We start from the raw sequence: 57,671 nt of genomic DNA, 5'->3' as shown, positions 1-57,671 counted from the left end.
CCGGCACATAATGAGCGATAAGATTTCCGAGATATAACATAATGTATAAAATGACCAACGAACGGGCCAATAAAAATGATTTTTGAATCATATACAACCTTTTTTTCAACTTTTCTCATAATGTTTCAAAATTATTTTACGCTTTTTTTTTCTGAATTGACCAGTTTTTTTCGGTAAAATAACCAGACTTAGAACAAGAACCTAGCAAAATGATAAATCGAAAATCGCTATTTGCTATTTTATTACTAATTTTTACCGCACTTTCGGCGTGCTCTAGCGAAGAAAATACTTGCCGTGTCGTTGGCATTAGTGACGGTGATACGCTTACCTGCCTTGCGAAAAATAATCGACAAATCAAAGTGCGACTAGCTGAAATTGATGCGCCAGAGAAAAAACAAGCTTTTGGACAAAAATCTAAAAAGGCGTTATCTGATATGGTTTATCTTCGTGATGTACGTCTTTCTTTAAAAGGCCAAGATCACTATCAACGCACATTGGCGATTGTTTATTATCAAGATAAAAATATTAATTTAGAAATGGTTAAACAAGGTATGGCATGGGCTTATAAGCAATATTCCCATGATCCGATTTATCTTCAAGCGCAAGAAAATGCACAAGCCAAACGAATTGGTCTTTGGGCGGACAATAATCCGATTGAACCAAGTCAATGGCGCAGACAAGAGAAAAATCAATATGGCTTTTGATTATCAAACTTTCCGTCAAGAATTTCCTTATTTCCAACGTGAAGATGCGGTTGTTTATTTAGATAACGCCGCCACCGCGTTGAAACCTCAAGTGTTAATTGATCGCACTGCTGAATTTTATGCGTCTGCAGGTTCGGTGCATCGCAGCCAATATGATGCTGCCCAAACAGCGCAATATGAACAGGCTCGCACACAAGTTAAAGAATGGGTTAATGCTGAAGATAAACGCGCTGTTATCTGGACTTCTGGTACAACTCACGCGATTAACTTAGTGGCAAATGGATTACTACCACAATTAAACGCAGAAGATGAAATTCTGATTAGCCAAGCAGATCATCATGCTAATTTTGTCACTTGGTACGAAACGGCACAAAAGTGCGGTGCAAAAATTCGAGTTTTACCGATTTTAGATAATTGGCTAATTGATGAAAATGCACTTATTTCTGCTCTTTCTGAAAAAACCAAACTCGTTGCGCTGAATTTTGTTTCAAATGTCACAGGCACTGAACAGCCGATTAAACGCCTGATTCAACTTATTAGAAAACATAGTCGTGCGTTGGTTTTAGTAGATGCTGCACAAGCGATTAGCCATATTAAAATCGATTTACAAGATTTAGATGCAGACTTTCTCGCATTTTCTGCCCATAAAATTTATGGCCCAAATGGGCTTGGTGTTTTAACAGGAAAATTGACCGCACTTTCTCAACTTCAACCGCTCTTTTTCGGTGGAAAAATGGTTGATCGTGTATCAAATGATCGTATTACTTTTGCCGAATTGCCTTATCGTTTAGAAGCTGGCACACCTAATATTGCTGGGGTTATTGGCTTTAATGCCATACTGAATTGGCTACAAAAATGGGATTTTACCGCAGCAGAACAGCACACTATATCCTTGGCTGAATCCGTCAAAGTGCGGTTAAAATCTTACGAGCATTGCCGATTATTCAATTCTCCTCAAGCAAGCACTGTCGTTTGTTTTGTATTTGAAGGCATTGACTGTTCTGATCTTTCTACACTTTTGAGCGAACAAAATATTGCGCTCCGAGTCGGCGAACATTGTGCTCAACCTTATTTAGCACGCTTAGGCGAACGCACCACATTACGCCTGTCTTTTGCGCCTTATAATACGCAGGAAGATGTGGAGGCATTTTTTACCGCCTTAGATAAAGCACTGGATTTATTACAATGATAGAACAATTAAAACAAACTAAAAATTGGGAAGATCGCTATCGCCTGATTATTCAAGCTGGCAAAAATTTATCTCGCCCAAGCGACGATGAACTCGCTCAAATGCACTCTATTACTGGCTGCGAAGCACAAATGTGGTTTCAAATTATGCCTAAAAATGACCGCACTTTTCAATTCAACGGATTTAGTGAAGCCAGAATTATGAATGGCTTACTTTGGATTTTACTCAATCAAATCAATGGCAAAACAGCGGATGAATTGAATAAATTTGATATTACTGCCTTTTTTAGCGAGCTCGGCATTTCACAACGTTTAAGCGAAACACGTTTAAACGGCTTAAACCAAATCGGACAGCAATTAAAAAATTTATGTATTTAATCGAAACCTATTTTCGCCTGACTGCGCTCGAAAATAATATTGAATCACAAAGTCGTTTACTCAATGCAGTGATCGATCAATGGCGGTATAACGGGCAAATTATCGGACGTGAAATCCCTTTATATTTAGCGGAAGAAGATGGCGCACAAGGCTTTGCTATGCGTGTCATTTGCCCTGAGCAAGATAGTCTTTTCCCGCAAAATAATAACGCAGAAGTGAATCGCGCATTACAAGAAGCAGAAAAGTGCGGTGTAATTTTTGATGGTTTTCAACTTGTGGGCGATGATCTCAATTCAGATCAAACGGCAGAAAATGTATCTCCCGCTTGGCAAGTGCTTTATACAACCCATTTACAAAGCTGCTCGCCGATTCATAGTGGAGAAAATTTCGCACCAATCCCTTTGTATAAACAGTTGAAAAATCAACCGCACTTAAGCCAAGATCTGATTAAATGGCAAGAAAATTGGCAAGCCAGTGATCAACTACAAATGAATGGTGCGGTATTAGAACAACACTCTTTGGCAGAAATTTCTGAGCATCAAAGCACACTTTCAAAACATGGGCGTTATTTAGCCCAAGAAATAGAAAAAGAAACCGGCATACCGACTTACTATTATTTATATCGTGTAGGTGGGCAATCTTTAGAATCTGAAAAATCTCGTTGCTGCCCTTCTTGTGGTGCAAACTGGGCGTTAAAAGACACGGTTTTTGATACCTTTCATTTTAAATGTGATGCTTGTCGATTAATTTCGAATCTATCGTGGAATTTTTTGTAATTAATTTATAAAGTGTCGAAATTTGCAAAAGTCGAACACCTAATCGGAGAAAAGATGAATTACCAAGACAACAGCTTAAAATCCTTAAAACTCGGTCAAAAAACAGAATACGCCTCTCTATATGACCGCACTTTATTACAGCCAGTGCCACGCGCGTTAAATCGTGATGGATTGGGCATTACTCAAAATCAACCATTTACTATCGGCGCCGATATTTGGACGGCTTATGAAATCTCGTGGCTCAATGAAAAAGGCTTGCCACAAGTGGCTATCGCAGATATTTATCTGGATTATCAAAGCCAAAATTTGATTGAGTCAAAAAGTTTTAAACTTTATTTAAATAGCTTCAACCAAAGCAAATTTGCCGACTTCAATACCGTTCAACAAACTATGCAACGCGATTTAATCGAATGTGCGCAAGGCGATGTAAAAGTGCGGTTAAATCCAGTGGTAGTTTATGATTCTCAAAAAATTAATTATTTACAAGGCGATTGCATTGATGAACAAGATATTGAAATTACTAGCTACGAATTTAACGCTAATTGGCTGAAAGATTGCGTATCAGATGAAATTGTCGAAGAAAAATTAGTCAGCCATTTGTTGAAATCTAACTGCCTCATTACCAATCAGCCAGACTGGGGCACCTTGCATATTCATTATGTTGGTAACAAAATCGATCACGAAAAATTATTACGTTACGTTGTATCGTTCCGTCAACACAATGAATTCCACGAACAATGTGTCGAGCGCATTTTCTGCGATTTAATGCACTACGCAAAACCAGAAAAACTCACTGTTTACGCGCGCTATACCCGACGCGGTGGCTTAGACATTAATCCATTCCGCTCTAATTTTGAGAATTTACCTGAAAATTTAAGATTGGCGAGACAGTAAAAAACTGCGGTGAAATTTCACCGCAGTTTTTCTACATTTAGATTACAAATAAGAGGTCTAGAATTTTATAAGAAAGGCAATGAAGTTATGCAGATTGTGTAATTAAGCGTTGAGGGCGAATAATATTTCCATCGATTAAGGCTACGCCTAAGAATAAATTCTCCGCTGAAAATAACCGCACTTGGCCACTTAATTGCTGTTCGTTAGCAAATTTCACTCGCTGACCAAAACTAATGGCTTTACTCTGCTCTGCATCCAAACGTAAAGCAGGCAATTTACTTACAGCGGTATCGGTTGGCAGTAATAGACGATCTAATTCGCTTAATGGAAAACTTTCAGCGAGCAGTTGTAACTCATCGATTGGCATCATTTCTGCTACAGGATAATCCGCTACGGCTGTACGACGTAACATTGTCACATGAGCGCCACAACCTAGCACTTCACCCAAATCATCTACTAAGGTGCGAATATAAGTACCTTTTGAACAATGCACTTCTAAGGTTAAAAAAGGCGCATGATATTCAATAAAATTAAGTTCAAAAATCGTAATTGGACGTGCCTCACGCTCAACCGTAATACCTTGGCGCGCATATTCATAAAGCGGTTTACCGTTATGTTTTAGTGCGGAAAACATTGTCGGCACTTGCAAAATATCGCCACGAAATTGTTCAAGTGCGGTCAAAATTTGTTGCGTTTCAATATGAACTTCACGAGTTTCCACGATTTGCCCTTCCGCATCGGAAGTATCGGTACGTTCGCCTAATTTTGCCGTAACAAGATAACGCTTATCGGCATCAAGCAAAAATTGTGAAAACTTAGTTGCTTCACCCAAGCAAATCGGCAACATTCCCGTTGCCAACGGATCGAGCGCACCAGTATGCCCAGCTTTGTTCGCTTGAAATAAACGCTTCACCTTTTGCATGATGTCATTTGATGACATGCCTTGTGGTTTATCCAACAAAAACACACCATCAACATCACGCCAGCGTTTACGAGGTCTAGACATTAGTTGCTTTCCTCAACGTGTTTTTTCTCATCTTCACGCACAATATTTGTTACAAGATTTGACATACGCATCCCTTCCACTAAGGATTGATCGTAAATAAAGCGAATCTCTGGCACGATACGTAAACGCATCGCTTTGCCTAGTAACGAACGAATATAAGGCGATGCTTTTTCTAAGCCTTTCATGCCTTGCTCAATTGCCGTTTCATCGTGATCAAATAAAAAAGTCACGAAGATTTTTGCGTAAGATAAATCACTCGATACTTCCACATCAGAAACCGTCACCATCCCAATACGGGGATCTTTCACTTCACGTTGTAAGATTACCGCTATTTCTTTTTGTATTTCTTGAGCGACGCGATCGCTACGTTTAAATTCTCTTGCCATAGTTATTCCTTATTTATAAAAGCGCCTCATTCTACTGGAAATCATTGGATTTAGCACGCAAAAATCCCTTTCAGCATGATGCTGTTTGTAAAGAAATTGAATATAACCATAAGAAATACTTTTATCTAAAATAAGATTCTTTCATAAGGCTGATACAAAAAGGGCGGTTAAAAACCAGATGATTCTTAACCGCCCTTTATTTTGTTAAAAGTTAGATTGAACGTTTAACCTCAACCACTTCAAACACCTCGATTTGGTCGCCGACTTTTACATCGTTGTAGTTTTTCACGCCGATACCACATTCCATACCGTTGCGAACTTCAGATACATCGTCTTTGAAACGACGAAGAGATTCTAATTCCCCTTCAAAGATAACGACGTTGTCACGTAATACACGGATTGGATTATTACGTTTCACTAAACCTTCGGTCACCATACAACCTGCGATTGCACCAAATTTCGGATGACGGAATACATCACGAACTTCAGCTAAGCCAATAATTTCTTGTTTAAATTCAGGCTCTAACATACCGCTCATTGCTGCTTTAATTTCATTCAACAATTCATAAATGATTGAGTAGTAGCGTAAATCAATGTTTTCCGCTTCAATAACACGACGCGCAGATGCATCAGCACGAACATTAAAGCCAACAATAATAGCATTAGATGCTGCAGCTAAAGTCGCATCAGTTTCAGTAATACCACCTACACCTGAACCAACAACTTTAACTTTTACTTCATTGGTAGAAAGTTCATTTAACGCTTGAACAATCGCTTCCACAGAGCCTTGTACGTCTGCTTTCACAATGACGTTCAATTCAGCCACATCGCCTTCAGACATATTGCTAAACATATTTTCAAGTTTCGCTTTTTGCTGACGAGCTAATTTCACTTCACGGAATTTACCTTGACGATATAACGCAACTTCACGTGCTTTTTTCTCATCACGTACAACGGTTGCTTCATCACCTGCTGCCGGCACGCCTGAAAGACCTAATAATTCAACTGGAATTGAAGGACCTGCTTCATCCACTTCTTTCCCGTTTTCATCACGCATTGCACGCACACGACCATATTCAAAGCCACAAAGTACGATGTCACCTTTACGTAGTGTACCTGATTGAACCAAGATAGTTGCCACAGGGCCACGACCTTTATCCAAGTAAGATTCAATGACTACACCACTTGCCATGCCGTCTTTTACAGCTGTCAATTCAAGCACTTCTGATTGAAGTAGGATAGCATCTAATAAATCATCAACCCCTGTACCTTTCTTCGCAGATACTGGAACGAATTGCACATCACCACCGAATTTTTCAGAAATTACATCATGTTGTAATAATTCTTGCTCAACACGGTCTGGATTTGCTTCTGGTTTATCGATTTTATTTACTGCAACCACTAAAGGTGCACCCGCTGCTTTTGCGTGTTGAATCGCTTCAATAGTTTGAGGCATCACACCATCATCGGCAGCAACGACAAGAACAACGATATCTGTTGCTTTTGCACCACGCGCACGCATAGAAGTAAACGCAGCGTGTCCCGGAGTATCTAAGAAGGTGATCATTTTTCCATCATCCATTTCTACGTGATACGCACCGATATGTTGGGTAATACCACCCGCTTCACCTGCTGCAACTTTCGCTTTACGAATATAGTCAAGTAAAGAGGTTTTACCATGGTCAACGTGTCCCATGATGGTTACAACTGGCGCACGCGTTACTTTTTCTGCGTTTACATCGCGATCGCCTAATACCGCTTCTTCAAGCTCATTTTCGTTGCGAAGAATCACTTTATGACCAAGCTCTTCCGCTACTAATTGAGCGGTTTCTTGATCGATAACTTGGTTGATAGTAACCATTTCGCCCATCTTCATCATCGTTTTGATGATTTCAGTCGCTTTTACAGCCATCTTGTTCGCTAATTCAGCAACGGTAATAGTTTCACCAATGACAACATCCGCTTTTACAGCTTGAACTGGTTTAGTAAAGGCTTGTTGAAGTGCGGCACCTTTTTTGCCATTTTTACCTTTACCAAACTTAGCGTCTTTTTGATTTTTACGATTAGATTCGCGCTCGTTTTTTGAGTTTTTGCTATTTTCATCGTCGCGACCGCCTTTTTTAGCTTTCGCTACTTTATTTTTGCCACGGCCACGATTTTCGTTACGACGATCTTCTTCATCTTCTGCTTCAAGTGCATATCTTGAACTTAAGTTGTAGTCAGAATAGTCTTCTGAAGAAGATTCATTGTCTGAATCATCTGCTTCAGCATAACGTTTCGCTTCTTCTGCTGCACGGCGAGCTTGTTCTTCTGCTTTTTGACGAGCTAATTCTTCAGCCTTACGACGAAGTTCTGCTTCTTCTGCTTTACGTTTCTCTTTTTCAAGATCAACAGATTTAGCCTTAGAATCTACCGCACTTTTTGCTAGCTTAGCTGTTTCTGCTTTCGCTTTTTCAGCTTTTGCTTTTTCATCAGCTTCTTTCTTAGCTGCTGCTTTTTCAGCTTCTAAACGAGCTTTTTCTTCTGCCGCTTTTTGTTCAGCAATTTTTTTCGCTTCAGCTTCCTGCTGTGCTTTTAATTTTGCTTCTTCTTGTTGAGCAATATCAGTTTTTACTGTTCGTTTTTTACGTACTTCTACTTGTACTTCTTTGCTTTTACCGCCAGTTGTGGTGCTGCTTACTGTTGTTTTTGTTCTGCGTTGAATACTTAATTTCTTTGGCGCATCAGCCTTAACATCTTCAGTCATTACTACTCTCCTTATTCTTCGCCAAACCAACAGATATTACGAGCAGCCATAATTAAATCCGCTGCCTGTTCTGCTGTTAATTCTTCAATATCTGCTAAATCATCTACACCCTGTTCGGCGAGTTCTTCGAGAGTAGTAATTTGTTTTTCAGCTAATTTGAATGCCACATGGCGATTCATGCCATCTAAATTCAATAAGCGATCTTCAATATTTGCTTTTTTCAATGCTTCTTCTTCAGCTACTGCTGCAGCTGTAATCGCATTTTTAGCACGAGTTTGAAGCTCTTCTACAAGATCTTCATCTTCTAAACCATCAATTGCAGTCAATTCATTCATTGGCACATAAGCAATTTCTTCTAAACTTGTAAAGCCTTCTTCTACAAGGATTTGTGCAAATTCTTCATCAAGTTCTAATGCGTTAATAAATAAATTTAACACCTTATTATCTTCTGCTTGATGTTTTGCATTTAAATCATCAGTAGTCATTACGTTTAGTGTCCAATCTGTTAATTGTGTTGCTAAACGCACGTTTTGACCATTACGACCAATTGCTTGCGCCAGGTTAGCGGCTTCAACGGCAATATCCATAGAATGATTATCTTCATCAACGATAATAGAAGACACATCAGCTGGTGCCATTGCATTGATCACAAATTGTGCTGGATTATCATCCCAAAGCACGATATCTACGCGCTCACCACCAAGTTCATTGGTAATGGCTTGAACACGCGCACCACGCATACCCACACAAGCGCCAACAGGATCAATTCGCTTATCGTTTGATTTCACTGCAATTTTAGCGCGAGAGCCAGGATCACGAGCCGCACCACGAATTTCAATCATTTCCTCGCCAATTTCAGGCACTTCAATACGGAATAATTCAATCAACATTTCTGGTTTAGAACGTGTCACAAATAATTGTGCAGTTTTGCCTTCAGGATTTACTTTATAAAGCACACCACGCACACGGTCACCTGGACGGAAATTTTCACGTGGCAACATGTCTTCACGAGCAATCATCGCTTCTGCTTTATTCCCAAGATCTAAGATGATGCTGTCACGACTTACTTTTTTCACAGTACCTGTTACAATTTTGCCTTCTTCAGCACGGAACTGTTCTACAACTTTTGCACGCTCAGCCTCACGAATTTTAGTGCTGATTACTTGGCGTACAGTTTGCATTGCAATACGGTCAAATGCGATAGATTCGATTTGATCTTCTACATAATCGCCTAGTTGAAGATTTGGATCTTCAAATTGTGCCGCTTCCAAAGTAATTTCTTTCGTTGGCACTTTGACTTCGTCAACAATTAACCAACGACGGAAAGTATCAAAATCGCCTGTTTTTGGGTTTATTGATACTCGAATATCTGTTTCGTATTCGTATTTTTTCTTGGTAGAAAGCGCAATTGCACTTTCTAACGCTTCAAAAATTTTCTCACGTGGTAATAACTTTTCATTGGATACGGCTTCTGCCGCCAGTAAAATCTCTTTACTCATTTTTTCTTTTGCTCCTTTTAAAATTTTGCAACAACATTCGCTTTTTGAATGTTACCAAAGACTAAAACTTGTTCCTGTCCATCAACGATTAAAGTAACCATATCGTTTTCAATACGCTCTAACTTACCTTGCCATTTACGGCGTTCCATCACTGGAATTCGTAAATGCACTGCGATATCTTGCCCAATATAGCGTTCAAATTGCGGTAAGGTAAATAGTGGACGATCTAAACCTGGTGACGACACTTCTAGATTGTATTTATCCGCAATTGGATCTTCCACGTCTAAAATTGCGCTTACTTGACGACTTACATCAGCACAATCATCGACAGTTACGCCACCTTCTTTATCAATAAATAAACGCACAGTCATAAAACGGCCTGCGCGTTGACATTCAATGCCCCAAAGTTCACAGCCTAAATCCTCTACTGCGCCTTGTAGCATTTCTTGTAAATTTTGTTCTAATGTAGCCAATTTCTACTCCTATACTGTAGTGTCAGTTTTTAGTCCAAATAACTTCTTTTGATTAATCTAAAAACTTCTACAAAAAATTTTAGGCATAAAAAAAAGGGTTAGGTTCACAGGAACCTAAGCCCAGTTTTTATTAAATTTCTTATAGAAAAAAACCCCAAAACTGGGGTTCTTTTACTGAACTTATTATTGGTTGCGGGGGCCGGATTTGAACCGACGGCCTTCGGGTTATGAGCCCGACGAGCTACCAAGCTGCTCCACCCCGCGTCCGAAATATGGGGTGCATTATAGTGATAAAAATTTAAAATGCAAGAAGTTTTGCTAAGTTCCTTAAAAACTTTGTCAAACCTTACCGCACTTTTTATCATCACTAGAATCGAATACCAGAGCCAATCCCTAGTCCTAATCCAACACCGTTGCTTCCGCCACCAGCGCTGACGCCACCACCTACAGTACAAGCAGCTAATATGCTTGATAATGCAATAATAAAAAGTGTTTTCTTCATCATTTTTCCTTTATTAATAAAATCTCAAATAAGCGATAAACTGCTATTAAGTCTGTCTTTGCAATAGGTTTAAAAGGTAACAAAAGATAGTAAATCCAGAGAAAACGCTTCAAGTAGACAATCATATTATGCCAATTTTGTACCTCACAATGTGCTTTATAATACAATGCTACTTTTTGAATAAAATCGTCTGAAATATCTTCTTCTCGACATAAACTATCAAAGAAAAATAGCATATCTCGAATGATTAACCAATTTTGATTTTGACTACTTGAACGAGATTCAAAATCAAGAAAAGTAACTTTTCCCTTATCCCAAGTAATATCTCGAATAGCAGGACGACCATGCACCAGATTTTTAGTATGTAAATCAATCAAAGCGAGACAAGCGTCATAAATAATCGAAAATTTTTGCTGATCATCTATCTTCTTATCACATAGCCATTGTGATACAGTGGCTCCCGCATCTTCCAAAACAAAAAAATCCTCATCATGATAAGAGACTATTGGAACAGGTGCATTTTTTTCAGCAAGATTTAACAAAGTTTGTAGTTCATTTTTAAAAGATTGCTTCGGATATGGTTTCAATAATAACCAAATCCCTTTCAATTTTTCAGGTTGCTTCAACCAAAATTTCTTGCCTTCATATTGAAAAGGATAAATTCTTTCATCACGATGTGCTATAACTAATTGATTAACATATTCTTTAAATTCAGGGCTCATTACTACATCACTCCATTGCTATTTGTGGTATATTTGTCCACCATTTTTATTTTGCTTTTAACTTAACTAAAAATTAAATATGAAAAAAATTAAATTATTATTTCTTACGTTAACGTTTATTTTAACGATATCCCCTAATATATCGGCCTCACCTTTTTCAATAACTGAATCTCAAATTAATCAATATCTACAAGAGAAAGGATCTATTGCGGATAAATTTGGCTTACCCGGATTATTTTTTATTGATTATCAAGTAAAAAATTTGAGTACCAAAATTGGACAAACTAATGATAAACGCATAGAAATGAGCGGTACTTTAGAGGGTTTATTTCAATTTGGCAATAAAAAATTGCCAGGAAAATTAAATCTGACCTTCGATACAATTCCTTATTATAATCCCGAAGAAGGTGCTGTTTATTTAAAGAAAATGCGTATTTTACGTTGGTCAGGAGAACCACAGCAATATATGCAACAAATGCAAACAATCATGCCTTTTTTAAATGAGAATGTCGCTAAATTACTGGAAAATATTCCTGTTTATACATTAGATAAAAACAATATGCGTGATGTGCTTATAAAAAAATTTGCTAAAGAAATCCGTATAGAAAAAGGACAACTTTCCTTAGAGACTAGCATGTTCCAATGACATTTATATGATGTAATTCAACCTTGCTTATTGATAGAAGGATAAAAAAGTGCGGTGAAAATCTAAGAAAAATTTTCACCACACTTTTGTATGAATTAATAAAGAAAAATTAAAATGCTGAGGTATCTTGGAATAGTCCAACTTTTAAATCTGTTGCTGTATAAATAACGCGACCATCTACTTCAACTTCACCATCAGCCATTCCCATCACTAGTTTACGATTAATAACTCGTTTCATATGGATTCGGTACACCACTTTTTTAGCCGTCGGCAAAATTTGCCCTGTAAATTTTACTTCACCAACGCCTAATGCTCGCCCTTTTCCTTTGCCACCAATCCAGCCTAAATAAAACCCAACAAGCTGCCACATAGCATCCAATCCTAAACAACCAGGCATCACTGGATCGCCAATGAAATGACAACCAAAGAACGGCAATTCAGGTTTAATATCAAGTTCGGCTTCAATATATCCTTTGCTAAAAGCACCTGTTTCCTCATTCATTTCAATAATACGATCCATCATCAACATGGTCGGAGCGGGTAATTGTGGCCCTTCTTTACCGAATAATTCGCCGCGACCAGACGCGAGCAAATCATCATAAGAATAGCTACTTTTTTTATTAGGTGTACAAGTGTTTTGCATTTTAGGTTCCTTTATATATAATAAATTCAGTTTTAAACTGATATAAAACATTCTAAAGAGAACATATCAAAGTGTAAATAGCTAACACTTGTTCGCAAAACTTGTCGGAGCAGTCACTTTGATAGATTATAGAAGAAAGAAAAGCGAACAAATGTTCGCTTTTTATCTATTAAGAACGGAAGAAATTCCAAAAACCTTTTCTTTCTGAATCAACTCTCCCCTCAATTCGACGTTGAATGAGACGAGATAAAGGCTCAGTTTTTTCTGTATAATCTTTGTTTTCATCTAGCAAATCACGATTAAATAATAATTCGCAAGCTTGATAAATATCTTCCACCGGATAAATAAAAAATTCACCATTTTTTACCGCACTTTTCACTTCATCAGACAAACTTAGTTGCTGAATAGTCGTCATTGGGATGATGACACCTTGTTTTCTGGTCAAACCGCGACGTTGGCAAATAGTAAAAAAGCCTTCAATTTTATCATTTACCCCACCAACAGAATGAACAAGTCCAAATTGATCAATCGATCCTGTAATTGCGATATTTTGAGGTAAAGGCAAATCGGCCAAAGCGCTTGCTAGCACACAGAAAATCGCCAAAGATGCACTATCACCATCAATTTCACCATAAGACTGTTCAAACACTAACGAGGCAGAAAATGGCAATTGCGATGGCAAATCTAATATATTGGAAAGACAAGCTTGCGCAATCATCATTCCTTTACCATGAATATTGCCCGCTAATTCATTTTTTCTTTCAACGTCGATCACTTCCCCTTCGCCGAATTGCACAATACAACTAATACGCGAAGGTTCGCCAAAACATACGGGTGTACCAGGATATTCAATCACCGAAAGGCCATTAATTTGGCCAACAATTTCACCTTGAGTTTCGACATAAACTTGCTCATTTAAAATATCGGCATAAGTTTGTTCTTTTAGGAAACCATATTGCGCCAATTTTTGTTGAAAAATATCCTCAAAATCCTCCGCACTTAATGCTGTTTTTTCAGCAAAAGTTGAGGCATCTTGTAATATTTCTTTTAATTTTAGAGGGGATGCATTAATTAAAAAGCGATCTTCACTTTCACGAACTAATAATTGATAGAGTTTATTTAAAGCAGGAAAATCTAGCTCAATATTTTGCTCTTGAGCCATTTGTTGTACATAACCCGCCCAAGTTTTTTGTTCTTCCACTTCAGCCACAGAAATATAACTTTCAATTTCAGCATAATCGGCGAAAGAATAAAGGTTTTCTTCTAACTCAGCCAAAGTGGCTAATTCAGTACGATTACCAAGTACAATCACTTTTAAATTCAGCGCATAGCTTGGTATATCACAAGGTAAATGTTTAAATGGATGGGCTGAATACCAATCAAAAGTTTGGGTTTGCAGAATTTGTTTTAATCGCCCCCATAAATCAAATTGAGATAACAATGTTGCCGCACTTAAAATCAAAACACCACCATTAGCTTTATGCACTAATCCTGGCACTAATTGAATATCTTGTGAACTTGGATGAATCCGAAAACTACCGAAAAGCTGGAATTGATCGCAATACAATGCGCTTAACGCCTCACCTTGACTAGCAAAATTATCATCTAAAGATTTTGCTGGCTCAATATAAACATGAGGAAAAGAAAAAGAGTCGCCTTGCTCTATCACATAATTCACACCGAAAATTGACCGCCCTTTATGATGGTTTTGCGATATAAAATTTTGCAATAACTCCGCATATTCAACTGGCTCACCTACTTTCATCATCAATAAGGAACGCGTTGGATGGCGTAAAAATAAATCGATAGCCTGTGTGGCATTCGGTTGTAATGCCCAGAAATCCACTGGTTCTAAAGGAAAATCTTGAATTGCCAAATCAGGTTGTAATGCCTGCCAATTTAAAGATTGCTTAATAGCTTGTTGTTGAGAAAATGATGAACTCACGGCTGGTCTCTTTCTAGAAAAATTGGCCACATTATCGCATATTTAGTAGCCTTGTGAAAATCCACTAGAAAATCAGCCTAAAAACACGTATATTAATGCAGTTACCACGTCACTCAATGATAAAAAATGAAATACCAAAAACTAGAAAATCAAGAAGCAAATTGGAAATGGATTTACCTAATTCGTAAACATCGCGAAGGGGAAAATATTACTCGTTATGAAGAACGAAGTTTACAAGAGGCCAAAGCGCAAGAATTATTAGAATCCCAAAATTATCCAGAAAAAATTGAAGAATGGATTAAAAATCATCTTTCGCCAACCTTACCAATTAAGCTTGATCAAGCCATTCGTGCACGCCGTAAACGCTTTTTTAATGGAGAAAAACAACATACAAAGAAAAAATCCATTGATTTGGAATATGCGGTTTGGCTACGTCTTTCTAAATATTCTCGCAAAATGAAAATGACACTTTCAGAAACAATTACCTATATGATTGACGAAAGAGAAAGCAAGGCACAATTTGAAAATCAAATGGCGGCAATGAAAACCAGTTTGAAGAATTTATTAAAATAAAAAAGACAAGCTGCAATTCTTGTCTTTTTGAGTTAGGACTAATAGAGAAAAAATTTAGAGTATTCGAATTACTCTTGATTATCCACAAGTGGAATTATTTTCGTGGCATGAGATCCTTTGTCTCCGTGGATAACTTCAAATTGCACCTTTTGACCCGCTTTTAATGAACGATAACCGTCCATTTCAATCACTGAATAATGTGCAAAAATATCGGCATCCACGCCTTCTGCGGAAATGAAACCAAATCCTTTTGCATTATTGAACCATTTCACAACACCAATTTCCATAAAAGACCTCTCTAGGCTTCGCCTACTAAAACAATAAATCAATAAGACTATCGCCTTATCACCTCGTATGGACGTTATATTCAAATATTTTGATCGGTTATGCAATGAGCAATATTCAAAAATGATAAGTAGATCACAAAAAATTTAATTTTCTGGAGTTTTTTTATCATTTTTATGGATTTCTCGTAGTGCTTTCGCCACTATTTGAATCGCTTCTCCGCTACTAATCCCTTTTGCCATAAGTTCTTGAATTTGTTCAACAGCTTTTTGTTGCTGTTCGTGTGTTAAGTTAATATCAAACATTTTCCCACCTAAATTGATTCATTAATTGATGCCATTGTTCATCTAAACCTGCTGTAATTGTTATTTGCTCTTTCGTTATTGGATGAATAAAAGACAAACTATCAGAATGTAAAAATAACCGAGAACAGCCAAGATGCAAGGTTAACGCACGATTTTGATGCAAATCACCATATTGCGTATCCCCTAAAATTGGGTGAAAAATATGTTTCATATGGCGACGTAATTGGTGTTTTCTGCCTGTATGAGGGATTAATTTAACTAAAGAATAACGTGTCGTTTGATAACGCCCAGCAGGATAAGGCATTTCGACTATTTTTAATCCTTCATAATCAGTAACGGCTTCTTGAGGCTCTTTATCTTCTTGAGAAAATTTATCTGCGATTTTATCCAATTGGATTTTTAGTGGATAATCTATTCGCGCTTTTCCCTGTAAATACCCTCGCACCACAGCTAAATAAGATTTCTGAACGCACTTTTGTTCAAACTGTTCACACATTAAATTCGCAATTTCACTGCTCAATGCAAATAACAACACGCCAGATGTCGGTCGATCTAAACGATGAATAGGGAATACATATTGGGCAATTTGATCTCGCAAAGTTTGCATCACAAATTGAGTTTCATGAGGATCTAACCAACTACGATGAACCAACATTCCAGCAGGCTTATTCACCGCAACTAGAAACTCATCTTGATATAAAATTTCTAACATTCGTTCTTGTTCAGAAGTGCTTCTAAAGCAACTAAAGGAGTTAATAGTTGTTGTAACTCATCAAATTCCTTCATTGCTTCTTCAATATAAGGAGAAATAGCAATTTTATTTGGTAAAGCAGAACTACTTTCTAATAATGCCTGCATGCGTGGAATAAATACCCACTGTAGCCATTCTTCGGCAGACATCGTATCAATTGAAAAAGGCTCCTCACTTAAAAAGGCCTCTGCAGCAGGTGGCATCGTTTGCCATAAATTAAGCTGCTGCATGGTAATTTGAAGCTGTTCAAGATGCTGTTTAGTTTGATTACGCATATTTTATTTCCTAATTAATGAATGTTTTTTGCAAATACGCGCACATTTGAAAAACCATTTTCTTTCAAATATAAGGCCTGTAATTTGCTCATCACACCACGTTCACAATACAACACGTAATTTTTACTTTGATCAAGGCTACCAAATTGAGAGGAAAGTTTGTAGAACGGCATTTGAATGACTTCATGTGTATCTGATTCAAATGGATTTTCATCCGTTTCTTCTGGGCTACGAATATCCAAAATTACTTCATTTTCACCCAATACAGAAATTGCCTCAACTTCTACGACTTCTTTTTCTGTTTCTTCTGCGATCTGGCGAATATCTAAATATTTCGCATTTTGCACCGCACTTTCTAGAATCTCAAAATTAAAATGCCCTTCTTCTTCTAGAATCTTTTCACGAACCGCTTTGATCGTAGGATTTTTTGAAATCACACCACAAAATTCAGGCATAGATTTTGCAATATCGTCAGTACCAATTTCTTTCGCCATCGCGATAATTTGTTCTTTATCATGCGTAATTAACGGGCGTAATACTAAGGCATCAGCGGCTTCATCGATCAAGCGTAAATTAGTTAAAGTTTGGCTAGAAACTTGTCCTAATGCCTCCCCTGTCACAATCGCTTCAATATTAAAACGTTGAGCGACTTTACTTGCGGCTCGCACCATCATACGTTTTAATACAACGCCCATTTGACCGTTATCGACTTTCTCTAAAATCTCACCGACAACTCCTTCAAAGTTAATCGCAATAAAGCGCACTTTATGTGAAGAGCTATAGCGTTGCCAAATATGATAAGCCATTTGTTTTACGCCAATTTCATGGGCGGCGCCGCCAAGATTAAAGAAACAATAATGAACTCGGGAACCACGACGAATCAACATGTAACTCGATACGCCTGAATCAAATCCCCCCGAAATCAAAGAAAGCACATCCTCTTGCGTCCCAATCGGATAACCGCCAATGCCTGCATGACGTGCTTTAACTAACATCATTTTGTCATCTTCAATATCAATACGAACAGTCACATCTGGATTTTTCAACCGCACTTTTGCGCTTTCAATATGTTGATTTAATCCACCACCGATATAACGTTCTGCTTCAATCGAACTAAATTTATGTTTTCCCTTACGTTTTACTCGAACGCAAAAGGTTTTGCCTTGAAGTTGTTGCGCGACATCAGCAAGCGTCAATTCAAAAATATGATGTAAATCGGTAAACGGTTTTTCTTCAACTTCTAAAAAATGATGAATACCAGGAATACGTTGTAACAAGGCGATTAATTCTTCACGATTTTCTTCATTTTTTGACCGCACTTCAATGTAATCCCAGTGACGTACAACAGCAGTTTCTTCATCATATTTCTGTAAAATATTGCGGATATTAGAGGTTAAAATTTTTGCGAAACGTTTACGCACAGTTTCGCTTTTAATCATAATTTCAGGGAAAAGTTTAACGATAAATTTCATATGAATAGCTTGGGTATTTAAAGTGGCGAGTATTTTACGCAAAGATAGTGAAAAGTCCACTGGTCCTAGCTTGAAATAATTTTTTAACAACTCAAGTAAAATACAGTACAATGGCAAGCAATTTTTACCGTGAAAAAGGATAATTCCATGGCGCGTAAACCCGCATCTTCACAAGATTTTGAGACAACGTTAGCGCAGTTAGAAAATATTGTTACCCATTTAGAAAATGGCGATCTACCGTTAGAAGAAGCGTTAAAAGAATTTGAACAAGGTGTGCAATTAGCCAAGCTAGGGCAAGAACGTTTACAACAAGCAGAACAACGCATTCAGATCTTATTGCAAAAAACAGAAGATGCTCCACTGAATGATTATGAAGGGAATGCTTAATGGGTGACTTTTCTGAAGAATTACAACAGGTTCAAACTCGTATTAACCACTTTTTAGAAGCTCAATTTGAGGGAATTGAAAGTCATAATGCGCCTTTACTTGACGCGATGAAATACGCATTATTACTTGGTGGTAAACGAGTTCGACCTTTCTTAGTTTACGCAACAGGTCAAATGCTTGGCGCAGAGAAACAAACCTTAGATTACGCCGCTGCCGCTATTGAAGCCATTCATGCCTATTCCTTAATTCACGATGATTTACCCGCAATGGATGATGACAATCTACGTCGTGGGCACCCTACTTGTCATATCCAATTTGATGAAGCCACGGCTATTCTTGCGGGCGATGCGCTGCAAAGTTTCGCATTTGAAATATTAACTAAAACACCGAATATTTCTGCTGAACAAAAACTGGATTTAATTCAAATTTTAGCGCAAGGCGCTGGTGTGCAAGGAATGTGTTTAGGGCAAAGTTTAGATCTTATTTCTGAGCATAAACAAATTAGTTTAAGTGAATTAGAATTAATCCATCGTAACAAAACGGGTGCATTGCTAATTGCCGCATTGAAATTAGGTTTCATTTGTTCTCCGCATTTTACCGACAAAAGGTTAGAACAATCCTTAATACAATATGCAGAAGCCATTGGCTTAGCCTTTCAAGTTCAAGACGATATTTTAGATATTGAAGGCGATAGTGCAGAAATTGGCAAACAAGTCGGCGCCGATCTTGATTTAGATAAAAGTACATATCCCAAATTACTTGGATTAAGCGGCGCAAAACAAAAAGCGCAAGATCTATATCAAAGTGCTTTGTCTGAATTAGAAAAAATTCCTTTTGATACAACCGCACTTCGTGCATTAGCTGAATTCATTATTACTAGAAAAAGTTAATATCCACCGCATCAATGCTCACAAAGTGCGGTCAAAAATTATAACGTTTTTAAAATGACTAACAATATGAACAATTACCCCTTATTATCTTTGATTAATTCACCAGAAGATTTGCGTCTTTTAAATAAAGACCAGCTACCACAACTCTGCCAAGAATTACGCGGTTATCTTTTAGAATCTGTTAGTCAAACTAGCGGGCATTTAGCGTCAGGTTTAGGCACTGTAGAGCTAACCGTTGCACTACATTACGTGTATAAAACACCATTTGATCAATTAATTTGGGATGTTGGACATCAAGCTTATCCACACAAAATTTTAACCGGTCGTCGAGATCAAATGTCCACAATTCGCCAAAAAAACGGTATTCATCCTTTCCCTTGGCGTGAAGAGAGTGAATTTGATGTATTAAGCGTTGGCCACTCCTCTACTTCTATTAGTGCTGGATTAGGTATTGCTGTCGCCGCAGAACGAGAAAATGCAGGTAGAAAAACCGTATGCGTAATCGGAGACGGGGCAATTACTGCAGGAATGGCTTTTGAAGCACTGAATCATGCAGGTTCTGTTCACACTGATATGTTGGTCATTTTAAATGACAATGAAATGTCTATTTCAGAAAATGTTGGCGCATTGAATAATCACCTTGCTCGTATTTTCTCTGGTTCTATCTACTCCACATTACGAGATGGAAGTAAAAAAATTCTTGATAAAGTTCCACCGGTAAAAAACTTTATGAAAAAAACCGAAGAACATATGAAAGGAGTGATGTTCTCGCCAGAAAGTACATTATTTGAAGAACTCGGTTTTAATTATATTGGCCCGGTGGATGGGCATAATATTGATGAATTAGTGGCAACACTTACGAATATGCGTAATCTGAAAGGCCCACAATTCTTACATATAAAAACGAAAAAAGGTAAAGGATACGCGCCCGCAGAAAAAGATCCTATTGGTTTCCACGGCGTACCCAAATTTGATCCAATCAGTGGTGAATTGCCTAAACACAATACTAAGCCAACTTATTCAAAAATTTTCGGTGATTGGTTATGCGAAATGGCAGAAAAAGATTCAAAAATTATTGGTATCACACCAGCAATGCGTGAAGGCTCTGGCATGGTGGAGTTTTCTCAGCGTTTTCCAGAACAATATTTTGATGTGGCGATTGCAGAACAACACGCCGTCACATTTGCCACTGGACTCGCTATTGGCGGATATAAACCCGTAGTTGCAATTTATTCGACATTTCTACAACGTGCTTACGACCAATTAATTCACGATGTTGCGATTCAAAATCTCCCTGTATTATTTGCGATTGATCGAGCAGGTATCGTAGGGGCTGATGGCCCAACACATCAAGGGGCATTTGATCTTAGCTTTATGCGTTGCATTCCCAATATGATCATCATGACACCAAGTGATGAAAATGAATGCCGTCAAATGCTCTATACAGGTTATCAATGTGGAAAACCTGCGGCTGTGCGTTATCCTCGCGGAAATGCCATTGGTGTTGAACTAGCACCTTTAGAAATGCTTCCTATCGGTAAATCACGTTTAATTCGAGAAGGTCAAAAAATTGCGATTTTAAATTTTGGTACCCTATTACCATCCGCTTTAGAGGCTGCAGAAAAACTCAATGCAACAGTTGTCGATATGCGTTTTGTGAAACCGATTGATATTGAAATGATTAATGTTCTTGCACAAACTCATGATTATTTGGTCACATTAGAAGAAAATGCAATTCAAGGTGGAGCGGGATCTGCTGTTGCGGAAGTGCTAAATTCGTCTGGAAAATCGACCGCACTTTTACAGCTTGGTTTACCTGATTATTTTATTCCTCAGGCAACACAGCAAGAGGCCTTGAAAGATTTGGGATTAGATTCAAAAGGAATTGAAGAAAAAATTCTTAACTTTATTGAAAAACAAGGTAATTTATAAAAATAAACGCGATGATAACTTCATCGCGTTTTTTCTTAATCAACAATTCTTAAATGAGAAACTGATTTTGTTTTCTTTTTTTCTTCTCGTTTTCTAGGGCTATCTACAGCCTCATGAAAACCAGTTGGTTGTTCAGTATCTGGCTCAGAATTAAGTTCATCGTAAACCTCTTCTGGTTCAAACATCACACCATCACCATTTTCACGAGCATAGATCGCAAGCGCTGCGCCCATTGGAATATACAATTCACGAGAAACACCTTTAAATCGGGCATTAAACTGGATGAAATCATTTGTAAGTTGTAAATTGCCCGTAGCATTAGCAGACAAGTTCAATACAATCTGCCCATCTTTTACATATTCGACAGGAACATTCACACCTAAGTAAGTCGCATCAACAACTAAATAAGGCGTGAAACTATTATCCACTAGCCAATCATAATAGGCGCGTAATAAATAAGGGCGCTTAGGGGAAGCTTTGTATTCCATTATTTATCATCCATTAAATTTTTTGGTGCGGCCTCACCTACAGACTGCAAGAATGAATCTCGACTAAATACACGATCCATATATCCCTTAATCGGTTTACTACCTGGACCTGTAAATTCCACGCCTAAATGTTTTAATTTCCATAACAATGGAGCAACATAACAGTCCACTAAACCGAACTCTTCATTCATGAAATAAGGTGTTTGCTGGAAAACTGGTGTAATCGCTAAAAGTTCTTCTTTTAATTGTTTAAGCGCTTCAGCTTTTTCACTTTCTGTACCATTTTCTGCTTTTTTGAGAGTTGGATACCAATCTTGTTCAATTCGTAACATCAAAAGACGATCTTTTGCTCGAGAAACTGGATACACTTGCATTAATGGTGGATGCGGAAAACGCTCGTCAAGATATTCCATAATAATTCGTGAACTAAACAAAACAAGATCACGATCAACTAACGTAGGCACAGTAGCATACGGATTTAATTCCATTAAATCTTCTGGTAATGCTTGCAAATCAACTTCTTCGTTCTCATAAAGTACACCTTTTTCAGCTAAAACAATTTTTACCTGATGACAGTAAATATCATCCTTATTTGAAAAAAGGGTCATTACTGAACGTTTACTTGATGCGCTGGACATTTATTCCTCCGAAGATCCAAAAATATTCTATATTTTATATAGGGGTGTGTATTCTACCACAAAGCGTAAGCCATTTGCCAAATAATTCTTTTTTATTGTTTTATAATCAATAAGTTATATAACAAAAAAGCAGAGATTTCTCTCTGCTTTTCTTTTTCGAAACGAAAATAAAAATTAACGTTTTGAGTATTGTGGACGACGACGTGCTTTGTGTAAACCCACTTTTTTACGTTCAACGCGACGTGCGTCACGAGTAACGAAACCAGCTGCACGAAGTGCTGGGCGTAACGTTTCATCGTATTCCATCAATGCACGAGTGATACCGTGACGGATTGCACCCGCTTGACCAGAAATACCACCACCTTTAACTGTGATGTATAGGTCTAATTTATCAGTTAACTCAACCAATTCTAATGGTTGACGTACTACCATGCGCGCAGTTTCACGGCCGAAGTAAACGTCTAATTCACGTTGGTTGATAGTGATTTTACCACTGCCCGGTTTGATAAATACACGAGCTGAAGAGCTTTTGCGGCGACCTGTGCCGTAGTTTTGATTCTCTGCCATTTTCTAAACCTCGTGATTAAATATCTAATACTTGTGGTTGTTGTGCAGCGTGTTGGTGTTCAGCACCCGCGTACACTTTTAATTTACGGAACATTGCACGGCCTAATGGACCTTTTGGCAACATACCTTTAACCGCAATTTCAATCACTGCTTCAGGACGGCGAGCGATCATTTCTTTGAAAGTCGCTTGTTTAATACCACCTACATAGCCAGTGTGCCAGTAGTAAAGTTTATCTGTTTCTTTACGACCAGTTACTGCCACTTTGTCTGCGTTAATAACGATGATGTAATCACCTGTATCTACGTGTGGAGTGTACTCAGCCTTGTGTTTACCACGAAGGCGACGTGCTAATTCAGTCGCTAAACGACCTAAAGTTTTACCTGTCGCATCTACTACGTACCAGTCGCGTTTAACCGTTTCTGGTTTTGCTACAAAAGTTTTCATTAATTAATTACCAAAAATTAGTTTGATACCCAGTGTTCTTATGAACACAACCATTGATCTTAATCGCCACCCCTTCGAGTGAGATCTCGATAAAATAATGTACGATGGGAATTCGCACATTTACAGGGTCGGTGTATTATACATATTTATTTCATGAATGCTAATTTTTTATGCAATATTTTAGTATTTTTGCTGAAACCTATTTACATTAACTAAATTAATGTTTTTAATGAATTTATTAAAATTGACTCATACATAAAGTTATTTTATTGTTAACTCAAATATCATCATACTAGCTATAGGAATTTTTATGAGCTACGCTAAAGAAATTGACACACTTAATCAGCACATCGCTGACTTCAATAAAAAAATTAATGTTTCTTTTGAATTTTTCCCACCCAAAAATGAAAAAATGGAAACGCTTTTATGGGATTCTATTCATCGTTTAAAAGTGTTAAAACCCAAATTTGTTTCTGTTACTTACGGCGCGAACTCTGGCGAGCGTGACCGTACTCATAGTATTGTAAAAGCAATCAAACAAGAAACTGGCTTAGAGGCTGCTCCGCATTTAACTGGTATTGATGCTACCCCTGAAGAATTAAAACAAATTGCTAAAGATTACTGGGACAGCGGTATTCGTCGCATCGTTGCGTTACGCGGTGACGAACCAAAAGGATATGCTAAAAAATCATTTTATGCATCAGATCTGGTGGAATTACTCCGTTCTGTCGCTAATTTTGATATTTCTGTAGCAGCTTATCCTGAAGTTCATCCAGAAGCAAAATCAGCACAGGCAGACTTGATTAATTTAAAACGTAAAATTGATGCTGGTGCAAATCATGTTATCACTCAATTTTTCTTTGATATTGAAAGCTACCTACGTTTCCGTGATCGTTGTGCATCAATTGGTATTGATACTGAAATCGTGCCGGGCATTTTACCCGTAACTAACTTTAAGCAATTACAAAAAATGGCTTCTTTCACTAATGTGAAAATTCCTGCATGGCTTGTTAACGCTTATGAAGGATTAGACGATGATCAAACTACTCGTAATCTTGTAGCCGCAAGTGTGGCGATGGATATGGTGAAAATTTTATCTCGAGAAGGCGTGAATGACTTCCATTTCTATACGCTAAATCGTAGTGAACTAACTTATGCAATTTGTCATATGTTAGGTGTAAGACCAGAATAACTTAAAGATAAGATATTTTTCTTCCATGAAATAAGGGCGTTGTTTACGCCCTTATTTAAATATAAAAAACTTTAACCCCACTTTATTATTTGACTAACTCCGTTTGCATATACATTAATCGATCAATATCCTTCAAATAATGTCCCAATTCTTGCTCTTCTGGTTTATGCAAATAAGGAATTTTACCTAAAAGCGGCGCATCAATATGCTCAACAAGCAAATCAACAATTTCTGCATAATGGCTTAATAATGGATTAACACGGTTAGCTATCCAGCCCAATAGAGGCACACCTAGCTGTTGAATCGCTTGCACAGTCAACAACGCGTGATTCACACAACCATCTTTAATACCAACCACAAGAACTACAGGCATTTTTCGTTGTGCAACCCAATCAGCAAAACTTTTTCCTTCCGCCATTGGAGTCATTAAACCAAACGACCCCTCAACCACCACAGACTGATAATTTTGATTTAATCGAGTTAAATCATGATTAATTTTATCTAACTTAATACGCGTCCTATCTTGTGTCAGCATCGGCGCGCTATGGCTAAAGGTATAACTATTAATATCCTTGTAGGACACATTTTCTTTGGTTGAATCCATTAATGTTAATACATCTGAATTTGATAAATTATCATAATCTGATGTATTTTCTTCTTGCATCGCAGGGTAAATACTTTCCTCACCGCAACAAGCAATGGGTTTATAGCCAACCACTTGCACACCTTGTTTTTGCAAGGCTTGAATAATCGCGCGGGTTGCCGTGGTTTTTCCCACATTTGTATCTGTCCCCGCAACAAAAAAGCTACTCATTTTTCTCTCCTTTAAAAAGTGCGGTGGATTTTAAAAGAATTTTTTCTTTAAAAATTTGAGATAACGCAAATTTTCTCTTTTTCGTATCAAAAATAAACAATTTATTTGATCTCACTCAAGCTATTAAATAAACCATCATCTTGTTTTGGTATTTGCAAATAAAATCCTTGTTGTTTAATTTTTTCCAATACCTCATTACAATCTACATTATGTAGAGGCTTGCTCCCAAGTAAATTAAACATCATCACTAATTCTGGTTTTCCAAAGTGGCTCAGCAACACTTCTGGCACTTGAGAAAAATCCTCTCTTTTCGCAATATACAGATAGCTTCCCGGTTTCTTTTTACTTTTATAAATAGCACATAACATATTTTGTTTTCCTAAATAAAAAATCCCTATTAAATTTCTTTAACAGGGATTTTATCATTTATTAAATTGATTAAAGCATTATTTTGCAGCTTCTTTTACTGCATCAGCTGCTTGAGTTGCTTTTTCAGAAACTGCTTCTTTAACTTCAGTCATTTTAGAAGTAGCAGCATCTTTCATTTCGCTAACTTTAGCTGCTGTAGCATCTTTTACTTGTTCAACTTGTACCATTGCTGCATCTTTAACTTCAGTAGCTTTCTCTACTGCAGTGTTTTTCACTTCAGTTGAAGCTTGTTTAGCAGCATCTTTAACATCAGCAACAGCATTAGTTGCTGCGTCTTTTGCTTCAGAAACCATTGATGTTGCCGCTTGTTTAGCAGCGTCAACTTTTTGTGCCGCTTCTTCTTTATCGAAACAACCAGTTACCGCTAAAGCTGAACCTAAAACTAATGCTAGTGTTAATTTTTTCATTATTTTCTCCATAGAATAAATCTTGATTACGGCAAAGCCCTATTGCTTTGATGTGGCGTAGTTTACGGAAATTTTATTAAAAGAAAATAGCTAATACAAAAATTTACATTTCTGATAAATATATAAGTGTAAAAAATAGCATTAACACATTGATATTAAATATATTTTAAAAAAGTTCCATAGAAAAATTTTCTTTTTTGTAAAGAAATGTATATGAATATATGTTTTAGATTTAATCAATCTTATGAATTTCTCTAGATGCTTGATGTATCAATATTTCTGATTTATTACCATCCCATAATAATTGAGCAATGGTTGCAGGATAAAATGGTATTGGATTTCGTTTTCCATACAGTTCAGCAACGATTTCTCCAACTAAAGGTAAATGAGAAATAATCAATACAGATTTAACCCCATCATGTTTCAGCACTTTTAAATAATCAATGACTGAATGCGCATGGCCATAAGGAGTTATACCCTCCCAAGTTTCAAGTTTATTTTCTAATTCAAAATCAAACGCTTGATTAACTTGATGAAAGGTTTCTTGAGCTCTGACATAAGGACTCACTAAAATACGGTCTAGTGAATTAATTACTAGCGTACTTAAATGCTGTTTTAACCATTCTCCTTGAAAAAAAGCTTGCTTAATACCATAGGCAGTTAAGCGACGAGCTTTATCACTATTAGCCATTACTTCAGCCTCGCCATGACGCATAATAAAAATATTCATTTTGCTTTCCTAAGTATTTGATAAAAATAAACCGCACTAAATAAAGTGCGGTTACAAAATTAATGAGATTTAACTGCTTCTGCAATTTCTTCTGCACATTGTTGTGCAAGTTCAGCATCTTGGCATTCAACCATAACGCGAATAAGTGGTTCCGTACCCGATTTACGTAATAAAATACGACCTTTGCCTTCTAAACGTTTTTCAACATCTGCGGCAACAGATTTTACAGCGTCACTTTCAAGTGGATTATCCCCACCCGCAAAACGTACATTAATTAACACTTGTGGAAATAATTTAACCGCACTCGCTAATTCATTTAATGATAATTTATGCTGTGCCATTGCCGCCAATACAGCTAATGACGCAACAATGCCATCGCCAGTTGTATTTTTATCCGCAATGATAATATGTCCTGAATTCTCACCACCAAGCGTCCAATCATTTTCAACCATTTTTTCTAATACGTAACGGTCACCTACATTTGCACGTAAGAAAGGAACACCAAGCATTTTCAACGCAATCTCTAAGCTCATATTACTCATTAATGTGCCAACTACACCGCCTTTTAATTGACCTGAGCGCAATGCTTCCCGTGCAATAATAAAAAGAATTTGGTCGCCATCAACTTTATTTCCTAAATGATCGACCATCATAATGCGGTCACCATCGCCATCATAAGCTAAGCCAACATCAGCTTTCATTTCAACTACTTTAGCTTGTAATGCTGTCACATCAGTTGCGCCACATTTTTCATTAATGTTTAAACCATTTGGATCTGTACCAATTTCAATGACTTCCGCACCTAGCTCTCTCAACACGTTAGGAGCAATATGATAGGTTGCACCATTTGCACAATCTACCACGATCTTATAACCTTCCAAGCCTAAGTGAGCGGGGAATGTGCCTTTACAAAACTCAATATAGCGTCCTGCTGCATCATTAATACGACTTGCTTTACCTAATTCAGCAGATTCCACACAATCCATCGGTTGCTCTAACATCGCTTCAATAGCTTCTTCAATTTCATCTGGTAATTTAGTCCCTTTTGCTGAAAAGAATTTAATGCCATTATCATAATAAGGATTATGAGAGGCTGAGATCACAATACCCGCTTCAGCACGGAAAGTTCTGGTTAAATAAGCAATAGCAGGTGTAGGCATAGGACCGGTAAATGCAGCAGATAACCCCGCAGCGGCTAAACCTGCTTCAAGGGCTGATTCCAACATATATCCAGAAATTCGGGTGTCTTTACCGATTAAAACCATTTTAGAACCTTGAGAAGCTAATACTTTTCCCGCAGCCCAGCCTAATTTTAATGCAAAATCTGGTGTAATAGGATAACTACCTACTTTTCCACGAACACCATCTGTTCCAAAATATTTACGATTTGCCATAATAAAATTCCTTTAATTTTTTATCGTTATAAAACCATCAGGCATTTTCTGTTGCCTGCCAAACTTTGAGCATATCTGATGTTGCAGCAACATCATGTACGCGTAAAATTTTTGCGCCTTTTTGCGCTGCAATCAGCGCACCTACCACACTACCTATCACTCGCTGATCGACGGGTTTATCAAGCACAGCGCCAATCATTGATTTGCGAGATAATCCCGCTAATACTGGATAGCCTATCCGACAAAATTCATTTAGATTTTGTAATAATTGATAATTATGCTGTACAGACTTACCAAAACAAAATCCCATGTCCCAAATTAAGTTTTCTTTTTTAACACCAGCAGAAAGACATTCATTAGTGCGTTTCTGTAAAAAAGCCAATACATCTTGTACGACATTTTCATAATGAGGATTTGCCTGCATCGTTCTAGGTTGACCTTGCATATGCATAATGCAAACAGGTAAAGCAAGTTTTACCGCCGTTTCTAACGCATTAGGCTCTTGCAAAGCACGAATATCATTAATCAAATCCATTCCAACACTTGCTGCTTCACGCATCACAACTGCTTTTGAAGAATCAACAGAAATCCAGCAATCGAAACGGCTTCGCACCGCCTCCACTACTGGCACAACACGATGCAATTCCTCTTGTTCAGATACCTCATCCGCATTAGGGCGAGTAGATTCACCACCAATATCAATAATTGCCGCCCCCTCTTCCAACATTTTTTCAACTTGAAAAAGCGCTCTATCCAAGCTAAAAAACTGTCCGCTATCAGAAAAAGAATCAGGCGTAAAATTAAGGATTCCCATAATTTGAGGCACGCTTAAATCAAGACATTTATTGTTCGAGTAAAGTTTCATAAAGTGCGGTGGATTTTTAGATTGATTTTAATCGGGCGATTATAGCGGAATACGCTGAAGAAAAAAATCATTAGGGAAAAATAAAGCCTTTCCGAAGAAAGGCCTTGTTGATTAGAGAGTTGATTAGGAATTAGAATCTACCGAATTTTCACCCGCACTTTGAGCATTATTGCTATTTGCATAAGCAGCTTGCCCTGTGTGCTCTTCCCATCCAGACGGCGGAGTGACTGGTTCACGATTCATCAGCTGTTTGATTTGTTCTTCTTCGATGGTTTCATATTTCACTAACGCATCTTTCATCGCATGAAGAATATCCATATTGTCGATCAAAATCTGTCTAGCTCTCGCATAGTTACGATTTACAATCGCACGAACTTCTTCATCAATCGCATGCGCCGTTTCATCAGACATATGTTTTGCTTTCGCCATTGAGCGACCTAAGAATACTTCGCCTTCATCTTCGGTATAAAGAATCGGACCGAGTTTATCTGAGAAGCCCCATTGGGTCACCATATTGCGAGCAATATTGGTTGCCACTTTAATATCGTTAGACGCACCAGTAGAAATATTTTCTTCACCATAAATCAAATCTTCTGCTAAACGTCCTGCATAAAGAGTTGAAAGCTTACTTTCTAATTGTTTTTGGCTAATACTAATTTGATCACCTTCAGGCAAGAAGAATGTCACACCCAATGCACGACCACGAGGAATAATGGTCACTTTGTGTACAGAATCATGTTCAGGTACTAAATAACCCACAATCGCATGGCCAGCTTCATGATAAGCAGTGGACTCTTTTTGCTTATCCGTCATAATCATGGTACGACGCTCTGGCCCCATATTGATTTTGTCTTTTGCTTTTTCGAACTCAAGCATGGTGACCATGCGTTTATTCACTCGAGCAGCAAACAAAGCCGCCTCATTCACTAAGTTTGCTAAATCTGCACCGGAATAGCCAGGCGTACCACGCGCTAATGTCATAGCATCAACATCTGGTGCTACAGGCACTTTGCGCATATGCACTTTTAAGATTTGCTCACGACCTTTCACATCAGGCAAGCCAACAACAACTTGTCGGTCAAAACGGCCTGGACGAGTTAAAGCTGGATCAAGCACATCTGGGCGGTTAGTTGCTGCAATAACAATTACGCCGTCATTACCACTAAATCCATCCATTTCAACCAGCATTTGGTTTAAGGTTTGTTCACGTTCATCATGTCCACCACCTAAACCCGCACCGCGTTGACGACCCACAGCATCGATTTCATCAATAAAGATTAAGCAAGGTGCATTTTTCTTAGCCTGTTCAAACATATCACGTACACGAGATGCACCAACACCCACAAACATTTCTACGAAATCAGAACCAGAAATAGTGAAGAATGGAACTTTTGCCTCCCCTGCGATAGCACGAGCAAGTAAAGTTTTACCAGTACCTGGAGGCCCTACCATCAAAATACCTTTTGGAATTTTACCGCCCAAGTTTTGAAATTTATTAGGATCACGCAAGAAATCAACGATTTCGCCCACTTCTTCTTTTGCTTCATCGCAACCAGCGACATCCGCAAAAGTAACCTTAATCTGATCTTGATTCAGCATTTTTGCGCGGCTTTTACCAAAGCTCATCGCTTTGCCGCCACCGCCTTGCATTTGACGCATAAAAAATACCCATACGCCAACAAGGAATAACATTGGGAACCAAGAAATTAAAATTTGGGACAAGAAACCACGTTTTTCAAATGGCGTACCTTCCACTTTCACTTTTTTGCTTAACAAATCATCAAGCAATTTTTTGTCTTCAAGTGGCGGCATTACGGTTGAATATTTAGAACCATCGGTTTTCGTTACCGTAATTTCATTGGCATCAAAACGTGCTTCTGTCACTTGTCCGTTGCTTACATCGTAAACAAAGGTTGTATAATCAGTAGAATTATCTACCGAAGAGGAATTAAAACTCTGGTATGCTGTCATCATAATGACCGCTACAACCACCCAAAGCACCAGATTTTTGACCATATCGTTCAAAGTCTAACCTACCTTTCCTAAGTTAAAAAATTTTTTACAAGATACTACACATCATTAGCGATGAAAAGCTATCAAAGCAATTAGCCTTTATAGCCTGTCGCCACAATATATACTTCACGAGAGCGTCCGCGTGATGCTTCAGGCTTACGCACTTTCACCACATTAAATAAAGAACGAATTTCTCTTAAATATTCATCAAAGCCTTCACCTTGGAAAACTTTAACAACAAAGCTTCCTTTGGTTGCCAAGACCTGTTTACACATATCTAAAGCAAGCTCGACCAAATACATTGCGCGTGGAATATCTACTGATGGCATTCCACTAAAATTTGGTGCCATATCAGACATTACCACATCAACTTTATCTTCGCCTACGCGCGCTAATAAAGCATTCAAAATATTTTCATCACGGAAATCTCCTTGTAGAAAATCAACACCTACAATGGGATCCATTTCTAAAATATCACAAGCAATCACTCGACCTTTACCACCGATTTGTCCCACCACATATTGCGACCAACCGCCAGGTGCAGCGCCAAGATCGACCACAGTCATTCCTTGTTTAAATAATTTATCCGTTTGCTGAATTTCATCAATCTTAAAATAAGCGCGTGAACGTAACTTTTGCTTATGCGCTTTTTGCACAAATTGATCACTAAAATGTTCATTTAGCCAGCGAGAAGAACTCGCTGAACGTTTTTTCTTTCCCATAATCTTCTATTTTTGGTAGTAGTTTTGCTTATATTTGGTTACAATCTGCCGAATTCAAGCCGAGGCTGATTGAAATCAGTGAAAAACATTGAGAAAATCAACCGCTCTTTTTAATTAGGAATCCTTATGACAACCTTATCAACCAAACAAAAACAATTTTTAAAAGGTCTTGCGCACCATCTTAACCCAGTGGTTATGCTTGGTGGAAATGGCTTAACCGAAGGCGTACTTGCTGAAATTGAAAATGCACTTAATCATCACGAACTCATTAAAGTAAAAGTTGCTGGTGCAGATCGTGAAACAAAACAACTTATTATCGATGCGATTGTGCGTGAAACTAAAGCAGCACAAGTACAAACTATCGGGCATATTTTGGTGCTTTATCGCCCAAGCGAAGAAGCAAAAATTCAGCTTCCACGAAAATAACAACAAACGTGCGGTTATTTTCAACCGCACTTTTTTTATTTAAATATAATTCACTTCAATAATATCAAACTCAACGACACCACCAGGCGTTGTAATATTAACGGTATCATCTAATTCTTTACCAATTAAACCTCGCGCAATTGGTGAATTAACCGAAATCAAACCAGATTTAATGTCAGCTTCATCATCGCCCACAATGCGATAAGTAACTTCCTCGTCTGTATCAGTATTTACAAGCACAACGGTTGCACCAAAAATAACTTTACCGTTATTTGGCATTTTGGTTACATCAATCACTTGAGCATTACCAAGTTTACCTTCAATCTCTTGAATACGGCCTTCACAAAAACCTTGTTGTTCACGAGCCGCATGATATTCTGCATTTTCTTTTAAATCACCGTGCTCGCGTGCTTCTGCTATCGCTTTAATAATTTCAGGACGACGTACATTTTTTAAGAAATCCAATTCTTCACGTAATTGTTCTGCGCCACGCACAGTCATTGGAATTTGTTGCATTGTTTTTCCTTTTACTAAATAAAACAAAAACCACGGCAAAATCCTAAAATTTTGCCGCAGTATTATTAAAAATAAACTTGAAATGAGAAAATGATTTACTCAATTTCATTCGGGGCTTATTATTGTTCGTCTAAAAAAAAATAGCAACCATAACAAACCTAATATGAAAAAATTATCTTCAATTTCCACCACACTTGGATCCTTTTTACTTTCCGTAAGCTTTAGCCTTCCAACCTTCGCAAACATTAACGTTTTAGACTTGACACAACAATTACCTGAAGGCTCTAGCGTAGGTTTCATCGCAAAAAATATAAATCAAAACCAAATTATTGCGGATTATAATGGCTCAACCTTTATGCTTCCTGCGAGTACACAAAAAGTTTTTACTGCCGTTGCCGCTAAACTTGCATTAGGCGATCAATTCCAATTTGAGACGGCTCTTTTGAGTAATGGAAAAATTCAAAATGGGAATTTAGATGGTCACTTAATCGTACGTTTCACAGGTGATCCTGATCTCACAAGTGGTCAGCTTTATAGCTTACTTGCAGAATTAAAAAAACAAGGCATCAAAAAAATTAATGGCGATTTAGTATTAGATACCTCTGTTTTTTCTAGTCACGACCGAGGATTAGGTTGGATTTGGAACGATCTGACCATGTGTTTCAACTCTCCGCCATCCGCTGCAAATATTGATAACAACTGTTTCTATGCGGAACTAGATGCGAATCAAAATCCAGGTGAAACAGTAAAAATCAATGTACCTGCACAATTTCCAATTCAAGTGTTCGGACAAGTTTATGTAGCGGATAGCAATGAAGCGCCTTATTGTCAGCTCGATGTTGTTGTACACGATAATAATCGCTATCAAGTAAAAGGATGTTTAGCCCGTCAATCTAAACCTTTTGGTTTAAGCTTTGCCGTGCAAGATACGGATGCTTATTCTGCCGCGATTATTCAACGTCAATTAAGACAATTAGGTATTGAGTTTAATGGCAAAGTCATGCTGCCCCCAAAACCACAACAAGGTCAGCTATTAGCTAAACATTTATCAAAACCATTACCAGATTTATTGAAAAAAATGATGAAAAAATCGGATAACCAAATTGCCGATTCATTATTCCGAGCGGTGGCATTCAATTACTATAAACGCCCAGCGTCCTTTCAATTAGGCACATTAGCGATTAAATCTATATTGCAAAAACAAGGAATTCGTTTTGGCAACAGTATTTTAGCCGATGGTTCGGGCCTGTCTCGCCATAATCTTGTGGCACCTAAAACGATGCTGTCCGTTTTAGAATACATCGCCAAAAACGAAGATAAATTGCATTTAATGGAAACTTTTCCGATCGCAGGTGTAGATGGCACGATCAGTGGGCGAGGTGGATTAATTAGCCCACCATTAGTCAAAAATGTGATTGCTAAAACTGGCTCTTTGAAAGGGGTTTATAACCTCGCTGGCTTTATGACAAATGCTCGAGGGGAAAAAGTGGCCTTTGTTCAATTTATTAATGGCTACTCAACTGGTGATTTGGAAAGCAAAACCAAACGAGCTGCATTAGTACAATTTGAGAGTGGCTTATATAACGAAATCTATAAATATTGATAAAACCTTCTAAAAAACACCGCACTTTACCATCAAAAGGCGGTGTTTTTTTATAGCCTTTTAAAAATGCTATCGCCTAAAATACGAACGAGATTTACCAGATAATATCGATCAACGTATTGAACAAGATGCGAGAGAATTTATTACCAGTACGGAATTGTACGAGGCATGATTAAATCGGTGCTCACGACCATTGAATTTACGATTATTTTATGGTCAGTTTCTGGTGTGTTAACTTTATTTGGATTTAATATTGAAAAAGGCGTCGTTTTCTTCATTTATGCCTTTATTATTTTTGCAACACTCATGTCCGTGTGAATTGGCCGCCCACTAATCAAGTTAAATTTTACAAAAGAAAAACTCAATGGCGATTATCGTTATTCCTTAATCCGTGTACGAGACAATGCAGAAAGCATTGCTTTTTATAATGGCGAGCCAAAAGAACAAACTTTCTTACAACATCAATTCCATCAAATTATCCATAACCGTTGGTCCATTGTATTAAAAATGTTGGGCTTAAATAGTTGCAACTCTGGGGTAACTCGCGTGGCTAAATTATTGCCTTTAATGTTACAAGCACCACGTTTTTTTCTGGTCAGATAAAACTAGGAGATATGCATCAAACAGTCCAAGCATTTAACCGATTAATGACCGCACTTTCATTCTTCCGCTTGTTCTATGAGCAATTCACACTCTATCAAGCTCGGTTAAAGCGTCTTTATGGTTTTATAACAAAAATGGATGAATTAGATAAACAAAACGTTCATCATCCTTTTCATTGTTCTCATCGTGTCACCTTAAAAAACTTTGGTATTAAAGATGAACAAGGTAATGTTCTACTCAATAATTTAAATATTAATTTAGAAAATGGAGATGCCCTATTGATTCAAGGTGCATCTGGAACAGGAAAAACATCGCTGCTAAAAGCAATTGTAGGAATCTATCCCTTTGAAATCGTCGATATTGCAGAGCATCCATGTATGGGAAGTTTATTCCTGCCACAACGACCTTATATGCCACAGGGTACTTTACGAGAAGCAATTTGTTATCCAAATATCAATCCAAGTCACGCAGAATTGGAACAAACAATGAAGGATTGTACGCTTGGAAAATACATACACGCACTTAATGTAAAAAATGACTGGTAAGCGATTTTATCGCCCAGTGAACTTCAAAGAGTGGCGTTTATTCGTATTTTACTCACAAAACCAGATGTCGTATTTCTCGATGAAACGACTTCAGCATTGGATGAAACAACCGAGAATTTACTCTACCAAACAATTAAAGAGCATCTGCCCGAAATGATCATTCTCAGCGTAAGTCACCGTAGTACATTACAGCAATTTCATAACAAACAACTAAAATTAGATGTATGTTTATTATGTGAACATTAGAAGATGGCAAGTTAATATATCAGCCAAATATTTTATTTATTTTGATGATAGTCTGAAGAGCGCCTATAAAATTAAAATAAAACTATAAAAAAAGCCCTCGATATTCGAGGGCTTGATTTTTTACTATCGTAATAAAAATTAGCGACGTAAACCTAAACGAGCGATAGTGCTTTGATATAAAGCAAGATCAGTACGTTTTAAGTAGTCTAAAAGTTTACGACGACGAGAAACCATACGTAATAAACCACGACGACCATGGTGGTCTTTTTTGTGCTCAGCAAAGTGAGCTTGTAAGTGGTTGATTTGTGCAGTTAATAATGCGATTTGAACTTCAGAAGAACCAGTATCTTTCGCATCACGACCAAATTCAGCAACGATTGCTGCTTTTTTTTCAGTACTTAGAGACATTTTTTACTCCTAAAAGGTAGTGTTGTTAATACATCATTCGCCGATCTCTAACTCAGCGATGACAAGGAGCCTGCATTCTAGCGATGAATAGGCTTAAATGCAAGGTTTATTCTGATAAAACCCATCATTCTGATTTGTTTGTCTTGAATCAATTATAAAATTTGAAAGCATATAACTAGAAATTATTACCACTATAGTGAAATTCTATACATTTCATTGGCTATTTCTTTATTATAAACATGATGATCTGTTTCAATAATTTTAATAGTTTCACTCTCTGAAATTTTAATTTGTTTTAACTCATTGATAAATTGATCATACTCTGTAGTGTGAGCAAGAATAAATTTATCAATTCCCATATAACTATTTCTATCTGCTCGTCTAGTTTTGACTTCACTTTCGGAAAGCGTTAAAAGATAACACTTTGCATCTCTATGAACATATTTTGTTGCAACAGCCTCAAGATCAGCTTGTTTCCAACGTTCCCTTAATGACGTTTTAGCACTAATAGTGATGGGCGTTCTACGATTATAGAGGACAATATCAAGAATTACATTTGGTACAAAAGCAAGTTTTGCTTGAACATAAACGGGACCGATTCCTTCCCTAAGTAATGAAAGGACAAGTAATTGCTCAAATACTCCCCCATTTACCGAATTATCTTCTTTATAATCAGATTTATAAATACCCCAATAAGTAGAAATAAATTCACTTGCAGTCCACTCTTTGTTAATAGGACATCCTTCTATTATTTGTTTGATAATAGTGACAACCTTTCGTCCTTTAGTAGTCATATTATTTACCTATGTTTAATTCATTTAATATTTGTTTTGCTGTTGCTTGAATAGCTGGCACAGCAACAGAATTGCCAAATTGTTTATATGCCGAGGCATCTGCAACAGGAATTACATAACTATCAGGAAAACCTTGTAATCTGGCCCATTCTCTTGGAGTCATCTTACGAATCCCCTCTCGATTAACTTCGCCTTTAATCCGAGTTGTTGGGGTAAAATCAGTAATTCGATGATCAATAATCAAATTACGCTCTCTTCCCATGCCGCCAACAACAATTGCATTCGCTATTCCATTATCAGAAATAATTTCATATCCAAAGCCGTTACCTTTACTTTCATGACGAGCTTTATGATTCCGTAATGTATTAATATATTGGGTTGATAAATAATATTTCGTTGCAACTGGTTTATCTTCACGAATATCAATAAAACGCACTGGCTGATTGGTCGGCTTTGGATAATTAAATGAATTCACCCCTGTATCTTTATGAAATCCCACAATATAGATTCGTTCTCTATTTTGTGGCACACCGAAATCTTTAGCATTTACAATTTCAGGATCTGGTACAAAATAACCTAAATCCTCTCTCAATGTGTTTAAAATAGTTTTAAGCGTATGTCCTTTATCGTGATTAATTAATCCTTTTACATTTTCTAAAAAAAAGGCTTTCGGTTGATGACGACGAATAATCTCAGCAACATCAAAAAATAACGTTCCTCTGGTATCTTCAAATCCGCCTCTTTTCCCTGCAATAGAAAAAGCCTGACAAGGAAAGCCTGCACAAAGGATATCGAATTCTTTAGGAATTCTAGCCTTTGTTTCTTCTAAAGTAATATCACCGTAAGGAATATCTCCAAAATTTGCAGCATACGTTTTTTGAGCTTGCTCATCCCATTCACTAGAAAAAACACATTTTCCACCCAAATTTTGCATTGCTAATCTAAAGCCACCAATTCCAGCAAAAAGATCAATAAAGGTAAAACTTACTGTATTCTGCACTAGGTGCTTATTTTCTGAAAACAAATGATATTGTGCTTCAGGTTCTTCAATTATATTTTGCTGTTCTAAAATTTCAGCCATGTACATCTCTAAAAAAGTAGTATTCAGTAAAAATATGTCTAATTATATTTATATAACAACATAAAAAATCGTAGATGCAATATTTACAGAAAATTCTATTTCCTACAGTCTACTCTTTTAATGTCCTAATTTTTTCAATCACATTTGTTGTTGAACAACCATTTTCAAAGTTTAGCACTTTAACATCACCGCCGTTTGCCCAAACTTCTTTACTGCCTGCAATCTCTTCTGGTTTGTAATCGCCGCCTTTTACCAATAAATCCGGTAAAATATCGCCGATTAAACGTTGTGGTGTATCTTCAGTGAATGGCACCAACCAGTCCACGGATGCCAAACCAGCCAGTACCGCCATACGAGTTTCAAGGTTGTTAATTGGGCGACTATCACCTTTTAAGCGTTTAACTGAATCGTCGCTGTTTACTGCAACAATTAGACGATCGCCTAATTTTCGTGCATTTTCTAAATAAGAAACATGCCCTGGATGCAAAATATCGAAACAGCCATTAGTCATCACAATTTTTTCACCGCGCGCTTTAGCTTGTGTGACAGCATCTTTTAATTCAGCTTCACTCATAATGCCAAATCCTGTTTCAGGACGAGCATGAATCGCATTTTCAAGTTCCACGGTCGAAACCGTTGAAGTCCCCAATTTACCCACCACGATCCCAGCGGCCACATTGGCTAGGTAACAAGATTCTTCGAAAGAACGTCCATCTGCTAATGCAGTTGCTAATACGCTAATGACAGTGTCACCAGCTCCCGTCACATCAAATACTTCTTTTGCAACGGTTGGCAAATGATAGGGTTCTTGATTTGGGCGTAATAATGTCATCCCTTTTTCAGAACGCGTCACCAAAAGTGCAGTTAATTCAATATCAGAAATTAATTTTAAACCTTTCTCAATAATCTCCTCTTCTGTATTGCATTTGCCCACGACAGCTTCAAATTCAGACATATTTGGTGTCAATAATGTCGCACCACGATAGCGTTCAAAATCAGTTCCCTTTGGATCAATTAACACAGGCACATTCGCTTTGCGTGCAATTTGAATCATTTTCTGAACATCTTTAAGCGTGCCTTTGCCGTAATCAGAAAGAATCAAAGCACCGTAATTTTTCACCGCACTTTCTAACTTCGCTAATAAATCCTTGCAATCTACATTATTAAAATCTTCTTCAAAATCAAGGCGAAGTAACTGTTGGTGACGAGATAAAATACGTAATTTAGTAATGGTTGGATGGGTCTCTAATGCAACAAAATTACAATCGATTTTTTGTTTTTCTAATAAGAGGGAAAGTGCAGAACCTGTTTCATCTTGTCCAATCAATCCCATTAACTGAACAGGTACATTAAGTGAAGCAATATTCATCGCCACATTTGCTGCACCACCCGCGCGCTCTTCATTTTCCTGTACACGAACCACTGGTACTGGTGCTTCTGGTGAAATACGATTGGTTGCGCCGAACCAATAACGATCAAGCATCACATCGCCTAATACGAGTACTTTTGCTTGCTTAAATTCTGCTGAATATTGAGCCATTTTAAAATCTCTCTATTTGAATAACCAAAATTGTGGTGATTTTACCACAACTCAAATTTACGATAAACTACGCCCCTAACTTACGTGGAAAGAACAATGAAAAACGAAAAACTCCCTCAATTTCAACCGCACTTTTTAGCCCCAAAATACTGGCTGTTTTGGTTAGGCGTGGCAATTTGGCGAAGTATTTTATGTCTTCCCTACCCTATTTTGCGCCATATTGGTAATGGTCTCGGGTGGCTGTTTTCACATTTAAAAGTGGGTAAACGTCGAGCTGCCATTGCACGCCGTAATCTTGAACTTTGTTTCCCTGATATGCCTGAAAACGAGCGTGAGGCAATTTTGCAAGAAAATCTCCGCTCAGTAGGAATGGCAATTATCGAAACTGGCATAGCTTGGTTTTGGTCGGATTCACGTATCAAAAAATGGTCAAAAGTTGAAGGGTTACATTACCTAAAAGAAAATCAAAAAGATGGAATTGTTCTCGTCGGTGTTCATTTCCTAACGCTAGAACTTGGCGCACGCATTCTTGGTTTGCATCATCCCGGCATTGGTGTTTATCGTCCAAATGATAATCCTTTGCTTGATTGGCTACAAACACAAGGCCGTTTACGTTCTAATAAAGATATGCTTGATCGTAAAGATTTACGCGGAATGATCAAAGCTTTACGCAATGAAGAAACGATTTGGTATGCACCTGATCACGATTACGGCAGAAAAAATGCCATTTTTGTACCCTTTTTTGCGGTGCCCGATGCTTGCACAACCACTGGTAGTTATTATTTATTGAAATCCTCACCAAATAGCAAAGTAATTCCATTTGCGCCATTACGCAATAAAGATGGCTCAGGCTATACCGTGAGTATTTCAGCGCCTGTTGATTTTACAGATTTACAAGATGAAACGACGATTGCTGCGCGAATGAATCAAATCGTTGAAAAGGAAATAATGAAGGACATAACAATATACATGTGGCTACATCGCCGTTTTAAAACGCGTCCAGATGAAAATACGCCTAGTTTATACGATTAAAAGTGCGGTCGAATATCACCGCACTTTTTGATAGAATTTTCTCAAATTTAAAAAATTAACGACTTCTAACCATGACAAGCAATTATTCAGCTCAAGAAATTACCGTTCTTAAAGATCTCGAGCCGGTGCAAATTCGCCCCGGTATGTATACAGACACCACTCGTCCGAATCACCTCGCACAAGAAGTTATTGATAACAGCGTGGATGAAGCCCTCGCGGGTTTTGCCACAAAAATTGAAGTAATTTTACACCCAGATCAATCTATTGAAGTCACAGATAATGGTCGCGGTATGCCTGTGGATATTCATCCTACGGAAGGCGTTTCTGGCGTAGAAGTAATCCTGACTAAACTACATGCGGGTGGTAAATTCTCCAATAAAAATTATGAATTTGCCGGTGGTTTACACGGTGTGGGGATTTCTGTGGTGAATGCGCTTTCTGAACGCGTGGATATTCAAGTCAAACGTAATGGTGAAGTGTATAAAATTGCCTTTGAAAACGGCAATAAAGTAGAAGAATTGGAAGTTATTGGGACTTGTGGTAGACGCACAACGGGAACAACAGTTCACTTCAAACCGAATCCAAAATATTTTGACAGCGCAAAATTTTCTGTTAGCCGCCTACGCCATTTATTAAGAGCGAAAGCAGTCCTCTGCTCAGGGCTTGAAATCAAATTCATTGATAAAGTAAACAATACTCAAGATATTTGGTTATATGAAGATGGTCTTTCCGATTACCTTATCGAAGCAGTTAACGGTTTTGAAACCCTTCCGGAAAAACCATTCGTTGGTGAATTTAAAGGAACAAATGAAGCGGTTAGCTGGGCATTACTTTGGTTGCCAGAAGGTGGCGAACTGATTGGCGAAAGCTACGTAAACTTAATTCCGACTATTCAAGGTGGAACACATGTGAATGGCTTACGTCAAGGTTTACTAGATGCCATTCGAGAATTTTGCGAATTTAGAAATCTATTACCACGCGGCGTAAAACTTACCGCTGATGATATTTGGGATCGTTGTTCTTACATTCTTTCCCTTAAAATGCAAGATGCGCAATTCGCAGGGCAGACTAAAGAACGCTTATCATCACGCCAAAGTGCGGTGTTTGTCAGCGGTGTTTTAAAAGATGCGTTCAGTCTATGGCTAAATCAAAATGTACAAGATGCTGAAAAATTAGCAGAAATTGCCATTAGTTCTGCACAACGCCGATTACGCGCAGCAAAAAAAGTGGTACGAAAAAAACTCGTTAGCGGCCCTGCATTACCAGGAAAATTAGCTGATTGTGGCTCACAAGATTTAGAAAAAACAGAATTATTTTTAGTAGAGGGCGACTCTGCGGGCGGCTCAGCAAAACAAGCGCGTGATCGCGAGTATCAAGCGATTTTGCCGTTACGTGGAAAAATCTTAAATACATGGGAAGTTTCACCTGATCAAGTATTAGGTTCAACAGAAATTCACGATATCGCTGTGGCCCTAGGGATCGATCCTGACAGCAATGATTTATCACAACTTCGCTATGGTAAAGTATGTATTCTAGCGGATGCTGATTCCGATGGTCTTCACATTGCCACCCTACTCTGTGCCCTGTTCTTACGTCATTTTCCAAAATTGGTACAAGACGGTCACGTTTATGTGGCTATGCCACCACTTTATCGGATTGACTTAAATAAAGAAGTCTTCTACGCATTAGATGAAAGTGAAAAAGAGGCGATTTTAGATCGGTTGAAAAATAAAAAAGGCAAACCGAATGTTCAACGTTTTAAAGGTTTAGGTGAAATGAATCCATCACAATTACGTGAAACAACAATGGATCCTAATACTCGTCGCCTTGTTCAATTAACTTATGATTTAGAGGAAGACCAAAGCGCGGATACATTAGAACTGATGGATATGTTATTAGCGAAAAAACGTTCCGAAGACCGTAAAAATTGGTTACAAGCAAAAGGCGATCAGGTTGATTTATCTGTTTAGACTAAATTAATCTCAGTAAATCCGAATTTTAATAAATTAAGAATCTATTCAATTAACAGAAACCAAAATGACAAATATCAATTATGAAGGCATTGAGCAAATGCCTCTACGCACCTTCACAGAAAGGGCTTATCTCAACTATTCCATGTATGTCATCATGGATCGTGCGTTACCTTTTATCGGCGATGGTTTAAAACCCGTTCAACGCCGTATCGTATATGCGATGTCTGAACTTGGCTTGAATGCCACGGCAAAATACAAAAAATCTGCCCGTACCGTCGGTGATGTACTCGGTAAATTCCATCCACATGGTGATAGCGCTTGTTATGAAGCAATGGTGTTAATGGCACAACCTTTCTCTTATCGTTATCCGCTTGTAGATGGTCAAGGTAACTGGGGGGCACCAGATGATCCAAAATCCTTCGCAGCCATGCGTTATACGGAATCGCGCCTATCTAAAATCTCTGAAATCTTGTTGAGTGAACTCGGGCAAGGAACAGTAGATTACCAACCAAACTTTGATGGAACCTTGGCTGAACCGCAATATTTACCTGCTCGTTTACCTCATATTTTATTGAACGGCACAACAGGTATTGCGGTGGGGATGGCGACCGATATTCCACCACACAATATTAATGAAATTGCTGATGCGGCAGTAATGTTGCTAGATAATCCTAAAGCGGGATTAGACGATGTACTTGAAATTGTTCAAGGCCCAGATTTTCCAACAGAAGCAGAAATTATTTCGCCAAAATCAGAAATTCGTAAAATTTATGAGCAAGGCCGTGGCTCAATAAAAATGCGTGCAACTTGGAAAAAAGAAGACGGTGAAATTATTATTTCAGCGCTTCCACATCAATCTTCGCCATCCAAAGTTATTGCACAAATAGCCGAACAAATGACGGCAAAAAAACTGCCAATGCTAGAAGATATTCGAGATGAAGCCGATCACGAAAATCCAATTCGCATTGTGCTAGTTCCTCGCTCAAATCGCGTCGATACCGATGCGTTAATGGCACATTTATTTGCTACCACAGATCTTGAAAAAAGCTACCGTGTAAATATGAATATGATCGGACTTGATCATAAACCTGCGGTAAAAGGCTTATTAGAAATCTTAAATGAATGGCTTACCTTCCGTCGCACAACCGTAACTCGTCGCCTTCAATATCGCTTAGATAAAGTACTCTCTCGCTTGCATATTTTAGAAGGTTTGATGATAGCCTTTTTAAATATTGATGAGGTTATCGAAATTATACGTCATGAAGATGATCCAAAAGCAGAGCTTATGACACGCTTTAATTTAAGCGATGAACAAGCTGATGCAATTTTAAATTTACGCTTACGTCATTTAGCGAAATTAGAAGAAAACCAACTCAAAGCTGAACAAGATGAACTTGAAAAAGAGCGGTTAAATTTAGAAGCAATTTTAGGCTCAGAACGCCGTTTGAATACGCTTATCAAAAAAGAAATTCAAGAAGATGCGAAAAAATATGCCAGCCCACGGATGTCTCAACTGGTCGAACGTGAAGAAGCCAAAATGATCTCTGAAAGTGACATGACGCCAGCAGAGCCTGTCACTGTCATCTTATCAGAAATGGGCTGGGTACGTTGTGCTAAAGGACACGATATTGATCCAAAATCATTAAGCTATAAAGCAGGTGATAATTATAGAGCTCACGCTTGTGGCAAGAGTAATCAAGCTGTTGTATTCATTGATAGTACGGGGCGAAGTTATGCACTCGATCCGCTTTCATTACCTTCCGCGCGTTCGCAAGGTGAACCACTCACAGGTAAACTAAATTTACCAGCTGGTGCGACCATTGAATATGTCGTAATGGCGAGTGAACAACAAGAATTATTGATGGCTTCTGATGCGGGTTATGGTTTTATTTGTAAATTTGAAGATTTAATTGCACGCAATAAAGCAGGAAAAGCCTTGATTTCTTTACCGGAAAATGCCAAAGTGATGGAGCCTAAGACGCTGGCGAGTGCCACCGCACTTGTTGTCGCTATGACATCTGCTGGCAGAATGTTGATTTTCTCGGCAAAAGATTTACCGGCATTATCAAAAGGCAAAGGCAATAAAATTGTGACAATTCCTGCCGCAAATGCAAAAGAGCGCAGCGAATTGTTAGTGAAATTATTGCTTATTTCAGATCAAGCAAGTCTTGAATTTCATTCCGGAAAACGAAAAATTGTATTAAAACCGGAAGATCTGCAGAAGTTCCGAGCTGAACGAGGCAGAAAAGGTTCGACATTACCACGTGGATTACATACAAATGTTGAAATAGTGATAATCGAACCGCAACACAACACATAATTTAAACACAACATAGGGAGATCCAATTTATGAGTCATACATTTAGCACGTATGAAACCCTTGCACTAGCAAGCTTAGTCTTGCTCTTGGGTTATTTTCTCGTTAAACGAATCAGCATCTTAAAAACATTCAACATTCCCGAGCCGGTTGTTGGTGGTTTTATTGTTGCTATTGGTCTTTTAATTTGGAATAAAGTAGATGGTACATCCTTTAACTTCGATAAAAATTTGCAAACTACCATGATGTTAGTGTTCTTCACTTCCATTGGTTTAAGCGCAAACTTTTCCCGTTTAATTAAAGGCGGAAAACCACTTATCGTATTTTTGTTCGTCGCTGGTTTACTAATTATTTGCCAAAATATCATCGGTATCGCAGGTTCATTAGCATTAGGTATCCACCCAGCATACGGTTTATTAGCAGGTTCAGTCACATTAACTGGCGGTCATGGTACTGGTGCTGCATGGGCAGATACCTTCGTTCACCAATTTAATCTACAAGGTGCAACTGAAATTGCAATGGCATGTGCAACCTTTGGTTTAGTCTTTGGTGGTATCATCGGTGGCCCTGTTGCACGTTTCTTATTAAATCGTCAAAAACAAGGTGAAAATCCTGAAAATGATGAAGTAGATGATATTCAAGAGGCTTTTGAACATCCAACTTACAAACGTAAAATTACTTCACGTTCGTTAATTGAAACTATTGCAATGATGTCTATCTGTTTGCTTATCGGACAATATTTAGATGCACAAACAAAAGGCACCGCATTCCAATTACCAACATTCGTATGGTGTTTATTTACTGGTGTAATTATCCGCAATATTTTAACCAATATCTTCCGTTTCCAAGTGGCTGATTCAGCTATTGATGTATTAGGTAGCGTTGGTTTATCAATCTTCTTAGCTATCGCCTTAATGTCGTTAAAACTTTGGGAACTTGCAGGCTTAGCGGTAGATGTATTAATCATCCTTGCAGTACAAGTTATCTTTATGGCGATATTTGCTATCTATGTTACTTATCGCGCAATGGGTAAAGATTATGATGCGGTTGTATTAAGCTCTGGTCACTGTGGTTTCGGTTTAGGTGCAACGCCAACAGCCGTTGCAAATATGCAAGCCATTACCAGCCGTTTTGGGCCATCACACAAAGCATTTTTAATCGTTCCTATGGTCGGTGCATTCTTTATCGACTTAATCAACGCTGCGCTATTAAAAGTCTCATTTGCTGTAGTAAATATGCTCGCGTAAAGTGCGGTTGAAATTGACAATGTTTTAGAGAAATGCCTTTATCTTGAATTGATAAAGGCATTTATTTTAAGGAAGAAAAACAAAAGGAAAAACTATGCACGAATTGTCTCTTTGTCAAAATATGCTGGAAATAGTAGAACAACAATGTAAAAGTCACGATATAAAAAAAGTTACGGATCTTTGGCTGGAAATTGGTGCCCTCTCTTGTGTAGAACCTGACGCATTGGAATTTTGTTTTGATATAACCTTTCAAGGTACCGCTGCTGAAGGCTGTAAACTTCATCTCATTCCTATTGCAGCGCAAGCCTGGTGTTGGCAGTGCCAAAAATTAGTTGAGATACAAGCTCACCATGATTCTTGCCCAAACTGTGGCAGCATACACTTGCAACGACAAAGCGGTGATGAATTACGTATTAAAGAAATTGCCTTTGAATAAACCGCTCTTTTTAACATTTCAAATATTCTTACCAATATCATATTTCATTAGACACAAAAAAGGACAGGCATAAAGCCTGTCCTAATCATGATAAATATTATAATTAAGCCACAAGTGCGGTTTCTTTTAAGCGTGATTTAAGCTTAGTATATTCAGTTACAACATAGTGCTCAGCCCAACGTTGATCTTCAATTTTTTCGATACGCACCGCGCTGTATTTATATTCCGGAGTACGAGATCCCGGATTTAAATGTTCAGCCGTGAGTTCGTTACATTTTCCGATCCACCATTGGTAAGTCATATAACACGCACCTTTATTAGTACGAGAACTTACATCCGCACGAGATATAACTTTACCACGAGATGAAGAAATCCAAACAAGCTCATTATTCTTAATGCCTAACGCTTTCGCATCTTGGTCGTTCATTTGAACAAATCCTGGTTCGTCTGCCAACGCAGCAAGTGCACGGCAGTTACCCGTCATTGAACGGCAAGAATAATGACCAACTTCACGCACGGTAGAAAGCACTAATGGATATTCTTCAGAGACTTCTTCCATAGGTGGTTCCCAGTCGCAAGCAAAGAACTCTGCTTTACCATTTGGACGGTCAAAAATTTGACCTTTATACAAGTATGTAGTGCCTTGATCTTCAGGGCCTTCATCTGTACATGGCCATTGAATATAACCCAAGCCTTCCATTTTTTCGTAAGTTGCACCTTTATAAATTGGGCAAAGCTCACGCAACTCATCCCAAATTTCTTTGGTGTTGTTGTAATGCATTGGATAACCCAAAGCTTGTGCCATAAGACTAATGATTTCCCAGTCGTCTTTCACATCACCAACAGGATCCACCGCTTTATAGAAACGTTGGAAACCACGGTCAGCCGCACTATAAACACCTTCGTGTTCTGCACAAGATGTTGCTGGTAAAATCACATCCGCTTCCGCTGCCGTTTGAGTCATAAAGATATCTTGAACAATAATAAACTCAAGATCTTTAAATGTTTGTTTCATGGCATTCAAATCAGGTTCAGTTTGTAAAGTATCTTCACCCATAATATAGAATGCTTTGAGTTTACCTTCTGCCACAGCATGTGGCACTTCACTCAATGGTACACCTGGTTTGGTTGGAATAGATGGTACGCCCCATGCTTTCGCAAATTTAGCGTTGATTTCTGGATCCGCATAGCTTTGATAACCAGGTAAAGTATTATATAAAGCCCCCATGTCACATGCGCCTTGTACGTTGTTTTGACCACGCACAGGATTTACACCAACATTTGGTTTACCTAAGTTACCAGTAAGCATTGCTAAACTTGCCAACGCACGTACAGTTTCTACACCTTGACGGAATTGGCAAACGCCCATACCCCATAAGATAGTAGCAGTTTCCGCTTTCGCATAAGTGCGGGCAATTTCTCTCAACATTTCAGGCTCAATGCCAGTGATATGTTGAGTTGATTCAGGTGTATAAGCTTTTACAGTTTCATAGAACGCATCGAAATTTTCGGTATGTTCATCAATAAATTTTTGATCTTGTAATCCTTCTTCAAGAATCACGTTCATCATTGCATTCAAAAATGCGACGTTACTACCATTGGCAAGTGGCGCATAAATATCAGCAATACGAGCGGTTTCAATTTTACGAGGGTCACAAACAATAATCTTCGCCCCTTTTGCTTTCGCGTGGTTAATACGACGCGCCACAATAGGATGAGACGTTGAGGCATTATAGCCAAAGATAAATACGCATTTAGTGTCTTCAATCTCAACGATTGAGTTAGACATCGCGCCATTACCCACTGATTTGAGCAGACCTGCTACAGATGGGCCATGTCAGACACGTGCACAACAGTCAATGTTGTTATTGCCTAATACCGCACGAGCAAATTTTTGCATAACGAAATTCACTTCGTTACCTGGTCCACGAGAAGAACCCGTTACCATAATTGACTCGTTGCCATATTTTTCTCTAATTTCTTGTAAACGTTTTGCAGAATAGGAAATTGCTTCTTCCCAGCTCACAGGCGTGAACGGCTCGCCACGTTTGTAGCGAATCATCGGTTGAGTTAGGCGAGGAGTGAGGATTTTTGTGTCATGCACGAAATCCCAGCCATAATATCCTTTCAGGCAAAGCTCCCGTTCGTTTGTTTTACCGTTTGCACCTTCAGCACCCACAATTTTGTTGTTCTCAACCAATAGATTGATCTTACAACCTGAAGCACAATACGGACAGACAGTAATCACTTTTTTAATTGCCATAGTAATGTCCTTATTTTAGATAACCAGAATGAATTACTCATTCCGAGTAATATAATACGCCTAAATAAAGAACATAGGCTTATAAATTCTGTGGATTTTTTGATATAAAACAGGTTTTAGATAATTTTTTAATATTCTGAGAAAACTCAAAGAAAAATGACCGAACTTTTGATAGTGAGGTTATTAGAAGATGTGTATAAAAATTGGTATGAATAATAAGGCTATAAAAATATCAAATTTTATTTATTTTTCTTATTCAAATGAATCTGCTTTTCAACATAATTTATCATCTGTAACGCAATATCAATCCCGCTTGTTTTTTCAATCATTTCTAAACCTGGACTTGCATTTACCTCTAAAACCAATAATCCATTTTTCGAACGAATTAAATCCACGCCAGCCACATCTAAACCGATAGCTTTTGTTGCTTGAATGGCTAGCTGCTTTTCTTCATCGCTTAGGGTAATTTTTTCGGTTTTTCCACCACGATGGCAATTCGCCCGAAACTCACCATCTTGACCAATTCTCTGCATCGTTGCTACAACTTGATCAGCAATTACAAAACAACGAATATCCGCATTGCCCGCTTCTTCAATAAAATCTTGCTGTAGCATAGATATATTGGTTTGCTTAAAAGCTTCCATAATGCTCACCGCACTTTGTGGTTTTTCAGCCAAAATCACCCCAATTCCTTGTGAACCATTTAGTGTTTTTAAAATTGTCGGCGAACTGATATGAGGTATCGTCGTCTGAGCTTGTACTTCACCGCCACTTAAAAGTGAATTGGGAACAGGAACACCAGCCTTCAGCAAAAGTTGCAAACTTTTCCACTTATCACGTGCATTTAAAAATGCCTGGGATGAATTTAAACAAAAAGTCCCTTTGCCTTCAAAATGCTGTAAGACTGAGCATCCAATTTGTGTACTTGTTGTACCAAATCGAGGCAAAACAGCATCATAATCAGGCAATAAATAAGGATCCGATTCTGAAGTTTCTTGATAAAAAATCTGAAAGTGCGGTGTATTTTGCGAGAGTTTTAAGAGGCAACGATTCGGATCTAAAATATCCATCTCATGCCCTTGATGTTCAGCAGCTTCTTTTAAGCGTTGGCAACTGTAAAGACGAGGTTCGCGGCAAAGCATTAGTAATTTCATAATATTTAACTCATTGTCTACGGTGTTCCGTATATTACACGAATAAAAACACTTTATGTAGACGATAAAAATCAGGTAGAATTGCCTAGAATTTTTAACTCAAAAAAGGAAATCTTATGTTCGTTGTTATTTTTGGTCGTCCTGGCTGCCCTTACTGTGTGCGTGCAAAAAACCTTGCTGAAAAATTAAAAGGAGAAGTTGCTGATTTTGACTATCGTTATGTGGATATTCACGCAGAAGGCATTACTAAAGAAGATTTATCAAAATCTGTTGGTAAACCAGTAGAAACTGTACCTCAAATCTTTATTGATGAAAAACCAATCGGTGGTTGCACTGATTTTGAAGCATTAATGAAAGAACAATTTGGTATCGTTGCTTAATTTTTCTTTTTAATTTACAAAAAAGCCACTTTCAATCGAAAGTGGCTTTTTTCATAGACGAATTTTAACCGTTATAACGTTTAAAAATTAGTGTTGCATTTGTACCACCAAAACCAAAGCTATTTGACATTACCGTTTGTAATCCTGCATTTTCTTTCGTCTCAGTAACGATATTGCAACCTTCAGCAGCTTCATCTAAGGTTTCGATATTAATACTTGGTGCAATAAAATCATTATCCAACATTAATAACGTGTAAATTGCTTCGTGTGCACCCGCCGCACCTAAAGAGTGACCGGTCATTGATTTAGTTGAAGAAATCGCTGGGACTTTATCACCAAATACATTTTTGATTGCACCTAATTCTTTCACGTCACCTACTGGTGTAGATGTACCGTGTACGTTGATGTAATCAATTGGGGTATCGACAGTTGCCATTGCTTGTTTCATACAACGCTCTGCACCTTCACCACTTGGTGCCACCATATCGTAACCATCAGAAGTTGCGCCATAACCTACAATTTCAGCGTAGATTTTTGCACCACGAGCAAGTGCATGTTCTAATTCTTCAACCACTACAACAGCACCACCACCAGCAATCACGAAACCGTCACGGTTTGCGTCATAAGCACGAGATGCTTTTTCTGGCGTGTCATTGTATTTAGTTGAAACTGCACCCATCGCATCAAACTCAGTAGCACATTCCCAAGATAATTCTTCCGCACCACCAGCAAAAACCACATCTTGTTTGCCTAATTGAATTAACTCAACCGCATGACCAATACAATGCGCAGAAGTTGCACAAGCAGAACTGATTGAATAGTTCACACCACGAATTTTATAAGGTGTAGCTAAACAAGCTGAAACACTTGATGCCATGGTTTTCGTTACCGCATAAGGACCAATCGCTTTTACACCACGAGGACCACGAGCTGCATCACACGCCACTAACTGATTATGTGCAGAACCCGTACCTGCACCAATCACTAAACCGGTACGATCATTAGAAACTTGATCTTCTGTTAAGCCAGAATCTTCAATCGCTTCACGCATAGAAAGATAAGCATAAGCTGCTGCATCACCCATAAAACGGAACACTTTACGATCAATGTGCTCGCTTGGGTTTAATTTGATTGTTCCGGCAACATGGCTACGCATATTCATTTCTACAAATTCAGGCACAACTTCAATACCTGATTTCCCTGCTTTTAATGAAGCCAATACTTCTTCTTTGTTGTTACCGATACTTGAAATAATCCCAAAGCCTGTAATTACAGCTCTTCTCATTGCTTCTTCCTTATTGTTTTATATGTAAAAATAACGGCTCAAAATTACTACGAAATAAAAATATTTCAAGCAATAATTCATTTGTTCGACCAGTTTAGAAAATCGCGTTATTATACGCAAATTTCATTAGGCAAGGAAGGAATAAAAAATGACCTTTAGCGTGCAACATGCTGAGATTCACTTCAATCAAAACCATATTCCCGTCTCAGATCAATTCGATGATATCTATTTTTCTAACGAAAATGGATTGGCAGAAACAAATTATGTTTTTTTGCTAGGTAATCAACTTTGGGAACGTTGGATAAGCCACAACGAGGCTAATTTTGTCATCGCTGAAACAGGATTTGGTACAGGATTAAATTTCTTTGCGGCAACCAAATTGTTCCGTGAATTTCGCCAGCAACACGAGAATCATCCTTTAAAACGCCTTAATTTTATTTCCTTTGAAAAATATCCGCTAAAAATTACCGCACTTTCGCAAGCGCATCTTGCCTATCCTCAGTTTGAAGATTTAAGCGTTCATTTGCAACATTATTGGCCTTCATTGATTCTCGGTTGCCATCGTATCCATTTTGGAGAGACAACATTAGATTTATGGTTTGGTGATATATCAGAAAACTTGCCACAACTTGGCGATTATATGAATGAACGTATTGATGCTTGGTTTTTAGATGGCTTTGCGCCGAGCAAAAATCCTGAAATGTGGAATGATGATCTCTATAACTTGATGTTTCGTTTCACGAAAACAAATGGTTCTTTTGCTACCTTCACCGCAGCAAGTTCGGTCAGAAAAGGACTTGAATCCGCAGGCTTTAACGTGACAAAACGTAAAGGCTTCGACAAAAAACGGGAATGTTTAAGTGGGCTAAAAATACACTCAAAATCTACCGCGCTTTCCACACCTTGGTATCTTGCTCAGCCTGCTAAAATGGAAAAACAAGATGTCGCTATTATCGGCGGTGGTATTGCCTCTCTTTGCGCTGCCATTTCCTTAGTAAAGCGTGGGGCAAAAGTCACTATTTATTGTGAAGATGATGTGCTCGCACTTAATGCTTCGGGCAATAAACAAGGCGCGTTTTATCCACAACTTAGCGATGATAATACGCTCACCATTGATTTTTACCTGCACGCTTTCAGCTACGGTCGCCAATTACTTGATTGCGCAATCGCACAAAACATAGCGTTTGAACACGAATTTTGTGGCGTTGCACTATGTGCTTACAACGAAAAAAGTGCGGTCAAATTAACAAAGATTTCTCAACTTGGTTTGCCGAGCGAAATCTTCCAAATGCTGAATGCTGAACAGCTAAGTGAAAAAGTGGGATTACCGCTTAATTGCGAAGGAGGTTGGATTGAACAAGGGGCTTGGCTTGCGCCAAGACAATTTGTTCAAAATTCCTTTTCATTTCTTGAAAAGCAGGGTGTCGCCATTAAAACCTCACAAAAAATTACCGCACTTTCTCAACAAGAAAAAGGTTGGGAACTAGAAAATACGCAAGGTCAAAAATACCGCCATGAAGTCGTCATTCTTGCGAACGGATATAAAATTACTGATTTTGTTCAAACAAAAAAGCTACCGCTCTACCCTATCCGCGGGCAAGTCAGCCAAATTCCAACATCAGAAAACTTACTCAAACTGAAATCTGTACTTTGTTATGATGGTTATCTCACCCCAGCCGATCAATTAAAAACCTCACATTGCATCGGCGCAAGCCATGTTCGTGATAACGTTGATCGCCATTTTAGCGAACAGGAACAACAAGAAAATCAACAAAAAATCCAACAAAATATCGCCCAACCTTGGACTCAAGATGTGGATACATCAGGCAATCTTGCTCGTATAGGCATCCGCTGCTCTGTAAGAGATCTTGCCCCAATGGTTGGAAACGTACCTAATTTTGAACAGCAACAAGCGAATTATTACAATTTATTCAACCTCCGCCGCCGCAAACAACCTATTCAAAGTGCGGCAAATTTTCAGAATCTTTTTTTAACGGCAGCCTTAGGTTCTCGCGGGCTGACCTCCGCCCCACTCTTAGGCGATACCTTAGCTTCAATCATTTATGACGAGCCATTACCAATAAGCGAGGCCATATTACATAACCTTTCAGCTAATCGAGCTTGGGTGAGAAAGTGGTTGAAAGGTTCAAAAGTTGAATAAATTGATAAGATTCAATATCTTACAAAAATAACTTTGAAGTATTAAAATTAAATAAAGCGTAAATATAAGAATGAATACAAAAATGCCATGCAATCAATCAATCAATCAATCAATCAATCAATCAATCAATCAATCAATCAATCAATCAATCAAATTATAGAATTTGTTAAAACTTGCTATAAACCAGAAAAACTGTTTGATTTTCTTAATCAACATTCCATTCCTTTTTCTTATATTGGGGGAATGACCAATCAAAATGTTCTACTTGATATTTCAGGGATGAAGTTTGTATTGCGGATCCCTAACGCTGTTAATTTATCACTTATTAATCGAGAATATGAGGCATTCAATAATGCACAGGCATATCGTGCTGGTTTAAATGTAGAAACTCCCGTATTGGATGCAAAAAGTGGGGTAAAACTGACTCGTTATTTAGACAATAGCAAGCCTTTAAGTCAAACGCAATTAAACGAACAAAGTTGTTTGTCTCTAGTTGCGAATAATTTATATCGTTTACACAACAGTGAATTTATTTTCCGCAATGTGTTTAGTGTATTTGATGAGTTTCGCCAGTATTTTTCATTGTTAGAAAACAAATCCGCTTTTTTTCAAGCAAATCCTAGAATGAATAAACTTTCAACTGTATTCTGGCAGTTTGAAAATATCAATAAAGGCTTAATTTTACGTCCATGTCATAATGATTTAGTCCCTGAAAATATGCTATTGCAAGACAACCAGTTATTTTTTATCGACTGGGAATATTCAGGCTTAAATGATCCGTTATTTGATATAGCGACGATCATTGAGGAAGGTAATTTATCAATAGAAGCTGCTGATTTTCTATTAGAAGTCTATTGCAATCATACAAATAAATACAATTCGACAGAACTTCAAACAGCCCATAACCGATTAAAAATTCATCGTTTTTGCCAAAATGTACTATGGTTTTTATGGACAAAAGTAAAAGAAGAACATGGTGAAGATTTTGGCGATTATGCAATAAAACGCTTGGATGCTGCATTTAAACTTTTAGAGGAATTACTGTGATGCACGGTTATCTATTTGGAATACTATCCGCTATATTTTGGGCATTATCTGGACTTCTGTATAACGAATTACCATTAAGTGGATTCTCTGCGCTGGGAAAAGTAATTTCATTACTCTTTTTAATTGATTTTTTTTCATTGCTTGCAATAGGCATAACATTGTGGCGAAGAGGAGCGGTTAATTTTCAAAAGATTTTTTGGTCCCCCGTATTATCGGGAGTATTCGGCGGGCCATTGGGGATGTCGGCATATTTATTAAGCATCCACTATTTAACAATATATTATGCAGCACCGCTTTCTTCTCTATTCCCAGTTTTAGCCGCACTGATGTCTTATTGGATTCTAAAAGAAAAAATTACCAAAACAGCCCAATTCGGGTTTGCTTTGGCTATTATTTCTTCTTCGTTGCTTGCTATTGAAGTAGGACAAGAAATAACCTTTAATACCATCGGTTTTATTTTTTTAATAATTTGTATATTAGGGTGGTCATCCGAAATAGTAATATCCTCCTATACAATGCGTTCTCTCTCTGGACTTCAAGTGTATTTTTTAAGACTATGTGGTTCAACTATTGGTTATTTATTGATTCTATTTATTCTTTCCTTGAAAGATTTCTCACTAGATATACTTAGTTTTAATTATGTACAAATTGCTGGTGTAATAATCTTTGGTGCATTATCTTACTACTGCTATTACCAAGCGATTTATATGTTAAAACCAATCAAAGCAATGGCATTAAATATCACATATTCTGTATGGGCAATTGGACTTGGTTATCTGCTCTATAAACAGCCAATTAAGCCCATTACCTTACTACTCACCTTATTATTAAGTGCAGGAGTGATCGTTACACTTTATTACAAAGGGGAACAAAAATGAATGCAATCATTTTAGCCGCAGGCCTAGGCAGCCGCTTTAAAGAAATCACACAAACCACTCATAAAGCTCTATTAGATATTCATGGAACACCTAACTTAGAACGGACACTCACTTTTCTACGTAAAGCAAATATCGACAATATTGTCATTGTTACAGGGTATTTACATGAACAATTCAATTATCTACAAGAAAAATATAGTTGCACTCTAATTCATAATGAAAAATATAGAGAATACAATAGTATTTATTCCTTCTCTCTAGCTCGAGACTTCTTTAATGATTGTTATGTGATTGATGCGGATGTTGTACTTAATCGAAATATTTTTCTAACTAAGCCATCACACAGCAAATATTTCACGGTTATCCGTTCTAAAACGCATAATGAGTGGCTACCGATTTTAAATAGCAATGGGCAAGTAATACGTATTGATATTGGTTCACTGAATCAACCCAGTTTGTCAGGAATATCATTCTGGACTACACAGGATTGCAATACCATTCTAAATTTAATCAAAGATTACTTAAATGAAGTGCGGTTAAAAAATCCAAAACTTTATTGGGACACAATTCCAATGGAATATATAGAGAAATTGAATATCTATACGGAACAACTTAACAGTGATGATATATTTGAAATGGATAACCTTGATGATTATCGTCATATTTTACAAAAACTTACACCAAACAAGGAAAAATAATGAAAAAATTGACACTTAGAGAACAACAACTCGTTTGTCTAGACATCTTAGATTATTTCCACGCTCTGTGTGAACGATATAAAATTAGCTATTCTCTTGGTGGTGGAACATTAATCGGTGCAATACGCCACAAAGGTTTTATCCCTTGGGATGATGACATTGATGTTTATATGCACCGCGATGAATATCAAAGGTTCGTTGATGTTTGGTTTCAAGAAACTCACGAATACTACAATATTGAAACGGCAGAAGACATACTTGCTCAAAAGACTGGAGAAATGGCAAAAATCTTTGATTGTCGTACTCAAATAACCGAAATTGATGGAAAAAAAAGCGCAATGTTTATAGATATATTCATCTATGATGGGGTGCCAAATGATCCAAAGATCATCTGCTCTTTTATGAAAAAATATAGAAGAACTCATCGCCGTTTCTATTCTTGCAAGAAAAGATGGTTAAGAGAAAAAGAAAATACCTTATGGAAAGCAATACTTAATAAATTGAGCCATTTAATATTTTCCAAAATGCAAAAAAATCTAGAGCAATTTCAAATAACATATCCGATAAAACAATGCGATTATATTGGTCTTGTATTATCTGATTATGACGATTGCGGAGGATGGCAAAAATCTTATATGCCAAAGGAATATTTTAATCACGTTATTTATAAAGAATTTGAAGGACGACAATTTCAAGTAATGAATGGATATCACGAACACTTAACGCAATATTATGGAGAATATATGAAACTTCCACCAGAAGAAGAGCAAAAACCACATCATATTCAAGAAGCGTATATTTTATAAGCGAAAGGGCAGATTTAATTCTGCCCTTTTTCAATTATTACTTAACCTTCCCGCAATTCAAACAATACAAATATTGACCTTTAGGATCATTAAATTTAGTTAATACATTCAATTCTTTTTGTAATTTTTGAATTGGATCCGGCAGACCAA

The 57,671-nt window shown here is 37.7% G+C and carries 60 protein-coding genes, 1 tRNA gene and 1 pseudogene (2 of these 62 cut by a window edge); 25 read left to right on the top strand and 37 right to left on the bottom strand.

The window, feature by feature from the left end:
* Nucleotides 1-91: the 5' portion of a CidA/LrgA family protein gene (locus AC6H22_RS03065; protein WP_005628643.1), read on the bottom strand. It extends 341 nt beyond the left edge of the window; only the first 91 of its 432 coding nucleotides appear in the window; its start codon is at nt 89-91; its stop codon lies beyond the left edge, outside the window.
* Nucleotides 92-209: 118 nt separating this feature from the next.
* On the opposite strand from AC6H22_RS03065, the gene AC6H22_RS03060 reads away from it, so the two are divergent.
* From AC6H22_RS03060 to queF, 5 genes are read left to right on the top strand one after another with little or no spacing between them, the layout of a single operon-like run.
* Nucleotides 210-704, top strand: coding sequence for a thermonuclease family protein (locus tag AC6H22_RS03060; protein WP_497515325.1), 495 nt, complete (start codon nt 210-212; stop codon nt 702-704).
* Nucleotides 694-1,893, top strand: a complete 1,200-nt coding sequence (locus AC6H22_RS03055; protein ID WP_005628638.1) for a cysteine desulfurase — start codon at nt 694-696, stop codon at nt 1,891-1,893. Before AC6H22_RS03060 ends, AC6H22_RS03055 begins: the two co-directional genes overlap by 11 nt.
* Nucleotides 1,890-2,270 carry a SufE family protein gene (locus AC6H22_RS03050; protein WP_005628635.1) on the top strand — a complete coding sequence of 127 codons (381 nt, stop codon included), beginning with the start codon at nt 1,890-1,892 and terminating at the stop codon, nt 2,268-2,270. The genes AC6H22_RS03055 and AC6H22_RS03050 overlap by 4 nt, the downstream gene beginning before the upstream one ends.
* Nucleotides 2,261-3,046 carry a Zn-ribbon-containing protein gene (locus AC6H22_RS03045; protein WP_005628632.1) on the top strand — a complete coding sequence of 262 codons (786 nt, stop codon included), beginning with the start codon at nt 2,261-2,263 and terminating at the stop codon, nt 3,044-3,046. Before AC6H22_RS03050 ends, AC6H22_RS03045 begins: the two co-directional genes overlap by 10 nt.
* Nucleotides 3,047-3,100: 54 nt before the next feature.
* Nucleotides 3,101-3,940 carry an NADPH-dependent 7-cyano-7-deazaguanine reductase QueF gene (gene queF, locus AC6H22_RS03040; RefSeq protein ID WP_032825722.1) on the top strand — a complete coding sequence of 280 codons (840 nt, stop codon included), beginning with the start codon at nt 3,101-3,103 and terminating at the stop codon, nt 3,938-3,940.
* A gap of 85 nt (nt 3,941-4,025) precedes the next feature.
* Here queF and truB read toward each other — a convergent pair whose 3' ends face one another.
* The 8 genes from truB to AC6H22_RS03000 all read right to left on the bottom strand — a co-directional run bounded on the left by truB (nt 4,026) and on the right by AC6H22_RS03000 (nt 11,274).
* On the bottom strand, nt 4,026-4,946 hold the full coding sequence (gene truB / locus AC6H22_RS03035) for a tRNA pseudouridine(55) synthase TruB (RefSeq protein WP_005628628.1): 921 nt from the start codon (nt 4,944-4,946) through the stop codon (nt 4,026-4,028).
* Entirely contained in the window at nt 4,946-5,332 is a 387-nt protein-coding gene (gene rbfA / locus AC6H22_RS03030) for a 30S ribosome-binding factor RbfA (RefSeq protein WP_118816843.1), read from the bottom strand. The genes truB and rbfA overlap by 1 nt, the downstream gene beginning before the upstream one ends.
* 211 nt (nt 5,333-5,543) lie before the next feature.
* A complete protein-coding gene (gene infB / locus AC6H22_RS03025; protein WP_497515324.1) occupies nt 5,544-8,078 on the bottom strand; it encodes a translation initiation factor IF-2 in 2,535 nt (844 codons plus the stop codon).
* Nucleotides 8,079-8,089: 11 nt separating this feature from the next.
* The gene (nusA, locus tag AC6H22_RS03020) at nt 8,090-9,577 is read right to left on the bottom strand and encodes a transcription termination factor NusA (RefSeq protein ID WP_497515323.1); all 1,488 of its coding nucleotides are present in this window, start codon (nt 9,575-9,577) and stop codon (nt 8,090-8,092) included.
* A gap of 17 nt (nt 9,578-9,594) precedes the next feature.
* Nucleotides 9,595-10,050, bottom strand: coding sequence for a ribosome maturation factor RimP (gene rimP, locus AC6H22_RS03015; RefSeq protein ID WP_005628605.1), 456 nt, complete (start codon nt 10,048-10,050; stop codon nt 9,595-9,597).
* Nucleotides 10,051-10,237: 187 nt separating this feature from the next.
* Nucleotides 10,238-10,314: transfer RNA gene (locus tag AC6H22_RS03010), tRNA-Met, on the bottom strand.
* A 103-nt stretch (nt 10,315-10,417) separates the two neighbouring features.
* Nucleotides 10,418-10,552: a hypothetical protein gene (locus AC6H22_RS03005; protein WP_275045373.1), complete on the bottom strand. Its 135-nt coding sequence runs from the start codon at nt 10,550-10,552 to the stop codon at nt 10,418-10,420.
* On the bottom strand, nt 10,552-11,274 hold the full coding sequence (locus AC6H22_RS03000; RefSeq protein ID WP_497515322.1) for a BUD32 family EKC/KEOPS complex subunit: 723 nt from the start codon (nt 11,272-11,274) through the stop codon (nt 10,552-10,554). The genes AC6H22_RS03005 and AC6H22_RS03000 overlap by 1 nt, the downstream gene beginning before the upstream one ends.
* A gap of 79 nt (nt 11,275-11,353) precedes the next feature.
* Here AC6H22_RS03000 and AC6H22_RS02995 point away from each other — a divergent pair, with 79 nt between their 5' ends.
* Complete coding sequence (locus AC6H22_RS02995; protein ID WP_497515321.1) at nt 11,354-11,920, top strand: YceB family lipoprotein; 567 nt, start codon at nt 11,354-11,356, stop codon at nt 11,918-11,920.
* Nucleotides 11,921-12,029: 109 nt separating this feature from the next.
* Here AC6H22_RS02995 and fabA read toward each other — a convergent pair whose 3' ends face one another.
* Entirely contained in the window at nt 12,030-12,563 is a 534-nt protein-coding gene (gene fabA / locus AC6H22_RS02990; RefSeq protein ID WP_005631615.1) for a bifunctional 3-hydroxydecanoyl-ACP dehydratase/trans-2-decenoyl-ACP isomerase, read from the bottom strand.
* 169 nt (nt 12,564-12,732) lie between these two features.
* A complete protein-coding gene (locus AC6H22_RS02985; RefSeq protein WP_497515320.1) occupies nt 12,733-14,508 on the bottom strand; it encodes an AAA family ATPase in 1,776 nt (591 codons plus the stop codon).
* A 126-nt stretch (nt 14,509-14,634) separates the two neighbouring features.
* Between AC6H22_RS02985 and matP the strand changes: the two genes are divergently transcribed.
* Nucleotides 14,635-15,081 carry a macrodomain Ter protein MatP gene (gene matP / locus AC6H22_RS02980; RefSeq protein ID WP_005671410.1) on the top strand — a complete coding sequence of 149 codons (447 nt, stop codon included), beginning with the start codon at nt 14,635-14,637 and terminating at the stop codon, nt 15,079-15,081.
* A 68-nt stretch (nt 15,082-15,149) separates the two neighbouring features.
* On the opposite strand, the gene cspD is transcribed toward matP, so the two are convergent.
* The 5 genes from cspD to thiI form a co-directional block, all read right to left on the bottom strand.
* The gene (gene cspD, locus AC6H22_RS02975) at nt 15,150-15,368 is read right to left on the bottom strand and encodes a cold shock domain-containing protein CspD (RefSeq protein ID WP_005628872.1); all 219 of its coding nucleotides are present in this window, start codon (nt 15,366-15,368) and stop codon (nt 15,150-15,152) included.
* 144 nt (nt 15,369-15,512) lie between these two features.
* On the bottom strand, nt 15,513-15,671 hold the full coding sequence (locus tag AC6H22_RS02970; RefSeq protein WP_005628875.1) for a YoaH family protein: 159 nt from the start codon (nt 15,669-15,671) through the stop codon (nt 15,513-15,515).
* Entirely contained in the window at nt 15,664-16,383 is a 720-nt protein-coding gene (gene truC / locus AC6H22_RS02965; protein ID WP_497515318.1) for a tRNA pseudouridine(65) synthase TruC, read from the bottom strand. The genes AC6H22_RS02970 and truC overlap by 8 nt, the downstream gene beginning before the upstream one ends.
* Nucleotides 16,377-16,697 carry a YqcC family protein gene (locus AC6H22_RS02960; protein WP_497515317.1) on the bottom strand — a complete coding sequence of 107 codons (321 nt, stop codon included), beginning with the start codon at nt 16,695-16,697 and terminating at the stop codon, nt 16,377-16,379. Before AC6H22_RS02960 ends, truC begins: the two co-directional genes overlap by 7 nt.
* Nucleotides 16,698-16,711: 14 nt before the next feature.
* Nucleotides 16,712-18,169, bottom strand: a complete 1,458-nt coding sequence (gene thiI, locus AC6H22_RS02955; RefSeq protein WP_497515316.1) for a tRNA uracil 4-sulfurtransferase ThiI — start codon at nt 18,167-18,169, stop codon at nt 16,712-16,714.
* Nucleotides 18,170-18,316: 147 nt separating this feature from the next.
* Between thiI and xseB the strand changes: the two genes are divergently transcribed.
* Genes xseB through dxs form a run of 3 tightly spaced genes read left to right on the top strand, consistent with a single transcriptional unit; the run spans nt 18,317 to nt 21,378 of the window.
* Nucleotides 18,317-18,556 (top strand): exodeoxyribonuclease VII small subunit, encoded by a 240-nt coding sequence (gene xseB, locus AC6H22_RS02950; protein WP_005628882.1) that lies wholly within the window; start codon nt 18,317-18,319, stop codon nt 18,554-18,556.
* Complete coding sequence (gene ispA / locus AC6H22_RS02945; protein WP_497515314.1) at nt 18,556-19,446, top strand: (2E,6E)-farnesyl diphosphate synthase; 891 nt, start codon at nt 18,556-18,558, stop codon at nt 19,444-19,446. Before xseB ends, ispA begins: the two co-directional genes overlap by 1 nt.
* A 54-nt stretch (nt 19,447-19,500) precedes the next feature.
* Nucleotides 19,501-21,378 (top strand): 1-deoxy-D-xylulose-5-phosphate synthase, encoded by a 1,878-nt coding sequence (dxs, locus tag AC6H22_RS02940; RefSeq protein ID WP_497515312.1) that lies wholly within the window; start codon nt 19,501-19,503, stop codon nt 21,376-21,378.
* A gap of 35 nt (nt 21,379-21,413) precedes the next feature.
* On the opposite strand, the gene AC6H22_RS02935 is transcribed toward dxs, so the two are convergent.
* The 4 genes from AC6H22_RS02935 to rplM all read right to left on the bottom strand — a co-directional run bounded on the left by AC6H22_RS02935 (nt 21,414) and on the right by rplM (nt 23,516).
* Nucleotides 21,414-21,866 (bottom strand): ClpXP protease specificity-enhancing factor, encoded by a 453-nt coding sequence (locus AC6H22_RS02935; protein WP_114909054.1) that lies wholly within the window; start codon nt 21,864-21,866, stop codon nt 21,414-21,416.
* Nucleotides 21,866-22,504, bottom strand: a complete 639-nt coding sequence (gene sspA, locus AC6H22_RS02930; RefSeq protein ID WP_005633569.1) for a stringent starvation protein SspA — start codon at nt 22,502-22,504, stop codon at nt 21,866-21,868. The genes AC6H22_RS02935 and sspA overlap by 1 nt, the downstream gene beginning before the upstream one ends.
* A 174-nt stretch (nt 22,505-22,678) precedes the next feature.
* The gene (gene rpsI / locus AC6H22_RS02925; protein WP_005631594.1) at nt 22,679-23,071 is read right to left on the bottom strand and encodes a 30S ribosomal protein S9; all 393 of its coding nucleotides are present in this window, start codon (nt 23,069-23,071) and stop codon (nt 22,679-22,681) included.
* Between the two features lie 16 nt (nt 23,072-23,087).
* The gene (gene rplM / locus AC6H22_RS02920) at nt 23,088-23,516 is read right to left on the bottom strand and encodes a 50S ribosomal protein L13 (RefSeq protein ID WP_005628896.1); all 429 of its coding nucleotides are present in this window, start codon (nt 23,514-23,516) and stop codon (nt 23,088-23,090) included.
* A gap of 310 nt (nt 23,517-23,826) precedes the next feature.
* Between rplM and metF the strand changes: the two genes are divergently transcribed.
* The gene (gene metF / locus AC6H22_RS02915) at nt 23,827-24,708 is read left to right on the top strand and encodes a methylenetetrahydrofolate reductase (RefSeq protein WP_118816837.1); all 882 of its coding nucleotides are present in this window, start codon (nt 23,827-23,829) and stop codon (nt 24,706-24,708) included.
* A gap of 85 nt (nt 24,709-24,793) precedes the next feature.
* Here metF and bioD read toward each other — a convergent pair whose 3' ends face one another.
* The 8 genes from bioD to rlmE all read right to left on the bottom strand — a co-directional run bounded on the left by bioD (nt 24,794) and on the right by rlmE (nt 32,082).
* Complete coding sequence (gene bioD / locus AC6H22_RS02910; protein WP_497515311.1) at nt 24,794-25,522, bottom strand: dethiobiotin synthase; 729 nt, start codon at nt 25,520-25,522, stop codon at nt 24,794-24,796.
* 101 nt (nt 25,523-25,623) lie between these two features.
* Complete coding sequence (locus AC6H22_RS02905; protein WP_005637899.1) at nt 25,624-25,890, bottom strand: YcgL domain-containing protein; 267 nt, start codon at nt 25,888-25,890, stop codon at nt 25,624-25,626.
* 78 nt (nt 25,891-25,968) lie between these two features.
* Entirely contained in the window at nt 25,969-26,370 is a 402-nt protein-coding gene (locus tag AC6H22_RS02900; protein WP_497515310.1) for a hypothetical protein, read from the bottom strand.
* A 220-nt stretch (nt 26,371-26,590) separates the two neighbouring features.
* Nucleotides 26,591-27,088 carry a phosphohistidine phosphatase SixA gene (sixA, locus tag AC6H22_RS02895; RefSeq protein ID WP_497515309.1) on the bottom strand — a complete coding sequence of 166 codons (498 nt, stop codon included), beginning with the start codon at nt 27,086-27,088 and terminating at the stop codon, nt 26,591-26,593.
* Between the two features lie 59 nt (nt 27,089-27,147).
* The gene (glmM, locus tag AC6H22_RS02890; protein WP_497515307.1) at nt 27,148-28,482 is read right to left on the bottom strand and encodes a phosphoglucosamine mutase; all 1,335 of its coding nucleotides are present in this window, start codon (nt 28,480-28,482) and stop codon (nt 27,148-27,150) included.
* A gap of 37 nt (nt 28,483-28,519) precedes the next feature.
* Nucleotides 28,520-29,347, bottom strand: coding sequence for a dihydropteroate synthase (gene folP / locus AC6H22_RS02885; RefSeq protein WP_497513354.1), 828 nt, complete (start codon nt 29,345-29,347; stop codon nt 28,520-28,522).
* Between the two features lie 123 nt (nt 29,348-29,470).
* Nucleotides 29,471-31,363 carry an ATP-dependent zinc metalloprotease FtsH gene (gene ftsH / locus AC6H22_RS02880; protein WP_005628911.1) on the bottom strand — a complete coding sequence of 631 codons (1,893 nt, stop codon included), beginning with the start codon at nt 31,361-31,363 and terminating at the stop codon, nt 29,471-29,473.
* Nucleotides 31,364-31,452: 89 nt separating this feature from the next.
* Entirely contained in the window at nt 31,453-32,082 is a 630-nt protein-coding gene (gene rlmE / locus AC6H22_RS02875) for a 23S rRNA (uridine(2552)-2'-O)-methyltransferase RlmE (protein WP_005628913.1), read from the bottom strand.
* A gap of 126 nt (nt 32,083-32,208) precedes the next feature.
* Here rlmE and yhbY point away from each other — a divergent pair, with 126 nt between their 5' ends.
* A complete protein-coding gene (gene yhbY, locus AC6H22_RS02870; RefSeq protein WP_005628915.1) occupies nt 32,209-32,508 on the top strand; it encodes a ribosome assembly RNA-binding protein YhbY in 300 nt (99 codons plus the stop codon).
* 39 nt (nt 32,509-32,547) lie between these two features.
* Here yhbY and greA read toward each other — a convergent pair whose 3' ends face one another.
* Nucleotides 32,548-33,024 carry a transcription elongation factor GreA gene (gene greA, locus AC6H22_RS02865; RefSeq protein ID WP_005628917.1) on the bottom strand — a complete coding sequence of 159 codons (477 nt, stop codon included), beginning with the start codon at nt 33,022-33,024 and terminating at the stop codon, nt 32,548-32,550.
* A gap of 163 nt (nt 33,025-33,187) precedes the next feature.
* On the opposite strand from greA, the gene dacB reads away from it, so the two are divergent.
* Nucleotides 33,188-34,627, top strand: coding sequence for a serine-type D-Ala-D-Ala carboxypeptidase (gene dacB, locus AC6H22_RS02860; RefSeq protein ID WP_005628919.1), 1,440 nt, complete (start codon nt 33,188-33,190; stop codon nt 34,625-34,627).
* A gap of 64 nt (nt 34,628-34,691) precedes the next feature.
* Nucleotides 34,692-36,021, top strand: a pseudogene (locus tag AC6H22_RS02855) (ABC transporter ATP-binding protein/permease); the annotation flags it as partial.
* Between the two features lie 138 nt (nt 36,022-36,159).
* Here the strand turns inward: AC6H22_RS02855 and rpsO are convergent.
* The 4 genes from rpsO to hldE all read right to left on the bottom strand — a co-directional run bounded on the left by rpsO (nt 36,160) and on the right by hldE (nt 39,844).
* A complete protein-coding gene (gene rpsO / locus AC6H22_RS02850) occupies nt 36,160-36,429 on the bottom strand; it encodes a 30S ribosomal protein S15 (protein WP_005628925.1) in 270 nt (89 codons plus the stop codon).
* A gap of 191 nt (nt 36,430-36,620) precedes the next feature.
* The gene (locus AC6H22_RS02845; protein ID WP_046953268.1) at nt 36,621-37,223 is read right to left on the bottom strand and encodes a PDDEXK family nuclease; all 603 of its coding nucleotides are present in this window, start codon (nt 37,221-37,223) and stop codon (nt 36,621-36,623) included.
* 1 nt (nt 37,224) lies between these two features.
* Nucleotides 37,225-38,304: a DNA cytosine methyltransferase gene (locus tag AC6H22_RS02840; protein ID WP_005628927.1), complete on the bottom strand. Its 1,080-nt coding sequence runs from the start codon at nt 38,302-38,304 to the stop codon at nt 37,225-37,227.
* A 109-nt stretch (nt 38,305-38,413) separates the two neighbouring features.
* Nucleotides 38,414-39,844, bottom strand: coding sequence for a bifunctional D-glycero-beta-D-manno-heptose-7-phosphate kinase/D-glycero-beta-D-manno-heptose 1-phosphate adenylyltransferase HldE (gene hldE / locus AC6H22_RS02835; protein ID WP_005628930.1), 1,431 nt, complete (start codon nt 39,842-39,844; stop codon nt 38,414-38,416).
* 96 nt (nt 39,845-39,940) lie between these two features.
* Here hldE and htrB point away from each other — a divergent pair, with 96 nt between their 5' ends.
* The 5 genes from htrB (at nt 39,941) to hypA (ending at nt 46,849) form a co-directional block, all read left to right on the top strand.
* Nucleotides 39,941-40,876 carry a lipid A biosynthesis lauroyl acyltransferase HtrB gene (htrB, locus tag AC6H22_RS02830; protein WP_046938793.1) on the top strand — a complete coding sequence of 312 codons (936 nt, stop codon included), beginning with the start codon at nt 39,941-39,943 and terminating at the stop codon, nt 40,874-40,876.
* Between the two features lie 71 nt (nt 40,877-40,947).
* The gene (gene parE / locus AC6H22_RS02825; RefSeq protein WP_005628935.1) at nt 40,948-42,846 is read left to right on the top strand and encodes a DNA topoisomerase IV subunit B; all 1,899 of its coding nucleotides are present in this window, start codon (nt 40,948-40,950) and stop codon (nt 42,844-42,846) included.
* Between the two features lie 67 nt (nt 42,847-42,913).
* A complete protein-coding gene (gene parC / locus AC6H22_RS02820; RefSeq protein WP_118816831.1) occupies nt 42,914-45,169 on the top strand; it encodes a DNA topoisomerase IV subunit A in 2,256 nt (751 codons plus the stop codon).
* A gap of 29 nt (nt 45,170-45,198) precedes the next feature.
* A complete protein-coding gene (gene gltS, locus AC6H22_RS02815; RefSeq protein ID WP_005628939.1) occupies nt 45,199-46,413 on the top strand; it encodes a sodium/glutamate symporter in 1,215 nt (404 codons plus the stop codon).
* A 94-nt stretch (nt 46,414-46,507) separates the two neighbouring features.
* Nucleotides 46,508-46,849 (top strand): hydrogenase maturation nickel metallochaperone HypA, encoded by a 342-nt coding sequence (gene hypA / locus AC6H22_RS02810; protein ID WP_005633520.1) that lies wholly within the window; start codon nt 46,508-46,510, stop codon nt 46,847-46,849.
* 103 nt (nt 46,850-46,952) lie between these two features.
* On the opposite strand, the gene fdhF is transcribed toward hypA, so the two are convergent.
* Together fdhF and AC6H22_RS02800 are read right to left on the bottom strand one after the other, a co-directional pair.
* Nucleotides 46,953-49,112, bottom strand: coding sequence for a formate dehydrogenase subunit alpha (gene fdhF, locus AC6H22_RS02805; protein ID WP_230599556.1), 2,160 nt, complete (start codon nt 49,110-49,112; stop codon nt 46,953-46,955).
* A gap of 239 nt (nt 49,113-49,351) precedes the next feature.
* On the bottom strand, nt 49,352-50,266 hold the full coding sequence (locus AC6H22_RS02800) for a RimK family alpha-L-glutamate ligase (RefSeq protein ID WP_005628948.1): 915 nt from the start codon (nt 50,264-50,266) through the stop codon (nt 49,352-49,354).
* 116 nt (nt 50,267-50,382) lie between these two features.
* Between AC6H22_RS02800 and AC6H22_RS02795 the strand changes: the two genes are divergently transcribed.
* Complete coding sequence (locus AC6H22_RS02795; protein ID WP_005628952.1) at nt 50,383-50,646, top strand: GrxA family glutaredoxin; 264 nt, start codon at nt 50,383-50,385, stop codon at nt 50,644-50,646.
* Between the two features lie 64 nt (nt 50,647-50,710).
* Here AC6H22_RS02795 and fabB read toward each other — a convergent pair whose 3' ends face one another.
* Nucleotides 50,711-51,931, bottom strand: coding sequence for a beta-ketoacyl-ACP synthase I (gene fabB / locus AC6H22_RS02790; RefSeq protein WP_497515305.1), 1,221 nt, complete (start codon nt 51,929-51,931; stop codon nt 50,711-50,713).
* Nucleotides 51,932-52,079: 148 nt separating this feature from the next.
* Here fabB and mnmC point away from each other — a divergent pair, with 148 nt between their 5' ends.
* From mnmC to AC6H22_RS02765, 5 genes are all read left to right on the top strand, one after another.
* On the top strand, nt 52,080-54,092 hold the full coding sequence (gene mnmC / locus AC6H22_RS02785; RefSeq protein ID WP_497515303.1) for a bifunctional tRNA (5-methylaminomethyl-2-thiouridine)(34)-methyltransferase MnmC2/FAD-dependent 5-carboxymethylaminomethyl-2-thiouridine(34) oxidoreductase MnmC1: 2,013 nt from the start codon (nt 52,080-52,082) through the stop codon (nt 54,090-54,092).
* Between the two features lie 87 nt (nt 54,093-54,179).
* Nucleotides 54,180-55,139 carry a phosphotransferase gene (locus AC6H22_RS02780; protein WP_497515301.1) on the top strand — a complete coding sequence of 320 codons (960 nt, stop codon included), beginning with the start codon at nt 54,180-54,182 and terminating at the stop codon, nt 55,137-55,139.
* Nucleotides 55,139-56,017: a DMT family transporter gene (locus tag AC6H22_RS02775; protein ID WP_046952948.1), complete on the top strand. Its 879-nt coding sequence runs from the start codon at nt 55,139-55,141 to the stop codon at nt 56,015-56,017. The genes AC6H22_RS02780 and AC6H22_RS02775 overlap by 1 nt, the downstream gene beginning before the upstream one ends.
* Entirely contained in the window at nt 56,014-56,715 is a 702-nt protein-coding gene (locus AC6H22_RS02770) for an NTP transferase domain-containing protein (RefSeq protein ID WP_114892620.1), read from the top strand. Before AC6H22_RS02775 ends, AC6H22_RS02770 begins: the two co-directional genes overlap by 4 nt.
* The gene (locus AC6H22_RS02765) at nt 56,715-57,521 is read left to right on the top strand and encodes a LicD family protein (RefSeq protein ID WP_046952946.1); all 807 of its coding nucleotides are present in this window, start codon (nt 56,715-56,717) and stop codon (nt 57,519-57,521) included. The genes AC6H22_RS02770 and AC6H22_RS02765 overlap by 1 nt, the downstream gene beginning before the upstream one ends.
* Before the next feature lie 37 nt (nt 57,522-57,558).
* Here AC6H22_RS02765 and sppA read toward each other — a convergent pair whose 3' ends face one another.
* Nucleotides 57,559-57,671, bottom strand: partial view of a signal peptide peptidase SppA gene (gene sppA / locus AC6H22_RS02760; protein ID WP_497513365.1) — the 3' portion only. Its footprint extends 1,735 nt past the window's final position; only the last 113 of its 1,848 coding nucleotides appear in the window; the start codon falls outside the window, past its right edge; the stop codon is at nt 57,559-57,561.

It is taken from the genome of Haemophilus sp. THUN1690, from assembly GCF_059704375.1.
The sequence above is the reverse complement of the archived record's forward strand: the minus strand, read 5'-3'. Positions and strand labels throughout refer to the sequence as shown.

Coding starts and splice junctions, on each gene's coding strand:
- AC6H22_RS03060 (WP_497515325.1), top strand. CDS start 210: ATGATAAATCGAAAATCGCTATTTGCTATTTTATTACTAATTTTTACC.
- AC6H22_RS03055 (WP_005628638.1), top strand. CDS start 694: ATGGCTTTTGATTATCAAACTTTCCGTCAAGAATTTCCTTATTTCCAA.
- AC6H22_RS03050 (WP_005628635.1), top strand. CDS start 1,890: ATGATAGAACAATTAAAACAAACTAAAAATTGGGAAGATCGCTATCGC.
- AC6H22_RS03045 (WP_005628632.1), top strand. CDS start 2,261: ATGTATTTAATCGAAACCTATTTTCGCCTGACTGCGCTCGAAAATAAT.
- queF (WP_032825722.1), top strand. CDS start 3,101: ATGAATTACCAAGACAACAGCTTAAAATCCTTAAAACTCGGTCAAAAA.
- truB (WP_005628628.1), bottom strand. CDS start 4,946: ATGTCTAGACCTCGTAAACGCTGGCGTGATGTTGATGGTGTGTTTTTG.
- rbfA (WP_118816843.1), bottom strand. CDS start 5,332: ATGGCAAGAGAATTTAAACGTAGCGATCGCGTCGCTCAAGAAATACAA.
- infB (WP_497515324.1), bottom strand. CDS start 8,078: ATGACTGAAGATGTTAAGGCTGATGCGCCAAAGAAATTAAGTATTCAA.
- nusA (WP_497515323.1), bottom strand. CDS start 9,577: ATGAGTAAAGAGATTTTACTGGCGGCAGAAGCCGTATCCAATGAAAAG.
- AC6H22_RS03005 (WP_275045373.1), bottom strand. CDS start 10,552: ATGAAGAAAACACTTTTTATTATTGCATTATCAAGCATATTAGCTGCT.
- AC6H22_RS03000 (WP_497515322.1), bottom strand. CDS start 11,274: ATGAGCCCTGAATTTAAAGAATATGTTAATCAATTAGTTATAGCACAT.
- AC6H22_RS02995 (WP_497515321.1), top strand. CDS start 11,354: ATGAAAAAAATTAAATTATTATTTCTTACGTTAACGTTTATTTTAACG.
- fabA (WP_005631615.1), bottom strand. CDS start 12,563: ATGCAAAACACTTGTACACCTAATAAAAAAAGTAGCTATTCTTATGAT.
- matP (WP_005671410.1), top strand. CDS start 14,635: ATGAAATACCAAAAACTAGAAAATCAAGAAGCAAATTGGAAATGGATT.
- cspD (WP_005628872.1), bottom strand. CDS start 15,368: ATGGAAATTGGTGTTGTGAAATGGTTCAATAATGCAAAAGGATTTGGT.
- AC6H22_RS02970 (WP_005628875.1), bottom strand. CDS start 15,671: ATGTTTGATATTAACTTAACACACGAACAGCAACAAAAAGCTGTTGAA.
- truC (WP_497515318.1), bottom strand. CDS start 16,383: ATGTTAGAAATTTTATATCAAGATGAGTTTCTAGTTGCGGTGAATAAG.
- AC6H22_RS02960 (WP_497515317.1), bottom strand. CDS start 16,697: ATGCGTAATCAAACTAAACAGCATCTTGAACAGCTTCAAATTACCATG.
- thiI (WP_497515316.1), bottom strand. CDS start 18,169: ATGAAATTTATCGTTAAACTTTTCCCTGAAATTATGATTAAAAGCGAA.
- xseB (WP_005628882.1), top strand. CDS start 18,317: ATGGCGCGTAAACCCGCATCTTCACAAGATTTTGAGACAACGTTAGCG.
- ispA (WP_497515314.1), top strand. CDS start 18,556: ATGGGTGACTTTTCTGAAGAATTACAACAGGTTCAAACTCGTATTAAC.
- dxs (WP_497515312.1), top strand. CDS start 19,501: ATGACTAACAATATGAACAATTACCCCTTATTATCTTTGATTAATTCA.
- AC6H22_RS02935 (WP_114909054.1), bottom strand. CDS start 21,866: ATGGAATACAAAGCTTCCCCTAAGCGCCCTTATTTATTACGCGCCTAT.
- sspA (WP_005633569.1), bottom strand. CDS start 22,504: ATGTCCAGCGCATCAAGTAAACGTTCAGTAATGACCCTTTTTTCAAAT.
- rpsI (WP_005631594.1), bottom strand. CDS start 23,071: ATGGCAGAGAATCAAAACTACGGCACAGGTCGCCGCAAAAGCTCTTCA.
- rplM (WP_005628896.1), bottom strand. CDS start 23,516: ATGAAAACTTTTGTAGCAAAACCAGAAACGGTTAAACGCGACTGGTAC.
- metF (WP_118816837.1), top strand. CDS start 23,827: ATGAGCTACGCTAAAGAAATTGACACACTTAATCAGCACATCGCTGAC.
- bioD (WP_497515311.1), bottom strand. CDS start 25,522: ATGAGTAGCTTTTTTGTTGCGGGGACAGATACAAATGTGGGAAAAACC.
- AC6H22_RS02905 (WP_005637899.1), bottom strand. CDS start 25,890: ATGTTATGTGCTATTTATAAAAGTAAAAAGAAACCGGGAAGCTATCTG.
- AC6H22_RS02900 (WP_497515310.1), bottom strand. CDS start 26,370: ATGGAGAAAATAATGAAAAAATTAACACTAGCATTAGTTTTAGGTTCA.
- sixA (WP_497515309.1), bottom strand. CDS start 27,088: ATGAATATTTTTATTATGCGTCATGGCGAGGCTGAAGTAATGGCTAAT.
- glmM (WP_497515307.1), bottom strand. CDS start 28,482: ATGGCAAATCGTAAATATTTTGGAACAGATGGTGTTCGTGGAAAAGTA.
- folP (WP_497513354.1), bottom strand. CDS start 29,347: ATGAAACTTTACTCGAACAATAAATGTCTTGATTTAAGCGTGCCTCAA.
- ftsH (WP_005628911.1), bottom strand. CDS start 31,363: ATGGTCAAAAATCTGGTGCTTTGGGTGGTTGTAGCGGTCATTATGATG.
- rlmE (WP_005628913.1), bottom strand. CDS start 32,082: ATGGGAAAGAAAAAACGTTCAGCGAGTTCTTCTCGCTGGCTAAATGAA.
- yhbY (WP_005628915.1), top strand. CDS start 32,209: ATGACAACCTTATCAACCAAACAAAAACAATTTTTAAAAGGTCTTGCG.
- greA (WP_005628917.1), bottom strand. CDS start 33,024: ATGCAACAAATTCCAATGACTGTGCGTGGCGCAGAACAATTACGTGAA.
- dacB (WP_005628919.1), top strand. CDS start 33,188: ATGAAAAAATTATCTTCAATTTCCACCACACTTGGATCCTTTTTACTT.
- rpsO (WP_005628925.1), bottom strand. CDS start 36,429: ATGTCTCTAAGTACTGAAAAAAAAGCAGCAATCGTTGCTGAATTTGGT.
- AC6H22_RS02845 (WP_046953268.1), bottom strand. CDS start 37,223: ATGACTACTAAAGGACGAAAGGTTGTCACTATTATCAAACAAATAATA.
- AC6H22_RS02840 (WP_005628927.1), bottom strand. CDS start 38,304: ATGGCTGAAATTTTAGAACAGCAAAATATAATTGAAGAACCTGAAGCA.
- hldE (WP_005628930.1), bottom strand. CDS start 39,844: ATGGCTCAATATTCAGCAGAATTTAAGCAAGCAAAAGTACTCGTATTA.
- htrB (WP_046938793.1), top strand. CDS start 39,941: ATGAAAAACGAAAAACTCCCTCAATTTCAACCGCACTTTTTAGCCCCA.
- parE (WP_005628935.1), top strand. CDS start 40,948: ATGACAAGCAATTATTCAGCTCAAGAAATTACCGTTCTTAAAGATCTC.
- parC (WP_118816831.1), top strand. CDS start 42,914: ATGACAAATATCAATTATGAAGGCATTGAGCAAATGCCTCTACGCACC.
- gltS (WP_005628939.1), top strand. CDS start 45,199: ATGAGTCATACATTTAGCACGTATGAAACCCTTGCACTAGCAAGCTTA.
- hypA (WP_005633520.1), top strand. CDS start 46,508: ATGCACGAATTGTCTCTTTGTCAAAATATGCTGGAAATAGTAGAACAA.
- AC6H22_RS02800 (WP_005628948.1), bottom strand. CDS start 50,266: ATGAAATTACTAATGCTTTGCCGCGAACCTCGTCTTTACAGTTGCCAA.
- AC6H22_RS02795 (WP_005628952.1), top strand. CDS start 50,383: ATGTTCGTTGTTATTTTTGGTCGTCCTGGCTGCCCTTACTGTGTGCGT.
- fabB (WP_497515305.1), bottom strand. CDS start 51,931: ATGAGAAGAGCTGTAATTACAGGCTTTGGGATTATTTCAAGTATCGGT.
- mnmC (WP_497515303.1), top strand. CDS start 52,080: ATGACCTTTAGCGTGCAACATGCTGAGATTCACTTCAATCAAAACCAT.
- AC6H22_RS02780 (WP_497515301.1), top strand. CDS start 54,180: ATGCAATCAATCAATCAATCAATCAATCAATCAATCAATCAATCAATC.
- AC6H22_RS02775 (WP_046952948.1), top strand. CDS start 55,139: ATGCACGGTTATCTATTTGGAATACTATCCGCTATATTTTGGGCATTA.
- AC6H22_RS02770 (WP_114892620.1), top strand. CDS start 56,014: ATGAATGCAATCATTTTAGCCGCAGGCCTAGGCAGCCGCTTTAAAGAA.
- AC6H22_RS02765 (WP_046952946.1), top strand. CDS start 56,715: ATGAAAAAATTGACACTTAGAGAACAACAACTCGTTTGTCTAGACATC.